Origin of the sequence: Mucilaginibacter gracilis (assembly GCF_003633615.1) — a bacterium.
Lineage (GTDB): Bacteria > Bacteroidota > Bacteroidia > Sphingobacteriales > Sphingobacteriaceae > Mucilaginibacter > Mucilaginibacter gracilis.
The window spans coordinates 1,326,442-1,384,112 of the sequence record NZ_RBKU01000001.1 but is presented as its reverse complement, the minus strand read 5'-3'; the positions used below and the strand labels follow the sequence as shown (position 1 = coordinate 1,384,112).

The 57,671-nt window shown below is 43.1% G+C and carries 43 protein-coding genes (2 of these 43 only partly in view); 18 read left to right on the top strand and 25 right to left on the bottom strand.

Features of this window, described 5'->3' with window-relative positions; genetic code table 11:
* The 4 genes from BDD43_RS05820 to istA all read right to left on the bottom strand — a co-directional run.
* Positions 1-219, bottom strand: partial view of a transposase gene (locus tag BDD43_RS05820; RefSeq protein WP_121195838.1) — the beginning only. It extends 1,254 nt beyond the left edge of the window; only the first 219 of its 1,473 coding nucleotides appear in the window; it begins with the start codon at positions 217-219; its stop codon lies beyond the left edge, outside the window.
* A gap of 87 nt (positions 220-306) precedes the next feature.
* On the bottom strand, positions 307-1,245 hold the full coding sequence (locus BDD43_RS05815) for a DUF7149 domain-containing protein (RefSeq protein ID WP_121196785.1): 939 nt from the start codon (positions 1,243-1,245) through the stop codon (positions 307-309).
* Between the two features lie 311 nt (positions 1,246-1,556).
* Positions 1,557-2,303 (bottom strand): IS21-like element helper ATPase IstB, encoded by a 747-nt coding sequence (gene istB / locus BDD43_RS05810; RefSeq protein WP_008507945.1) that lies wholly within the window; start codon positions 2,301-2,303, stop codon positions 1,557-1,559.
* Positions 2,304-2,323: 20 nt separating this feature from the next.
* Positions 2,324-3,856 (bottom strand): IS21 family transposase, encoded by a 1,533-nt coding sequence (istA, locus tag BDD43_RS05805; protein WP_233276878.1) that lies wholly within the window; start codon positions 3,854-3,856, stop codon positions 2,324-2,326.
* Between istA and BDD43_RS05800 the strand changes: the two genes are divergently transcribed.
* Positions 3,855-5,375, top strand: a complete 1,521-nt coding sequence (locus BDD43_RS05800; RefSeq protein ID WP_147425578.1) for a hypothetical protein — start codon at positions 3,855-3,857, stop codon at positions 5,373-5,375. The two genes, istA and BDD43_RS05800, sit on opposite strands and share 2 nt — an antisense overlap.
* Positions 5,376-5,395: 20 nt before the next feature.
* On the opposite strand, the gene BDD43_RS05795 is transcribed toward BDD43_RS05800, so the two are convergent.
* The 3 genes from BDD43_RS05795 to BDD43_RS30760 all read right to left on the bottom strand — a co-directional run bounded on the left by BDD43_RS05795 (position 5,396) and on the right by BDD43_RS30760 (position 7,656).
* The gene (locus BDD43_RS05795) at positions 5,396-5,818 is read right to left on the bottom strand and encodes a hypothetical protein (RefSeq protein WP_008507940.1); all 423 of its coding nucleotides are present in this window, start codon (positions 5,816-5,818) and stop codon (positions 5,396-5,398) included.
* 150 nt (positions 5,819-5,968) lie between these two features.
* A complete protein-coding gene (gene pckA, locus BDD43_RS05790) occupies positions 5,969-7,504 on the bottom strand; it encodes a phosphoenolpyruvate carboxykinase (ATP) (protein ID WP_008507938.1) in 1,536 nt (511 codons plus the stop codon).
* A 20-nt stretch (positions 7,505-7,524) separates the two neighbouring features.
* On the bottom strand, positions 7,525-7,656 hold the full coding sequence (locus BDD43_RS30760) for a hypothetical protein (RefSeq protein WP_008507937.1): 132 nt from the start codon (positions 7,654-7,656) through the stop codon (positions 7,525-7,527).
* 356 nt (positions 7,657-8,012) lie between these two features.
* On the opposite strand from BDD43_RS30760, the gene BDD43_RS05785 reads away from it, so the two are divergent.
* Positions 8,013-8,489 carry an Lrp/AsnC family transcriptional regulator gene (locus BDD43_RS05785; protein WP_008507936.1) on the top strand — a complete coding sequence of 159 codons (477 nt, stop codon included), beginning with the start codon at positions 8,013-8,015 and terminating at the stop codon, positions 8,487-8,489.
* A gap of 16 nt (positions 8,490-8,505) precedes the next feature.
* Here BDD43_RS05785 and BDD43_RS05780 read toward each other — a convergent pair whose 3' ends face one another.
* Complete coding sequence (locus BDD43_RS05780) at positions 8,506-9,678, bottom strand: GAF domain-containing protein (RefSeq protein WP_050982124.1); 1,173 nt, start codon at positions 9,676-9,678, stop codon at positions 8,506-8,508.
* A 505-nt stretch (positions 9,679-10,183) separates the two neighbouring features.
* Between BDD43_RS05780 and BDD43_RS05775 the strand changes: the two genes are divergently transcribed.
* The 5 genes from BDD43_RS05775 to BDD43_RS05755 are packed head-to-tail and all read left to right on the top strand — an operon-like array spanning position 10,184 to position 14,641.
* Positions 10,184-11,323 carry an ATP-binding protein gene (locus BDD43_RS05775; protein WP_008507934.1) on the top strand — a complete coding sequence of 380 codons (1,140 nt, stop codon included), beginning with the start codon at positions 10,184-10,186 and terminating at the stop codon, positions 11,321-11,323.
* A 37-nt stretch (positions 11,324-11,360) separates the two neighbouring features.
* Positions 11,361-12,023, top strand: coding sequence for a hypothetical protein (locus tag BDD43_RS05770; protein ID WP_008507932.1), 663 nt, complete (start codon positions 11,361-11,363; stop codon positions 12,021-12,023).
* 15 nt (positions 12,024-12,038) lie between these two features.
* Positions 12,039-13,493, top strand: a complete 1,455-nt coding sequence (locus BDD43_RS05765) for a type IV secretory system conjugative DNA transfer family protein (RefSeq protein WP_121196783.1) — start codon at positions 12,039-12,041, stop codon at positions 13,491-13,493.
* Positions 13,384-14,190 (top strand): TraM recognition domain-containing protein, encoded by an 807-nt coding sequence (locus BDD43_RS05760; protein WP_121196782.1) that lies wholly within the window; start codon positions 13,384-13,386, stop codon positions 14,188-14,190. The genes BDD43_RS05765 and BDD43_RS05760 overlap by 110 nt, the downstream gene beginning before the upstream one ends.
* A gap of 10 nt (positions 14,191-14,200) precedes the next feature.
* Positions 14,201-14,641: a hypothetical protein gene (locus BDD43_RS05755; RefSeq protein WP_121196781.1), complete on the top strand. Its 441-nt coding sequence runs from the start codon at positions 14,201-14,203 to the stop codon at positions 14,639-14,641.
* A gap of 489 nt (positions 14,642-15,130) precedes the next feature.
* Here BDD43_RS05755 and BDD43_RS05750 read toward each other — a convergent pair whose 3' ends face one another.
* Together BDD43_RS05750 and BDD43_RS05745 are read right to left on the bottom strand one after the other, a co-directional pair.
* Positions 15,131-15,871 (bottom strand): SDR family NAD(P)-dependent oxidoreductase, encoded by a 741-nt coding sequence (locus BDD43_RS05750; RefSeq protein ID WP_008507927.1) that lies wholly within the window; start codon positions 15,869-15,871, stop codon positions 15,131-15,133.
* Positions 15,872-15,898: 27 nt separating this feature from the next.
* A complete protein-coding gene (locus tag BDD43_RS05745) occupies positions 15,899-16,936 on the bottom strand; it encodes a LacI family DNA-binding transcriptional regulator (protein ID WP_008507925.1) in 1,038 nt (345 codons plus the stop codon).
* A gap of 443 nt (positions 16,937-17,379) precedes the next feature.
* Here BDD43_RS05745 and BDD43_RS05740 point away from each other — a divergent pair, with 443 nt between their 5' ends.
* From BDD43_RS05740 to BDD43_RS05725, 6 genes are read left to right on the top strand one after another with little or no spacing between them, the layout of a single operon-like run.
* Positions 17,380-18,876 (top strand): GH39 family glycosyl hydrolase, encoded by a 1,497-nt coding sequence (locus BDD43_RS05740; protein ID WP_121196780.1) that lies wholly within the window; start codon positions 17,380-17,382, stop codon positions 18,874-18,876.
* Between the two features lie 17 nt (positions 18,877-18,893).
* Positions 18,894-19,460 (top strand): mannonate dehydratase, encoded by a 567-nt coding sequence (uxuA, locus tag BDD43_RS30975; protein ID WP_316928936.1) that lies wholly within the window; start codon positions 18,894-18,896, stop codon positions 19,458-19,460.
* Positions 19,453-19,878 (top strand): mannonate dehydratase, encoded by a 426-nt coding sequence (locus BDD43_RS30970; RefSeq protein ID WP_316928935.1) that lies wholly within the window; start codon positions 19,453-19,455, stop codon positions 19,876-19,878. Before uxuA ends, BDD43_RS30970 begins: the two co-directional genes overlap by 8 nt.
* Complete coding sequence (locus BDD43_RS30965) at positions 19,878-20,087, top strand: mannonate dehydratase (RefSeq protein ID WP_316928934.1); 210 nt, start codon at positions 19,878-19,880, stop codon at positions 20,085-20,087. The genes BDD43_RS30970 and BDD43_RS30965 overlap by 1 nt, the downstream gene beginning before the upstream one ends.
* Before the next feature lie 26 nt (positions 20,088-20,113).
* Positions 20,114-21,199, top strand: a complete 1,086-nt coding sequence (locus tag BDD43_RS05730) for an endo-1,4-beta-xylanase (protein WP_008507923.1) — start codon at positions 20,114-20,116, stop codon at positions 21,197-21,199.
* Positions 21,200-21,213: 14 nt separating this feature from the next.
* Complete coding sequence (locus BDD43_RS05725) at positions 21,214-24,054, top strand: glycosyl hydrolase 115 family protein (RefSeq protein ID WP_008507922.1); 2,841 nt, start codon at positions 21,214-21,216, stop codon at positions 24,052-24,054.
* Between the two features lie 132 nt (positions 24,055-24,186).
* Here BDD43_RS05725 and BDD43_RS05720 read toward each other — a convergent pair whose 3' ends face one another.
* From BDD43_RS05720 to BDD43_RS05710, 3 genes are read right to left on the bottom strand one after another with little or no spacing between them, the layout of a single operon-like run.
* Positions 24,187-24,990 (bottom strand): polysaccharide deacetylase family protein, encoded by an 804-nt coding sequence (locus BDD43_RS05720; RefSeq protein ID WP_008507920.1) that lies wholly within the window; start codon positions 24,988-24,990, stop codon positions 24,187-24,189.
* A gap of 30 nt (positions 24,991-25,020) precedes the next feature.
* Positions 25,021-26,955: a sialate O-acetylesterase gene (locus BDD43_RS05715; RefSeq protein WP_008507918.1), complete on the bottom strand. Its 1,935-nt coding sequence runs from the start codon at positions 26,953-26,955 to the stop codon at positions 25,021-25,023.
* 20 nt (positions 26,956-26,975) lie between these two features.
* Positions 26,976-28,034, bottom strand: a complete 1,059-nt coding sequence (locus BDD43_RS05710; protein ID WP_121196779.1) for a glycoside hydrolase family 43 protein — start codon at positions 28,032-28,034, stop codon at positions 26,976-26,978.
* 718 nt (positions 28,035-28,752) lie between these two features.
* Between BDD43_RS05710 and BDD43_RS05705 the strand changes: the two genes are divergently transcribed.
* From BDD43_RS05705 to galB, 3 genes are all read left to right on the top strand, one after another.
* On the top strand, positions 28,753-31,887 hold the full coding sequence (locus BDD43_RS05705) for a SusC/RagA family TonB-linked outer membrane protein (RefSeq protein WP_121196778.1): 3,135 nt from the start codon (positions 28,753-28,755) through the stop codon (positions 31,885-31,887).
* An 11-nt stretch (positions 31,888-31,898) separates the two neighbouring features.
* On the top strand, positions 31,899-33,881 hold the full coding sequence (locus BDD43_RS05700; protein ID WP_008507914.1) for a RagB/SusD family nutrient uptake outer membrane protein: 1,983 nt from the start codon (positions 31,899-31,901) through the stop codon (positions 33,879-33,881).
* 87 nt (positions 33,882-33,968) lie between these two features.
* Entirely contained in the window at positions 33,969-36,812 is a 2,844-nt protein-coding gene (gene galB / locus BDD43_RS05695) for a beta-galactosidase GalB (RefSeq protein ID WP_008507913.1), read from the top strand.
* Positions 36,813-37,319: 507 nt separating this feature from the next.
* Here the strand turns inward: galB and BDD43_RS05690 are convergent.
* From BDD43_RS05690 to BDD43_RS05635, 12 genes are all read right to left on the bottom strand, one after another.
* Entirely contained in the window at positions 37,320-38,687 is a 1,368-nt protein-coding gene (locus BDD43_RS05690) for an MGH1-like glycoside hydrolase domain-containing protein (protein ID WP_008507912.1), read from the bottom strand.
* 22 nt (positions 38,688-38,709) lie between these two features.
* On the bottom strand, positions 38,710-40,059 hold the full coding sequence (locus BDD43_RS05685; protein ID WP_246001470.1) for a glycoside hydrolase family 140 protein: 1,350 nt from the start codon (positions 40,057-40,059) through the stop codon (positions 38,710-38,712).
* Between the two features lie 81 nt (positions 40,060-40,140).
* Entirely contained in the window at positions 40,141-42,309 is a 2,169-nt protein-coding gene (locus BDD43_RS05680; protein ID WP_121201891.1) for an alpha-L-rhamnosidase-related protein, read from the bottom strand.
* A 38-nt stretch (positions 42,310-42,347) separates the two neighbouring features.
* Positions 42,348-43,931 carry a DUF5060 domain-containing protein gene (locus BDD43_RS05675; protein ID WP_008507909.1) on the bottom strand — a complete coding sequence of 528 codons (1,584 nt, stop codon included), beginning with the start codon at positions 43,929-43,931 and terminating at the stop codon, positions 42,348-42,350.
* Positions 43,932-43,942: 11 nt separating this feature from the next.
* Positions 43,943-45,442, bottom strand: a complete 1,500-nt coding sequence (locus BDD43_RS05670; protein ID WP_008507907.1) for an FGGY family carbohydrate kinase — start codon at positions 45,440-45,442, stop codon at positions 43,943-43,945.
* A complete protein-coding gene (locus BDD43_RS05665; protein WP_008507906.1) occupies positions 45,442-46,410 on the bottom strand; it encodes an ABC transporter permease in 969 nt (322 codons plus the stop codon). Before BDD43_RS05665 ends, BDD43_RS05670 begins: the two co-directional genes overlap by 1 nt.
* 9 nt (positions 46,411-46,419) lie before the next feature.
* Positions 46,420-47,922, bottom strand: a complete 1,503-nt coding sequence (locus BDD43_RS05660) for a sugar ABC transporter ATP-binding protein (RefSeq protein WP_008507905.1) — start codon at positions 47,920-47,922, stop codon at positions 46,420-46,422.
* A gap of 4 nt (positions 47,923-47,926) precedes the next feature.
* Positions 47,927-48,544, bottom strand: a complete 618-nt coding sequence (locus BDD43_RS05655) for a DUF2291 domain-containing protein (RefSeq protein WP_008507904.1) — start codon at positions 48,542-48,544, stop codon at positions 47,927-47,929.
* Between the two features lie 3 nt (positions 48,545-48,547).
* Entirely contained in the window at positions 48,548-49,486 is a 939-nt protein-coding gene (locus BDD43_RS05650; RefSeq protein ID WP_008507903.1) for a D-ribose ABC transporter substrate-binding protein, read from the bottom strand.
* Between the two features lie 56 nt (positions 49,487-49,542).
* A complete protein-coding gene (locus tag BDD43_RS05645) occupies positions 49,543-50,505 on the bottom strand; it encodes a transketolase family protein (protein WP_008507902.1) in 963 nt (320 codons plus the stop codon).
* A gap of 10 nt (positions 50,506-50,515) precedes the next feature.
* The gene (locus BDD43_RS05640; protein ID WP_008507901.1) at positions 50,516-51,340 is read right to left on the bottom strand and encodes a transketolase; all 825 of its coding nucleotides are present in this window, start codon (positions 51,338-51,340) and stop codon (positions 50,516-50,518) included.
* Between the two features lies 1 nt (position 51,341).
* The gene (locus BDD43_RS05635) at positions 51,342-52,751 is read right to left on the bottom strand and encodes an L-fucose/L-arabinose isomerase family protein (RefSeq protein WP_008507900.1); all 1,410 of its coding nucleotides are present in this window, start codon (positions 52,749-52,751) and stop codon (positions 51,342-51,344) included.
* 401 nt (positions 52,752-53,152) lie between these two features.
* Between BDD43_RS05635 and BDD43_RS05630 the strand changes: the two genes are divergently transcribed.
* Together BDD43_RS05630 and BDD43_RS05625 are read left to right on the top strand one after the other, a co-directional pair.
* A complete protein-coding gene (locus BDD43_RS05630) occupies positions 53,153-56,152 on the top strand; it encodes a SusC/RagA family TonB-linked outer membrane protein (protein WP_008507899.1) in 3,000 nt (999 codons plus the stop codon).
* Between the two features lie 20 nt (positions 56,153-56,172).
* Positions 56,173-57,671: the 5' portion of a RagB/SusD family nutrient uptake outer membrane protein gene (locus tag BDD43_RS05625; protein WP_121196777.1), read on the top strand. 166 nt of this gene lie beyond the right edge of the window; only the first 1,499 of its 1,665 coding nucleotides appear in the window; it begins with the start codon at positions 56,173-56,175; its stop codon lies off the right edge, out of view.

Below are 57,671 nucleotides of genomic sequence, written 5' to 3'. Positions count from 1 at the left end.
CGGCAGGCTGTTGCCTTTATCTTTTATTAGTTTTTTATCCGACGGGACAAAGCCCTCCTTCTCGGTGATTTTACCAAGAAGTTCCAGGGTTATTTTATCCGTCCGCTTTTTTTCAGAATTATAACGATACTCAACAGCGTACTTGTAAAATGTACCCTTGATAAGCCTGATCTCTGTTTTTGGCTCTTTAAATTTTTGAATCCAGGAAGGTAACGACATAGACAACCTAATTAGGTAGCCCAAAATAAACAAAAAAAGGAACAATCAAGCGTTGTTCCACTATATTTTTCAAAATAGACGGGGTAATTATGCGGAGTTAGGGTTTAAAAACTTAGCCGGGACCTTTCGTAAAACTTCATCAACTTCCAGCATGTTGATGGTGTTTTCAATTAAGGAGGCTGGTTGTCTTTTAGTAACCGGTAACCGCTGTATTATTTTTCGGCTGCCATCTTTTACTTCTTCTAATCCAATAATATGCAATAGCTCTTTAAAAAAACCGGTATCTAATGAGTTGCTATCATTTATAAAAGGTAATTTCAATAAATTAACAGGGGAGAAAAACTTATATAAGGGTATAAGTTTGTTGTCGTCCTTTTCTTTATTCCCTTGCAAATATTTCAGGTACTCTCTGATATCAACGTGGGTAAATGTCATTTCTTCCTGCAAGTCATGGAGAAAAGGCCTGGCGATTTCATTGTAAAACAACTCTGTTTTTACACTAACCTTTTGTCCTGCTTCCCATTCTCTATAAGCTTTTTGTAGTTGTGTATTTTTGGCAAATACACGTTCAAACAATGAGGCGTCAAAAACAAACCACTCATAGATATTAGTTATTACTAAGTGGGTAAGGGAAATATTTTTATGGTTGACGCGCTCGCGAAGAAAATAGAGGATAAGCTCATGCATGGCTTTTGCATTGAGATTATCCTTAGTAACCATATCGTGTTTATTTGAAGGCTTTTTAACTTCAAGCAATACACCTACATGCGATTTGGCATCTTTTTCCAGATGGATAACCAAATCCGCACGCCCCTTGGTAGCAATTAAATGATTAGGATCGTAATAAGTTGATTTTAAGAAGTCTGCTAAATGCCCTTTAACATTTTCCTCGCTTTCTTTCTCATCAATGCGTTCAAGTAATTTGCTGAAGTTAACCTTGAAAAAATCTAAATCTTCACGACGTGGCTTTATTAGCCGATACGCTTTATTAATACTTTCAACAAGAGAGATAAAGGAAATGGTCATATTATACTATCGAGGATTAGTAAAGCATAAACTTAAGAAAATGGAAGGCAATGAAGATAAAAACATATTATTATTTGCAATTTCAAAAACAAAATCGTTGGTTTTATCACGATAAATTGTGACAAATGGTTAAAATATAGTCGTTTTTCTATCAAAAATGGCCGTAAAAATCTTTATTTTAGGTGTTGTATATTATGGAGATAGTGACCACCCTGTTTCGGGCCAAATTGACCCAGGGGTTAGCTGACTTTTGGGTTGCAGCAAATGCTATAAAAGCATGTACAAAAATAGTTATTTAAAAGGTAATTTCATTAATGGCTGTTTTCCGGTTCAACACTACGTTTTCTTCTCATAGATTCTCCCTTTAGCTCGATACGGTGTGCATCATGAACGATCCGGTCCAGGATAGCATCAGCAACCGTTTTTTCACCGATCACTTCAAACCATTTACTGACTGGTAGCTGCGAAGTAATGATCAGCGAGGTCTTACCATGCCTGTCCTCAATGATCTCCATTAGTGCCGCCCTGCTTTGTGCATCAAAAGGCTGGATACCAAAGTCGTCGAGTATGAGCAGTTGCTGGCGTTCGATCTTAGCCAGCTCTTTCATGTAGGAGCCATCCGCCTTGGCCATCTTGAGCTTGGCAAATAGTTTGGGCGTACTGGTGTACAATACCCTGTAGCCCAATACACAGGCCTGGTAGCCCACAGCAGAAGCAATATAGCTTTTACCGATACCGGTACTCCCGGTGATCAGCAGGTTCTCGAAGCGGTCAACAAACGTACAATCCGCCAGGCGCATGATCTGGTTGCGGTCAATACTTCGGTCGGCATGATAATGAACATCTTCAATTGAAGCTTTATAGCGGAACCGGGCATATAGGATTGTGCGTTCAATACGCCTGTTCTGCCGGTCGTCCCATTCTGCATCTACCAGGTGGGCCAGCAGTTCATCTGCCGTGTAATCGTTTGTTTTACCGGTTTCCATGCTGCTTTTAAAGGCATGAAACATGCCGAAGAACTTCATCTTCCGCAGTTTGTCTAAGGTGCTTGTGTTCATGTTATTGTTGTTTTAAATGGTTATTTGTAATAGTCTTTTCCCCGGATATTATCATGGTTAGGCATGGGTAGCTCATCGGCAAATATGCTTTCCTCATAGTTGTCCATCTTGTTTTCCAATATGGTTTGTATCGTTTTATAGCTATAAAGGCCATAACTGAGCCCTCGCTGACAGGCCATTATTAACCGGTCGTTCCCTGCCTTTTTTGCAAAGCCAAGTACCCCCAGGCAGGATTTGTAAGCCTGTTCGGGGTGTTGTTTACGCTCCAGTATTTGAAGGATATATAGCCTGACATCTTCATGGATGGAGGCCGCCCAATTGAGGAACATATCTGGCGTCCAGTCACTTTTGAAGCGGTGAGCGCTGGCCATATGTTCTTTGTCGGTAGTATACCCGTAGGGGTTCTTTTCGCGCGGGTGCAAAGCGATACGCTCATAATTGGAGTAGATCTCTACAATAGTGCGGGAGTATAATAGCTTAACCCGCTTGCCGATGAAGCGGTAAGGCACACTGTAATAGTGCTTATCAGGGCCGAGATTGACATGGCCATTCTTGATCACCCTGGCATAGAAGTGCTTTTTGAACTGGTAACGCAACACAGGCAGCGGTGCCAGTGTCCCACGCTCTATCTCTTCAAACTGTAGTATCCTGCTGTAATTGCGCCCCTTGAGCAACTGGCTGTTATGGACTTCCAGGGCTTGCCAGATCGCCGTATTGAGTTCTGTTAAAGAATGGTAGATATGCTTGTTTAAAGGGGCGTATACCTTGGTATAAATGATCTTAACGGCGCCTTCTACCAATGCTTTGTCACGCGGGCGGTACGCCCGCGCTGGTAATATGGTAGTGCCATAATGATCGGCGAAGTCTTCAAATGTTTCGTTAAGGGTTGGTTCATAGCGGCTGCTTTTGGTTACAGCCGCCTTCAGGTTATCCGGCACAATGGCGGCAGGAACGCCCCCGATGAAGTGCAGGGTATTCTCGCAGGCTGCAATAAAGTCTTCCTTTTGCTGGCTCATAACAGCCTCTACATAGGTGAGCTGGCTGGCCCCAAGGATTGCTACAAAGACTTCTACTTCAATAACTTCACCGGTTTCCTTGTCCGTATAGCTCATCTTTTCACCCGCAAAATCAACGTATAGCTTGTCTCCGGCCTTGTGATCCATGTGCATGGTCGGGTTGACCCTGGTCTTCCATTGGTTGTAATACGTGCAAAACTGGGTGTACTTATAGCCGTCGGGAAACTCTTTGATATAGGCTTCCCACAGGAGCTGCCGGTTCATACCGGTCTTTTTGAGCTCTTTATCGACATGTGGGAAGCAGCGCAGCATGGATTGCATACGGCTGCTTGGCTGGTTGTTTTCCCTGGTCTTACCGAAAAGATCTTCCAGCTCCTTATCATTCAGGCTATTAACTTCTTCAAAGGTAAAGCCGCTTTTCTTAAGGGCGGCCAGGTACTTTCTTACGGTATTCCGGGATGAATCAATCTGGGCAGCTATAAATCGCGTGCTGCGACCCTGACTGTTCATCCTTAAAATCTTTCTAATCTTACTCATGCTGATTGTCAAATTGGCCATCTTAGACAGGTCTTTTGCCCTCAAAAGATGGTTACTTCTACAGCATTTGCTACGCGTTTTGGTGGGTCAGTTTGCCCCGAAATACCATGGTCAGTTTGCCCCGAAACAGTGGGTCAGCTTGCGCCGAAATGGTGTGGTCTCATTCATCATAATCTCCACCGGACATACCATTTATACGTTTGACTGGATGTACGAGATAGAAGATCGTGTGGCACCAGATATGTGGGAACTTTGGGCTGTTCTTATGCCCGTGTTTTTCAAGCATTTGCCAACATTGGTTAGAATAAACACGAACCGGTTTATAATGACTTTTCAAGAATCGCAAGTAGAGAACAATACGCTAATTCGCATCCTTCATGCGTTTATTGATTGGGTGGTAGCCCATATATCCGATAAGGGATATCACACGTCCCTTGCCGAAATTCCAGTGTGGTTTTTTTCCTACAAAATCGATGCAATTACGAGTACAGACCGAATAGCTCTTATTCACAAGTTTCTATCCGTTGAGAACAAAGTTTTTCAGGCAACTTTTTGGCGCTATGTTATTTCAAACTGGAAAAAGCTCGAAACTTCAGAACATAATGTCCTAATCCATGAGTTGTCAAATGTTTCTAGTTTGATCAAAAGCGTTGTACTTACAACCAAAGATATTCCTGAAGAACTTGAACAGCACATTTTGGGTTTCTCACTAAGTAACAGATCAGCAACTCAAATTTTGATTGAAGTTCCTGAAGAAATATTTATCGCTTCTTTAGCCACATTGTATTTATTGCCGCCCTTTGATGATTTGCCGGCTAAAAACACTTCTTTATGGGATGGGGTTTTAGGCGAACTTTTAAAAAGGCCTGATCATAGTGGCTTCTCTATTGCACTAACTGTTTTTTTTGATGATGTATTACTCCTGCGTAGTACTCGGGATGGGATGTGGAACAAGCCCGAACAGTTGTTTAAAAATATTTTAAAAATTGGGACTTCACAAACCCGAGCCAATATATTTTCGAAATTGCTTCTCGACTTCATGGGGACCAGTAGTTCGCGGGCGAAAGTGTATTTAGAGTTGCTTATTTCTAAATCCACGCAAAAAGAAATTGAAGGATATGGTGAGGAATTTGCATTGAATATAGAAGCTATTGCAAACGTCCGAAACGTCTTCCTAATACCTCATTCAATATCTGCTAAAGTCGAAAGGAAACTAACGTTTGACACGATGCTTTTGAAAATGCTTGGAAAGCGTTGGATAGATGAATGGGATTCAGATACGCAGTTAAATTTTGCAAAACTGTCAGTTTATACCTTGCGGGAACGAGAAGTCAAAACGATACAGGGAATTGATCTTTTAAGAAATTGGGCGAGATCAAATCCTGGCTTTTTCACTGAAGCCGAATTGAAGATAGTAGAGGGCTATATGGCCATCCTTCAAGATATTTCGGGTGAACAAAATCGCGCTAAGGAGATTGCTTACAATCAAAAAATTAGAAGTATGGTCGAAGAATATTAAGTGCTGAATTCCACAAGATACTAATTTATGTCCGGTATCTTCTCAAATTGCAATTTCGCCCTTTTGTAAACTGATTTGGAATAGATATAGGGATGGCGCTTTACATCGGAAATGATTTCAGGTATACTTAAAGCTTGGTATCGTTCATCAGTTAAAGCGGTTCTATCTGTGGCTGAGAGGCGGCAGAATGCGATAAGGGATTTCAGTTCATCTGTTGTAAAAGACATAGTATTTCCACCAGTAGGTAAATACATATTAACGTAATCGAAATGCAGTTTTTCCCTCGTGCCCTTGAAAACAAAGTGGCGTTTCATATGCGATGGGTCATATGGGTCAGCTTTTAACCTCGCGGCGTGCTCAGGGTAATTGATGTGGGTATCTTCGACAAATCCATAAGTTAATAAAATGTCGATCAATTCCTGGGATGCTTTAAAGGTTTTCATGATGGGATTGGTTTAAGGTAAATATACAGAAAAATACTATCGAATATACTTTTCACACTTAAGAAAATTTAGCTTTTACATTGCACTTTATTGATGCCTTAACTTCTTCAGAGGTATAATAACAGCCGTTTGTTGAAAGCAGGAAATCCGCTACGACATGGCGACCTGCTTGTATTGCTGATAATTATCCTGGAATTTTTGGGCTAGTTTTTTTGCGGTTTCGTCGTAGGCGATCGGATCGGTCCAGGTATTTCGTGGATTAAGTAATTCGGCGGGTACGCCCTCACATTGTTGGGGAACGCTTAAGCCGAAAACCGGGTCTTTGTTATAATCTACGCGGTCAAGCTCATTGTTTAGAGCGGCATTGATCATAGCCCTGGTGTATTTGATCGCGATGCGGCAACCGGTGCCGTAACTCCCTCCCGTCCATCCGGTATTAACCAGCCAGACCTTTACCAGGTAAAGGTCCAGGTATTCACCAAGCAACGCTGCGTAGTGACTTGGATGCAATGGTAAAAAAGGTGCACCAAAACAGGTGCTGAAGGTTACTTGCGGTTCGGTTACTCCTTCTTCGGTCCCGGCGATCTTTGCGGTGTAGCCACTTAAGAAATGGAACATGGCCTGCTCTTTGGTCAGTTTGCTGATAGGCGGAATCACGCCGTAAGCATCGCAGGTTAAAAAGAATATATTTTGTGGTACTCCGGTCACCGACTGGGACTTCGCATTTCGAATATGGCTGATCGGGTAACTGACCCTGGTATTTTCTGTTAAGGAGCGATCGGCAAAATCTATTTTATTGGAATCTTTAACGAAAGAGGCGTTTTCTACCAATGCACCGGGCCGGATAGCCTGGAAGATCTCGGGTTCAAACTCAGCTGACAGGTCTATGATCTTAGCGTAACAGCCACCCTCAAAATTAAATACGCCCTGTTCGTTCCAGCCATGCTCGTCATCGCCGATTAGTTTACGGCCGGCGTCAGAACTCAAGGTGGTTTTGCCTGTACCGCTCAAACCAAAAAATATCGCTGTGTCGCCTTTGGGGCCCTCATTGGCGCTGCAATGCATGGATAGTACTCTTTTTTGAAAGGGCAGGATAAAATTCAGGACCGTGAAGATCCCTTTTTTGATCTCTCCGGTGTACCCGGTGCCTCCGATCAATATGGTTTTGTAAGCGAACGAAATCACTGTAAAATTTGCCTGGCGTGTGCCATCTTTTTCAGGATCGGCTTTAAAACCCGGGGCCTGGATCACGAGCCATTCAGGTTCAAAACCTTCGAGCTCTCTTGCGGTCGGCTCTAAGAACATATTGGCCACAAAATGATTGCACCATGGATGCTCATTGATCACCCGTATGTTTAAGCGGTGGGCAGGATCGGCGCAGGCATAGGCGTCCCTCAACCAAAGTTCGGGTAGCTTATTAAGGTATGCCAACATTTGCTCTTTCAGTCCGAAGAAATATTTTTCATCAATGGGCGTGTTGAACTTATTCCAGTTGACAGCCGTTTCGGCTAAGCTATCGCGCACGATAAATTTATCTTGGGGGCTGCGCCCGGTAAAGGCACCGGTTTTCACCAGCAGCGCACCGGTGTCGTTCAAAACACCTTCACCTCGCATCAGTGTCTGCTTAACCAATTCCTGAACAGGTAATTGCGTGTGCACTTTAGTACTAAAGATTAATTGCTCCATACTTTTTATAATGAGATCATTTATATCCAACCCTGAAAATCATCGTCATACTCTTTTTCAGCCTTATGGTAGCGTTTTACCACCAGGACCAATAAAAAGGCGATCACCACACCGAGTGGTATTAAGGTTTCAGGACTATTAAAGGGTTTCATAAGTCTGTATTTATGTTATTGGTTGTTGAGGGCATTGGCATTGCTGATCCGCGAAGTAAAGGTTGGGTGTTTTGGTCTTTGTTACTATACATGCTATTGATTTTAGAAAACATGACCATGAGCCATACCTTAAATAGTTGTTAAAACTAATTGAAGGTTAAAAACGACCCTTTCTTGGTAAAATAGCACTCTGCAATGAACAAAAATCGGGTTACAATACACTAAGCAACCCGTCAGGAAATAGAATTTAGCTTGTCATTTATCTCTAATATCAATACTTTAGCACTACCAATTATTCGTCCTTATATTGTATTTTATACACTAAGGCCCGTCATTATATTAAATTATTGAACGATATGAGTCACCAGTTTGACCAAACCGATATGGGTATCTTACAGCTGCTGCAGGAAGATGCGCGGCTTACACACAAGGAGCTGGCACATCGCCTGCACAAATCTGTTACCCCTATTCATATCCGTGTTCGCCGCTTGCAGGAAGAGGGTTACATTAAACGCTATGCTGCCATACTCAACCAGGATAAAATAGGCAAGAGCCTGACAGCTTTCACACAGGTACAGGTCAAAGAACACTCACAAGAGGGCTTGCTTGCGTTTAAAGAAGAGATCATTAAAATAACCGAGGTCATGGAATGTTACCATATGACGGGTTCCTTCGATTTTTTGCTCCGCATCGTGATCCGGGATATGAAAGAATACAATGATGTTCTGATCGACAAGCTGGCCAAGGTAAAAGATATCGGGCACGTAGAAAGCTTTTTTGTCATATCAGAGATCAAGCACGAGACTGCGTTCAGTTTGCATACAAAAACATAGCTGCGTAGCCGCGAGATCAGGCCGAAACTTTTGAGGTGTGTGGCCCAGCGACATCAACCACTTGCTTGATCACCAGGTCCAGCTCATTGACGGCTTTTTCCATTAATATTAAACATTCACGGTCGGGCTGATAATTATCGGCCCTGATCAATTCGAACAGGCCAAGGATCGAGGCGACGGGTCTTCGGTATTGGTGTGACTGAATATAGGCGATGTTCGATAGCGCTTTGTTCTGAGCTGAGATCTCAGGCAACTGCATCTTTCGATCATTAATATTGGTGGCATTGTAAGCGATGCTGGTAACTTGACCAGCCTCATTTGTTACCGGGTCCAGGGAAACTTCCCACCACTTGGAAACACCTGCATCATTTTTGATCAATACTTCCTGCTTGATGTGCTCCCCGCCAACAGCCTTTTTAAAATATAAACTAAACAGAACCCTGAATGTCTTGCTCAGGTAATTCCTGATATTTTTGCCGACCTGCAAGCGCAGATCGTGTGTATCTTTGATAAAGGTTGCTGCTGCGATATTAAAATCGAGTATCCTGAAGTTAGGGCTGATCAGCGTATGGCAGAGCGGTGAGCGTTCAAAAAAAGCTCTGAGTTTCCGTTCTAACGAAGCTTTCTTTGTTCCCCAGTTGGCCAAATGATTGATGCGTTTGTCCGCCAGGATAACTGCAAGCTCCAGTTCCATGATATGCATGACCTGGGTCGCAAGGATACCTAATATCTGTTGCCGGCTTTTGGTAAATATGTGAGGGATCTGGTCGTACACACAAAGAGAGCCTATATGGTAACCGGCATTGCTGATCAAGGGGGCGCCCGCATAAAATCGAATATCCGGATAACTTACCACGGCAGGGTTGTTCATAAAGCGATCATCAACTAATGTATCTGGAACGACGAGTACCTCTTTACTGTCCAGTAGATATTTGCAGAAGGACGTTTCGCGGCTACCTTCGTCAACATCCAGGCCGATGTTTGATTTAATGAACTGGGTGTCCTTACCCATAAGGGAGATCGTTACCATCGGTACGTTTGCTGTTTCTGCAGCCAGTTTTAAAACATCATTGATCTTTTGACTTTGACTAAAATTGAGTGCGCTAAAGAGTTTGACTATTTTAGCCTTTTGGATTCTGATAAATTCATGATACGGATCGGGAAATATGTGTAAATAAGGCAATTGCACTATAAGTCATACAACAATAGAGCCGCGATCGCAAAATCGGCATTCCTGCCTTTAAAGCGGGTTTAGACTATCTTGAAGCGGGATAAACGCCTTCTATTCAGGTCGTATTGTTTTAATTCATTGACATATTAGCTTAATAGCATACACGGGGCTTTTTATTGGACGGAGAAGCGGGGCGCCTTCAATCGTAAAAGTCCTCATTATTGAAACGGAAGCAGACGTTCATCTCATGCTAACGAGAAAGATAGCTGGGAAACTGATCCTGTTGGCGGCGTATATTTATTTGCTGCTAACGGAATAAAAAAATAGAAACGCCCTCCTGTCCCAAAACACAGGAGAGCGTTATAAAGGCCTCTGGCCTTTGCTGGTGCTAATTTAAAGACTCCTATCGGGATTCGGGTCATTTCATCAAAATATCTTCGTGGTACTTGTTAATCCGAAACCAATATGTTAATTTTGGATTGAAATCCAAATTCACTATGTAATTTAAGGATTGAAATCCAAAATGATTATACGCAGTTTACAAAGTACGATAGAAGAAAGGCTTTTTAAGGGGAAGGCCATTTTGTTATTCGGACCTCGGCAATCGGGTAAGTCAACTTTGGTTGAGGAGATCCTAAGAGACAAGGATCATTTATATTTAAATGGCGATGATGCCGATGTCAGGGATATTTTGACGAATACCACAGCGACAAAACTCAGGGCCGTGGTTGGTCAGAAAAAAATAGTATTCATCGATGAGGCGCAGCGTATCCCTAACATTGGGCTTACCCTGAAATTATTTACCGATCAGATCAAAGATGTTCAGGTCATTGCTACGGGTTCATCCGCGTTTGAGTTGTCAAGCCAGGTCAATGAGCCTTTAACGGGGAGGAAGTATGAATATATGCTTTACCCATTGAGTTTTGAAGAACTGGTCGGGGCGAACGGGCTTGTCCAGGAGAAACGCATGATCGAGCAGCGCATGATCTTCGGGTATTATCCGGAGATCGTGACCAAGGTCGGGGAAGAGAAAGAGCTGTTGAAGTTATTGGCAGGGAGTTATTTGTATAAGGACTTATTGATGCTGGAGCAGGTTAAAAAACCCTTGTTGCTGGAGAAACTTTTGAAGGCGCTCGCCTTGCAGGTAGGAAGTGAGGTGAGTTTTCATGAATTGGGCCAGACGATCGGGAGCGATAGTAAAACCATCGATAAATACATCGACCTGTTGGAAAAGACCTTTGTGGTTTTCAGGTTACCTGCATTCAGCCGCAATGTCAGGAACGAGATCAAAAAGGGAAAGAAGATCTATTTCTATGATTGCGGGATCCGGAACGCCATTATCAATAATTTTAAACCATTAGGTTCAAGGACGGATACGGGTGCGTTATGGGAGAACTATGTGATCTCGGAACGAATGAAATACCTGAAATACCACGATATCGATGTCGTTTCTTTTTTCTGGAGAACCAACCAGCAGCAGGAGATCGATCTGATCGAGGAAGATGGGGAACAGTTGGCCGCTTATGAATTTAAATGGTCGTCTAAAGGAACCGTTCGCTTTCCGCAAACATTTACAGATAATTATCCGGGGTCTAAGACTTTGGTCATATCACCCGATAATATCGAAGACTTCTTATTAAAGCACAGATGTTTTTACGTTTAAATTTAACGACCAGCATGCTGAAAGCGGGTTTCGGGAAGTGACCGGCAGGGCGAGTTTATATCGCAAAGAAGATAACCTGCATGTCAAGATCACGGAAAAAAGGGAGGAGCTTTTTGTCGCACCGGCCATACTGGATCAGCTGACCGATAAGGAAAAGGACCGCTTGCTCAATGACAAGATCTCCAGCGAATACCGCTGGGTCTATAAAGACAAGCTGGAGACCGAAGGTGGTAAGTCGATTGACAAGGTTTACATCTTCCCGGATAACCAGACCAATACCCTGGTGTTCGTGGATGCGAACAAGATCAAGCTGGGGAAGATCCGTGGTAATGAGCTTTCTGAAAAACAGCAAACCGCGCTGATGAACGGCGCCACTCTTGATCTGATCCTGACAGCGACCAACAGCGACAAAAAGTATAAAGGCGAGGTCAGGCTCGATCCTTCTGCGATGGTCAAAGACATGGATAGCAGTTTCGTACAGATCAAAGTGGCTGAACGGAAACAAAAGGAGGAGGTGACCCAGGAACCGGCGGAGCAAAAGGAAAATGTAGTATCTGCTACAACAAAAAAATCCGACGGCGAAAGCTTTACCGAGATCTCTACGGATAGTCATTCCGAAAAAACAGAAAAGGCCAAAAAAGAAACGAAAAATGATGCGGTTACGGAAGAGGATGCTCCACGTACACGCAGGGGCAGGTAGGAGATAGGCTATCGTATGAACGATAATAAGAAACCTGATTTTCTGATCCTGATGGTACTTGCTATTTCACTGGTTTTGATCGCCGGGGAAGCCATATTGTTTAATTACCATCTTCTTAACCATTACAGCCCGGGGGATGGAACCATCTCCCGGATGCTGATTTTTATCTTTTCCAAACCAAAGTTCTGGATGAAAGGGGGCCTTTATTTCAGGGGCCTTTTTTTAGCGGTATGTGGTGCGATGGCCTACGTGGTTACCGTTACCGGTATCCCCGATAAAAAAAGCTATGCACCGTATATCATGGCCTGCATTTCCATGGCTTATATCTTACTGGTCAGAAATGTTTACGAAATAGCCTCCCGTCCTTTGCACCTGATCCTGATCGATGTAGCTTACCTGGCTGCTGTTTTTATATTCCCGTTCGCCTTACTTGATATCAAACGGCAGCTTGGAGAGATCGAAGGATACGAGTTCAACCAAAATAAAAAGCTGGTAGAAACCGCCACGTCGGTCAACTGGAAGACCGTTCATGGTTATGTCAACGTTTTGAACCCCTTCAGGGGGATCAGTATTGTGGGAGGTCCGGGCGCCGGGAAAAGCTATACCCTGATCGAGCCCATCATCGAGCAGCTTTTGCTCAAAAATTTTACAGCTTTCGTTTATGATTTCAAATTTTCTACCCTGGGGGACTTCACCTACAATGTGTTATTACGCAAAGCCAGGGAACAGGGGATCAAAACCGTGCCCAAAATGTTTTATATCAATTTCCTTGACGTCCGCTACTCACACCGGTGTAACCCGATTCGTGCCCAAAATCTGAACAATAAAGCTTTGAGCGATGAAGTATCTACGACCGTACTATTCAACCTTAACCGCAGCTGGATACAGAAAAGAGGTTTTTTTGAAGACAGCGCCATTATCACCTTCGCCGCGATGATCTGGTGGCTGAAAAAGTACCAGGACCTTACCGGTAAAAATGTATGCAGCCTGCCTCATGCGGTGGTTTTCGCGACCCAGTTAACGGAACGGATCGTACCCATCCTCATGGACGACTATGAAGTTAAAGCCGCCGCCGCCCCTATCAATGAAGCTTTGCAAAAGGGGGCAATGGAGCAGTTAGCAGGGGTGATGGCCACACTGCAAAATTCAGTCGGTAAATTGAATATCAAAGAGATGTTCTGGGTCATGACGGAAAGCGACTTTGATCTGGATATCAACAACCCGGCGGATCCGAAGGTGGTGGTCGTGGGGAATGATGATCAGTACAAACAGGTTTTCGCACCGGCGCTTTCCTTATATGCCTCTATGATTTCCGGTAAGATCAATCAGAAGGGTAAATTGCCCTGCCTCTTCTGCGTAGATGAGGTGCCGACGATCTTTATTCCCAAACTGGATAACCTGCCGAATACGGGCAGAAGCAATAAGATCGCCACGGTGCTGGCCATGCAGGATTATGGCCAAGTTAGATAGGGATTATGGCAAAGATGAAGCACGCGTCTTAAAAGCGGGCTTAGGGACAGTCTTTGTAGGGGAGGTTGCAGATGAAAACACAGCCAAGTACGCTTCTGCCATTTTTGGTAGACGGCACATGAAAAAAGTTTCATCGACCTATAGCCGTAATGATACCTCGCAATCCATATCTGCGCAAATGGAAGACTTGATGCCGACCAATAGGATAATGAACCTGAACCAGGGCGAATTTGTCGGGAAGGTTACCGAAACCGGGAATAAAAGCGCAACACTCGCTACCAAAGATGAAAAGCCCGATGAAAAGATCTTCGCGACCAAATTCATAGTTGATAAAGATCCGGGATACTGCCACAAGTTACCGAAGGTTACGGTATTTGATGATTCAAGTGAAGAGAATGACCTGCTGGCGATGAAAGAGAAATTGAACAGCCATATGCTGAAAGTAACCCGTGAAATGGAGGAGATCGTTGAAACAGAATACTGGCTGGCCATGCTCAAAAAGGAGATCAAGACCAGGCAGCCTGCTCTTTTCATCCGGATGGAAATGCTCCGGAATTTCAGGGCTAAATTGCTTCCCCAGGTTGAGGTCATCCAACAGGCTTTTCAGCTTAAGCTGGTTGAGCTGAATAATGAAAAAAAGGCAAAGGAAGAGGCCCTAGCAGCATTCCAGATCGACCCTGAATCCCTAACGTCTTGAAAGCTCAACTATGGATAACGAATTATTACAGCGGCTTCAAAGTCACCTCCTGGAATATTTTCCTCATTTGACCCGCGTCTGGGAAAGAGACAGCTGGGACGATTTTATAACTACCAACTCAGCAGTGTTATCTGAAATTGTCGATTTGATGAATGACAGCGGTTCTTGTTACCTTGGAAATGAAGAGCGGATCAACGCTATTCTGTTTGATCGCAAAGCTTTTTCTCCCTTTATACAGGTTAAGTCAGTTATTGAGCATCAATTTCCGCGTTTCCACCAAAAGTTAACCGAGCAGGACCCCGTAGTGCGGCTAAATATTTTAATCGATCTGACAATATTCTGTAGTCAATCCCGTTTTACTATTGAGAATTTAAGCGAGGGTACGGACCTTGAGAATTTTAGAACCGACTTAGCTCTAACCATTGCCAGTTACTTGCACCAATTCCTTTGAAACCTAATGTGATAATTTAGGCGGTGCTTTAATCCGTAAGGTAAAGCAACCATCATCTCTTCTAAAAAGCACCACCATTAAGCTTCAGCTTCAAATTTTTTAGGGTGAGCAGGAAAATTTGTCATTTGTTAAATAGCAGGTAAACTTATCAAGCTTAGTTTTTGTTTAAATTCGTTGCGGTTCTAAATTGAAAAATTTAAATAGGCGAGTTGTCTGACTTTGTAAATTCAAAAGGTGCGATTTAAGATCACGACATGGATTTCGTTCTTTCCATTTTCCAAATAAGTCAAGTAAATAAAGGACAAATGATCTTGAAAAGCAGGCGAATCTACCATCAATATTTTTGTATAAACTCCGTACAATTTGTTTTTTTGACGAGTTTAATAAGAAAATAAGGCATATATAGCTTCTTAGCATGAAATTTTTACCTCGATTTTCAGTCTCAACTCACAGACCGATCCGGTTTAACCGGAGCTATTAATTCAGATTTTAAAACCCTATTGAATTACCGCCGTCAACGGGCAGTATTACGCCGGTAATGTACTTGGCTCCATCAGATGATAGAAAGTATACCGCTTCGGCAATATCGAAAGGTTCACCTAATTTACCCATCGGCGTGCGCGACATCACTTTTTGTTTGCGCTCGGGATCGCTATCCAATGCTTTAGACGACATATTGGTTTTGATAAAGCCAGGAGCCACGCAGTTTACCCGGATACCTTTTGGAGATAATTCAACAGCCATGGCTTTCGTCATGCCTTCAATTCCGGTCTTGGCGGCAGTATAGGCAATCACATACGGGATGCCATAATGTGCAGCCATTGAACTTATATTGATAATACAGCCCCCGCCTTTAGCCAGCATGCATTTGGTAACTTCACGGCTAATGGTAAAAACCGAGTTCAGATTAGTTTGAACAACGCGTTGAAACTCGTCGTCTGAAACCTCTGTGAAATCCTTTTTAAGGTTAATGCCGGCATTATTGACCAGGATATCAATCTGCGAATACTCGTTTTCAATTTCGGCGATCAACGCGGGAATGCCTGCCTGATTATCCATATTCATAACCTTATAGGTACATAGCGAACCTAATTCAGCGGCCATGATTTTTAGATTTTCTTCGGTTCTGCCTATCATAATAGTTTTTATACCGCTCGCGATAAACCTTTTTGTAATGGCCAAGCCCAAGCCAGATGCACCGCCCGTTACTATTGCAATTTTAGATGTCATGGTTCAATATTGTTATTATAATCGTTATTAAAACCTGCCTGTTTTAAGGGAAGATTCCCTGATGATCAGTTCGTGCCTTAGTACCAGGCTATGCGTCAATTGTATATCGTAATTGTTAGTTAAATGGTTGATGAGCAAATTAGCCGCAACTTCGCCCATTTCGTAACCCCGGTAATCAATCGTAGTTAAATTAGGGTCAATAATACGACAGGATGGATCGTTATTAAAACCTGCAACGGCAATGTCCTGCGGTACTTTAAGCCCTGCATTTTTGAGGGCCATAATGCAGTTGATGGCGCATACATCATTCGCCGAAAAAATGCCATCGGGCAATATTGGTAATTGCAATATTTGTTTAGCCGCTTCGGTACCAGAGTCCGCGCTCAGATTGTTGATGATGAGCATATCATCGGAAAAGCCAATTCCGTAATTGCTCAAGGCAGACTTGTAACCTCTAAAGCGTTCTTGGTAGACATTTTGGACCCCTGTTGCAGTAATATGTATTATTTTTTTACAGCCCTGTTTTATTAAGTGTTCGGTTATATCGTAACCGGCTTGAAAATTGTTGATATGGATGTTGGGACAGCTTTTATGTTCGTAAATGCGATCAAAAAATATAACAGGAATATCGCGTTTGATGAAATTTTCGAAATGATCGATATTGGTGGTGTCGTAAGCCAGTGAAACCAGTAAGCCATCAACTCTATTGTTAAACATGGTTTGGATGTTGTTGTTTTCCTTTTTCATAGTTTCAAGAGATTGGCTGATGATGAGATTGAAGTTGCTATTATTAGCCACCTTCTCGATACCGGCAATCACATCCGACATGAAGCTACTGTTCAGCCTAGGCACAATAACTCCGATTGTGTTGCTGCGCTTAGTGCGCAGATTGGCAGCAAAAGCATTAGAGCTGTAACCCATTTCGCGCGCAGTATCTACAATTTTCTTTTTTGTGCTTTTATTAACACCTGGAAAATCATTAAGGCTCCTGCTTACAGTAGCTGCCGAAACATTTAACTTTTTGGCTATGTCATAAATAGTAACTACACTTTTGCTATTTTTCACCTGCTAATTTCTGTACTTAATCGATTTCAAATATCAGGTAAAATTTCTGAATTGTGATTGACTGATTTAATAATTATAGAAATGATCGATTTGACAATTGCCATTAATTGATTATTTGGAGCCATTTCTGTTTGGTGCGAGGTTTTGCTTGCCTTGATGAATAATCTTTAAATTTATTGTAATCGATTGCAATTACCAATTATTGTTTTTAATTTCACACCCGTGAACGGATGACGATTTTTAGCATAATTTCCTTGTATATTATCTAAATTAGGTTAACAGCTTAAAATTATGAATAAAATTTAATTTATTATTCGTGATACTATCCTGCGAAAAAACAATTTGTATTCCTATAACAGCGAAAGATTAGATTACAGATGCGATATATATTAAGTGTGGTGTTGTTTACAATTCTTATAACGGTCAAGGCCTAGCCCCGGTTAATATATGTAGACATCGCGAAAACTAAAGGTGTGTTAAATCACAGCTATCGCCAATGTGTTGGAGCCGGACGGGCTACTGAAGGCTTGCGTGCTGATTGGCAAAGGCAGTTAAAGTATATTAAAGAAGAATGTGGTTTTGAATACATCCGTTTTCATGGTTTATTAGGCGATGATATGGGCGTTTATACCGAAGATAAACAGGGCAGTGCTATATACAATTGGCAGTATATCGATGAGCTATTTGATTATTTATTGAGTATCAGGATGAAGCCATTTGTTGAACTAGGCTTTATGCCAGCCGGTTTAGCAAGTGGCAAACAGACCGTTTTTTGGTGGAAGGGGAATATAACTCCACCTAAAGATTACTATAAATGGGATGGACTGATAAAAAAATTGATTGAACATTGGACAGAGCGGTACGGACATACCGAAGTAGCAAGCTGGTATTTTGAGGTGTGGAATGAGCCTAACTTAAAAAATTTATTCTTTAGTGGCGATCAGCCGGATTATTTCAAGCTTTATCAGCGAACAGCAACAGCTATAAAAGCTATATCAAATGATTACCGTGTTGGCGGCCCCGCTACCGCAGGTAATGCCTGGATAATAGAGATGATTAATTTTTGCGCGGATAGCAAAACTCCAATAGATTTTATAAGTACACATGATTATGGTGTTAAGCAAGGCTTTTTAGATCAAAGCGGAGATATTGGTGTAATCGTGAGCCAAAACAAAGCGGCTGTTTATGGAAGCATGATCAATACTAAGAAACTAATCCAGGCTTCGGTCATGCCAAATCTGGAGCTGCATTATACGGAGTGGAGTTCGTCGTACACTCCAACCGACCCAATACATGATACTTATTACCAGGCCGCTTATATTCTGGACAAAATTAAGCACGCTTCGAAGTATGTTAATTCCATGTCTTACTGGACGTTCACGGATATTTTTGAAGAGCTTGGCCCGCGAAGTACACCTTTTCACGGCGGTTTCGGTTTACTCAATTATCAGAATATTAAGAAACCGGCATTTTATGCCTATCAGTTTTTAAACAAGCTAGGCAACATTGAATTAAAAAGCAAAGATACAAGCGCTATTGCCTGTAAAAGTGCGAACGGTGATGTGCAGATTTTAATGTGGGATTTTACCATCACCCATCCGGGTGATTCAGTTAACGACCAAATTTACTATAAGCGAGATAACCCATCAAAAGGTATTGAACCGGTTAAAATAAATGTTTCGCACCTTGCCCGCGGTCAATATCAGTTAGATGTATATAAGGTGGGTTATCGCATTAACGATGCTTATAGTACCTATTTTGATATGCAGTTGCCAAGCCAGTTAAGCAAAGGGCAGGTGGCGGCTATTAATCAAAAAAATAGTGGTGCGCCAATTATCACCTCGAAAATTAATGTAGCAATAACCGGTTCATTTAAGGCGGAGTTGCCTATGCGGGAAAATGATGTTTATCTTGTTACCTTACAGCGATTAAAAAATTAAGATCTAAATAACTAACTATGTTCAGCAATTTAGAACAAACCTTTCGCTGGTTCGGTCCTAACGATCCAGTCTTATCGGCGGACATCCGGCAAACGGGCGCGACGGGTATTGTAACGGCTCTGCATCATATACCTGCAGGTGAGGTGTGGGGCATAGAAGAGATCGATCTGCGCAAGCGAACTATCGCCAAAGCGGGCTTAAGCTGGTCGGTAGTGGAGAGCTTAAATATCCACGAAAGCAAAAAAACTGCGAGTATTGAACGCGATGAATATCTGGCAAAATACATTAACAGCTTAAAAAATTTGGGTAAAGCCGGTTTGAAAACCGTTTGCTATAATTTTATGCCCGTGCTGGATTGGTCACGCACCAACCTTGATTACAGGTTGACAAATAATGCTTCGGCGCTGCGTTATCATGCCCCGGCGGTTGCCGCTTTTGATCTTTATATTTTAAAGCGTGAAGGTGCCGAAAACGATTTTACAACACAGCAAAAGCATGAGGCCAGGGCTTTTTTGGAAAGCATTACTGCTGACGAAAAAACTATCTCACCAATACTATTATGGCCGGTTACCATGTATGGATGAAGTATTTACTATCGCCGAATTTAAGGAACATTTGGCGCGTTACGCCGAAACCAATGCCGCTAAGCTGAAACAGAACTTGGCTGATTTTTTACAGGCTATTGTACCTGAAGCAGAGAAGGCAGGTATTAAAATGTGTATTCATCCTGATGATCCGCCTTTCCCTATTTTGGGTTTGCCCCGTGTAGTATCGACTGAGCAGGACCTTAGCGATCTGCTTAATTATTGCCCTTCACCATCAAACGGGATAACATTATGCACCGGATCGTTAGGTGCCCGTGCGGATAATGATTTGCCTGGTATTGTGAGCCGGCTAGGGGAGAACATCCACTTTATTCACCTGCGCAATGTACAGCGTGAGCCCGATGGCGGTTTTTACGAAGCTGACCATTTAGGTGAAGCACAGATATATATAACGTAATGAAGAACATTGTTGTAGAACAAAAGAAACGGTTTGATGTCGCCAGGGATGATGTAGCGATACCGATGCGCCCGGACCATGGCCACAAAATATTGGATGATTTTAATTACGATACTTATCCCGGGTATTCGGCCATTGGCCGTTTGAAAGGCCTTGCCGAAATGCGAGGTTTAGAAATGGGTATTAAGTACACGCTTTATCAAGAATAAACTGTCTGATTTAAAAATCTTCTTATATGTATAACAAAAACCTGAAGCTGTTTTTAATTGCAGCACTTATTGTGACATCTGCGAAAGCGCAAAAAAACACCCCCACTGTAAAGGGGTTAAAAGATTATTATAAAAACTATTTCCCTATCGGGGGAGCGGTAGCAGTAAATACGCTAAATGGCGCTAATGTCAACCTTGTCATCTCACAATTTAACAGCCTTACGCCTGAGAACGCCATGAAAATGGGGCCGATCCATCCTCAGGAGAACAGGTATAACTGGCGCGATGCAGATTCGATCGTCAACTTTGCACAGGCGCATAGCCTGCGGGTTCGCGGCCATAATTTATGCTGGCACGAGCAAACACCTTACTGGTTGTTTAAAGATTCGGTAGGTGGCCGGGTTACTAAGGCTGTTTTATTAAAGCGCTTACACGATCATATCAATACCGTTGTGAACCGCTACAAAGGAAAGATCTATGCCTGGGACGTAGTGAACGAAGCCATTGACGACGACAGCACCAAATTTTTGCGTAACTCGTTATGGTACCAGATATGCGGCGACGATTTTATTATCAAAGCTTTTGAATATGCCCACGAAGCCGACCCCAAAGCGCAGTTGTTTTATAATGATTATAATACCGAGCGCCCGCAAAAGCGCGACCGGGTTTATAAATTGCTCAAAATGCTTGTTGACAGGGGAGTGCCCGTTAATGGCGTAGGCATACAGGCTCATTGGTCGGTTTACGAACCATCGGCTCAGGATCTGCGTGCCACTATCGAAAAATTTTCGTCCTTAGGATTAAAGGTTCAGGTTACCGAACTGGATGTGTCGATATACCCCTGGGAGAAAAATCCGCGGCAGCTAAAGCCAGGCGAATCGGATAAGCTTACGCCGGAGCTAGAGCAAAAGCAACTGGAAAAATATACCGAGGTGTTTAAAATATTCCGCGAGTACAAAAAGGTGATCACCGGCGTTACTTTTTGGAACGTATGCGATCAGTATACCTGGCTTGACGAATATCCTGTAAAAGGCAGAAAGAATTATCCACTATTATTCGATCAAAACCAGCAACCTAAAAAAGCTTACTGGAGCGTTGTAGATTTTAAATAGAATAAAGCTAACCTATGAAGACATATATCGTTCGTGTTTTATTGATAGTGGTGGTATCAACCATCAGCCGGTTTACAGCCAATGCTGGCGACGAACCCAAATACGTATCTGCACAAAGTACGCCAGGTAGTTTTGCCCTATCCGTTGCGGGTAAACCTGCAGCCATCTATGGCGGCAACGACGATTATCCGGGAGTGATAAGAGCGATGAAAGACCTGCAAACAGATATTACTTCAGTTACAGGGAATAGACCTCAACTGTTTACCAATAACGAAATGCCCGAAAAACAAGTTGTGTTGATAGGCACTATTGGTAAAAGCACATTGATCGACGGATTGATTAAATCGCATAAGCTGGATGTTTCCGGAATCGCAGGTAAATGGGAAAACTTTATCCTGCAAACCGTAAAAAAACCTATGCCCGGTGTGAGCACTGCGCTGGTAATTGCCGGGAGCGATAAACGCGGAACGATATATGGCATTTACGATCTTTCGGCACAAATCGGCGTATCGCCCTGGTACTGGTGGGCCGATGTGCCGGTTAAAAAACAGGCTAACCTATATGTGCTGCCCGGCAGGCATACACAAGGCACCCCGGCTGTAAAATACCGCGGTATATTTATTAACGATGAGGCGCCTGCCTTTTCGGGATGGACGAAAGAGAAATTTGGCGGGGTTAACCATTTGGCTTACGAAAAAGTATTTGAGCTGATCCTTCGCCTGAAAGGCAACTACCTGTGGCCGGCAATGTGGAACAATGCTTTTAACGATGATGATAAATCGAACCCGGTTTTGGCCGATGAATATGGTATTGTGATGGGCACATCGCACCATGAGCCTATGGACAGGGCACAGCAGGAATGGAAACGTTATGGCAACGGGATATGGGATTATGAAAAAAATGCCGATGTACTGAAAGCCTTCTGGAAAAAAGGCATCGAAAACATGGGCAGCAAAGAAACCCTGGTTACCGTAGGCATGCGCGGCGATGGCGATATGGCCATGACCGAAGGCAGCAACGTGGCTTTGCTGGAGAAAATAGTAAAAGATCAACGCCAAATTATAGCCGACGTTACGGGCAAGGACGCATCAAAAACGCCGCAAATGTGGGCGCTATATAAAGAAGTGCAGGATTATTACGATAAAGGCTTGCGCGTACCTGATGATGTTACTTTGTTATTGTGCGATGATAATTGGGGTAATAACCGCAAACTGCCTAAACTGGGAGAACCTAAACGGGCAGGCGGTTACGGTATTTATTATCACTTTGATTACGTGGGCGATCCGCGAAATTACAAGTGGTTAAACACCAATCCAATATCAAAAACATGGGAGCAAATGCACCTGGCTTATGAGTATGGTGCCAACCAGGTTTGGATAGTGAACGTGGGTGACATCAAACCAATGGAATTCCCGATATCGTTCTTTTTGGATTATGCCTGGAACCCGAGTAAGATCCCCGCAAACGGTTTACAAAAATATACCGAAGAATGGGCAGCGCAACAATTTGCTAAAACGCATGCAGTACAAATTGCCAATATCCTATCAAAATATACCAAATACAACGGTAGGCGCAAACCCGAGCTGCTGAATGAGAATACCTATAGCATAACAAATTACCGGGAGTTTGAAACCGTAGCAGCCGACTATAATAACCTGGCAACCGAAGCTGAGCAGCTTTGGAAAAAACTACCGTCGGAATATAAAGACGCTTACTTTGAATTGGTATTACATCCAGTAAAGGCATGCGCCAACTTAAATCAGCTGTATTTTACGGTTGCCAAAAACAAGCTATATGCTCAACAGGGCAGGGCAGCGACCAACGAAACGGCTAACGAAGTAAAAGCTTTGTACGCCAAAGATGCCGAGATATCCGATTACTATAATCATACTCTGGCTAATGGTAAATGGGATCATATGATGGATCAAACACATATTGGTTATACTTACTGGCAGCAGCCGCTGGTTAACAAAATGCCCGAGGTTAAACAAATCGATCTGCCCGAAGCTGCTGATATGGGCGTAGCGGTTGAAGGATCGGATGAGGCTGGTAGTAATACTTTGCCTGCATTTAATTCGATAGATAAAGGCAACCGTTACATCGAGATATTTAACAAAGGCAAAGCCGCATTTACGTACACTATTCAAGCCGAACCGTTTATCAATATCACCAATGTGGCCGATAAAGTCGGCCAGCAAAAACGCCTAATGGTGAGCGTCGATTGGCAGAAAGCGCCAAAGGGTAATCACGAATATCCCATCGCCATTAAAGGACCAAGCGGCAAAGAGGTTGCGGTTAAGGTTTGGATAAATAACCAGCCTGCAAACATTAAAGGTTTTGCGGAGACCAACGGATATGTTTCAATAGAGGCTGTGCATTATACCAAAGCGGTAAATGCCGAGGGTATCAAATGGGGTATTTTGCCCGATCACGGCCGTACTTTATCGGCTGTAACAACATTCCCGGTTGTTATAGCTGTACAAACATTAAGTGGCGCGACGCCCCATCTGGAATATCAGGTTAACCTGAGCAAGAGCGGTGAATTTAAACTGATGACCTATGTATCACCCTCGCTCGATTTTAATAACCTGGGCGGCTTAAAGTTTGCCGTTTCGATTGACGGTGAAGAGCCACAGGTGATGAACCTGCAAGGCGATAATTCACAAAAGGCCTGGGGTAAACACGTAAGCGATAACGTTAACATTTTAACGTCGACACATACCGTTGCAAAACCTGGCGTACATACCATTAAATATTGGATGATCAGTCTTGGCGTGGTATTGCAGAAATTGGTGCTTGATTGCGGCGGATTAAAACCAAGCTATTTAGGCCCGCCGGAAAGCGCGAGGTTGTAGAAGGCTGACGGATGAGAAATAAAGCGTTAGCGATTGCAGCGGATACCGTCCCGTGACTAAGGCCTGTAGGCGTATGAGCGGAAAGCGCGGCCCGCAGGGAAACGCCCAAGCTATTGACAAATAATTAAAGAGTTACTTTCCCTGCTCTGCGTTGATGTCCTTAGCCACATCAATCATGGGCGCTACCCAGATGTCGCTTTCGTGAGCTTTAAGGTAACGTAGTAGTTTAGTGTGTTCGCTACGATCTTCGTTAATACTATGGCCACCGCCAATGCCATGAAAAAGAAATACCAGTAGCGTATGTGTTTCCTGCGCTTTTTTGACCAGGTTGATCATATAATCTGCCGGCTGGTTTTGGATCATGTACGAATCAATATTATCCAGGTCTACCTGTGCCGCGGTTTGTAAGCCGCCGGTTACACCGCGCGCTCCAGCAAAATCTTTTCGCAGGGCAGTATAGAAATCTACACCGCCAATTTTTAAATCCCCGCAAGGGTAGGCAAACGTGCGATCGGTCTTTCCATCAATAGCTTTTAATAAAATGTTGTTGGCTCGTATCTCGTCAACCGCGCGGCCAATGGTATACTTACTCAGATCGTGATCGGGCGATACCCAGCTGCGGCCCGGCTGGCTACCATCGCAGGGATGAAACAAGGCATGATTACCTAACTCATGACCATTTTTAGCTGCTGCCCGCCACTGATCAAGCCGGTTGTTCACTGTAGGCGATGAACCGATGATATAAAAAGTACCCTTCAGCTTTACCGAATCGAGCGCAGGGATAACATTGTCCAGATCGATATCCACGGCATCATCGTAAGTTAACACCACCGCGCATTGCTTGTTGTTCCAAACCTTAATGCCTTGTTGTGGTATTGCCGATATATTGGTGAGCATCAAAGCTGAAGCCAACAGGCCAATGGATATCTTTTTCATAAACGGGTAATTTAGGTTTTGCTAAGATATTTATTTACCGTCGGTTCTGAACGGCGACGCCGGTAAATCTTCCTTGTTGTATAAATTGGCACCATCCGGGTTATCGGCCCAGGCGTAGCGCACGTACATTGGATTTGTTACATCCGGGTTGGATACGATGACCTTGTCGCCATCAATAACCGCTTTTGCCCAAACAAACTTTTTATCCGCACCGGCAATAGCAAACTGATTGAGTTCGCCACCGCCTTTGGCTATTAAACCGCCGCCGATGTTGCTAAAAGTGATGGTGATCTTACCGCCTTCTACTTTTGCCGATTGATAAATTGGCCCGGATGCTACGATGTTATTGTCGCCATAGGCCAGCTTCTCTGCTGCAAGCGCCAGGCGTTCGCCTATTGGTTTTTTACTTAGGGGGTGTATATCGTTCCATTCGCCGGCGTCGATGGCAACAGCCATGCCCGTATTGGGCACCGATAGCGAATTTAATTCTGCTTCGCGTAACTCGGCCCACTGGCTTTCGGATGGTAAGTATTGTACTTCCATAAAGTTGGGTAACTGCGCATATAAAAAAGGTAATGTACCCTCGTTCCATTTGGCGCGCCAGTCGGCAATTAACGCCGGCAGTAATTGATTGTATTCAGCAGCCCTGCCGGTATTCGCCTCGCCCTGGTACCAAACAAAACCTTTTATGGTATAATTAATGGCCGGTGCCACCATGGTATTGTATAAACCTGTCGGTTCGTTTTGTGCCGAAAATCCGCCACCAAAAGGGATATCACCCGGCGCATAGGCTTGACCAACTTTATATTGACAATCGCCCCGGAGGTCAATTTTTTGATCGTCTACTATAAGGTTATACGGCTTATCAGGCACAAAGCCACCTTTCCCGATGGTATTGGTTATGCGTACCACAATAATATTTTTACCGGCTTTTAAAAGGTTTGCCGGGATCGTATAACGACGAGGGGGGTACTGGTAAGTGGTATTGCCAACCAATACGCCATTCACATAAACCTGATCGGCATCAACAATACGGCCCATCAACAATTTAGCCGGTTGGCCCGTCATACCTGCTGGTACCTCTATTTCTTTACGGAACCACACCACGCCATTTAAACCTTTAATGCCCTGGTCTGCCCAGTAGCCCGGCAACCAGAAGTGGTGCCAGTCTTTCGGTACATAATTAACGTCGAACCATTTTATATCGCCGTTAAGGCCTTTATCTAATTGTTTAAATGGTTTTGGTGTAGGACGCATCGGTTTCATTATCTTGTTAAGATAAGCTGTATCCTGAAACTGCTCCAACCGCTTTGCATATTGTGGGATTTGTTTAATACCTTCGGCGCTTATCCATGCCTGTATAGGTGTGCCGCCTACACTCGAGTTGATAATACCAATCGGCACATGATATTTGAGGTATAGGTGTTTAGCAAAAAACCAGCTTACTGCACCAAAATCGCCCACGTTTTTGGGACTAGCTTCCATCCATTTGCCGGGAGGGAGATCGTTGTGGATCTTGGAAACATCAGACGCTGTCGGGATGAGAAAATTACGGATCTGCGGGTAATTTGCCGAGGCAATCTCGTCAGGATATTTTTCTTTAACACGCTCCACCTTGACCACCATGTTCGATTGACCTGAGCAAAACCAGACATCGCCAACTAAAATATTATGGAGAGTAACGCGGTTGCTTCCGCTGATATCCATAGTATACGGGCCTCCGGTTTTCATCGCCGGTAAGGCATAGATCCATTTACCGTCGACCCCTGTAGTGGTTTTGTAGGTTTTGCCATTAAAGGCGATGCTTACCTTTTCGGCAGGCGCTGCCCAGCCCCAAATGTTTACTTTGCTATCGCGTTGCAGCACCATACCATCGCTAACCAGGTAAGGCAGGCGTATTTGCGCGTTTATAGTGGTAAATAAAAGCAGTAAAATGCCTGTCAGCAGCGTGGTTAGTGATCTCATACTAAAGCTATTTATCTTATTTACTTTTTAAACGGGTCAATCATAGCGATACTGCCATCGGCATTGTGATGCAGCTCGGTTACTTTAATATTACGCAGGTGAGTTTTGCCAGATAGTTCGGTATCATGATAGAAAATATACCACTTACCTTTAAACTCAACAATAGAGTGGTGGGTTGTCCAGCCTTGTACGGGTTTCATAAATATGCCCTGGTATACAAACGGGCCAAATGGCTTGTCGCCAATGGCATATTCCAAATAATGAGTATCACCTGTTGAGTACGAAAAGTAGTACTTGCCGTGATATTTATGCATCCACGAGCCTTCAAAAAAGCGATGGTCGTGATCCTTAGTCAGTAATTGCTTGCCTTGTTTATCCAATATGATGACATCTTTAACCTTACCGTCAAAATGCAGCATATCCTTACTCATTTTTACCACTTTACAGCTTAGGGCAGGTTCATTGTCTTTACCTAAGTCGGTTTTTGAACCATTGGCATCGTACTTGCCGGTTGCCCAGCGTTGCAGTTGTCCGCCCCATATGCCACCAAAGTACATGTACGACGAACCATTCGTATCGGTAAACACAGCAGGATCGATACTGAAGCTGCCCGGTATAGGTCGTGGTTGTGCCTTAAATGGCCCTGCCGGATTTTTTGAAGTAGCCACACCGATATGGAACACGTCACTTTTATCTTTTACGGGGAAGTATAAAAAGTAAGTGCCGTTTTTATACGCGGCATCGGGAGCCCATAGCTGGCGACCTGCCCACGGTATATCTTCAATATCAATTGCTACACCATGGTCGGTAACTTTGCCGCCAATTTTATCCATCGATAGAATATGATAATCGCGCATGGCAAAATGATCGCCGTTATCGTTTTCGGGGATGCCCGCGTCAATATCATGCGATGGGTAAATGTATATCTTGCCGTTAAAAACGTGGGCCGATGGATCGGCGGTATAGATTGATCTGATAAGCGGTTCAGCTAGATAAGTCTGTTTTTTTTGTTGTGCAAAAGTTTGACTGATCGATAGGCAGCCTGTAATGGCTAGGGCAAGAGGTTTAAATATTTTCATTTCGATTCAAAATAATTTATGAGTAATTTATTGATTTACAGGCTTTTAATTTAATAAATCAGAAGGTTTTACCACAAATTACCGATGCCGGATTGGCTTATTACAATCTACCGAAGAAGTCCTTACTGGTTTATTAAATAAATATACGTAATAATTTACTTTTTACAATCGATTGTAATTATTGGTTTATAATGATTGTAATTACGACGACCACGAATCAGAAAAAACAATAATGTTGTACTTTGATGAACTTTTTCTGAAATAACATGTCCAGTCGTAAAGGAATTTGAAAATTCAATGCCTGGCGACCATTTATAATTTGGGCTCGATTGCAAAAGATTGAGGCAAAGCGGTAGAAAAAGTCCACGCCGTCATAGTAATTGGCCTTATGCTCACTTTAAATTAATGAAACCGATTGTATTGCACATCTCAGTTTTAATTTTTTAATGTTTTAGCAATTGCGGGATCGAATTTATTAGCTGGTTTGAATAATTTGCATCATTCAAATCGGCTAATAATTGTTTAAACAGGCATTATTTCAATTTCATGATGGCCAGATATTCGCAGAAAATAAATTTAATTAAATATTAGCAATCGATTGCATTTATTAATAATTAAATTTATTTTAGTCCCCGATTATAAGCCTCCGACTAATTTCGGAATAGACCAACCATTTTATTAACCTTTTATTAATTCACTTAAACGTATTCTTATGCGAATGACAGTTTACTCACAAAAAAAGGTAATTAGGTATAGTGAATCTAGCTTTAAAAGCATCTTTATTTTAGCTTTTATTGTATTACTATCTCTTTCTTCCTTATCGCTTTATGCGCAAAACATCAAAATTCAAGGACGGGTTCTGGATCCTGCCGGTCAATCGGTACCCGGAGCCTCCATTCGGGTGAAAGGGACTCAAAACGGCGTGACAACGGATGCCAACGGTAATTTCCAGCTCTCTGCACCCGGTAATTCAACGCTTGAAGTATCTTTTATTGGTTATGCCACACAGGAGAAAGCGGTCAATAACCAAACAAAAATCACGATTACCTTGGTTTCTGACACCAAAACCTTACAGGACGTGGTGGTGATCGGCTATGGCAGTCAGCGCAGGGAATCTGTCACCGGTTCAGTGGCTTCCATTAGCGGAGCTAATTTGAATGCCGTTCCTTCCGCTAACATCGCCCAGGCTTTGCAGGGCCGTTTAGCTGGCGTAGATGTTCAGCAAAGCTCCACCAAGCCTGGTGCTACCGCGCAGATCCGTATCCGCGGCACCCGCTCTATTAATGCATCAAATGATCCGCTGATCGTATTGGACGGTATCCCTTTCGCAGGAACAATTGCTGATATCAGTCCGGACGATATTAAAAGCGTTGATATTCTTAAAGATGCTTCTGCCACTGCGATCTATGGGTCCCGGGGTTCAAACGGAGTTGTCCTGATTACGACCCGTAAAGGTAGCACAGGGCAGGCGCCCCAAATTTCTTACAACGGTTATGGTATGGTAAAAGACGTAATGAAGTATCAGATGATGCAGTCTGAGCAATACCTTGCCCTTAGGAAAAGAGCCGGTTTATACACCGCTCCAGGTACGGATGAGGACGCCACGGGAAATACGAATACCGATTGGCAGGACCTGTTTTACAGAAAGCCGGCAACTACGCAAAACCATGATATCAATGTAACTGGTGCCACTTCCAGCAAAGGAACTTACAAATTTGGTGTTGGTTATTACAGGGACGAAGCCCCTATACCTTTATCTCAGTATAACCGTATTTCGTTGCGCGGATCTGTTGATCAGGAAATCGGCAAATATTTTCGTATCGGATTTACGACAAATGATAACTACAGCATTACGGATGGTGCCAACCTGGGCATGTACGGTGTTTTGAACATGTCGCCGCTGGCTAACCCTTTCAATTCCGACGGGTCCACGAAGAGACTCGTTGTTTTGCCGGCAGACCAGCCTTGGGTATATACCAGAGAAACGCTGGCTGCTTTGGGCGATAAATACGTCAATACAACTAAAGACCTGGCTTCTTATAACTCTGCTTACGTTGATATGAAGATCCCGGGAGTAGAGGGCTTGAGGTATCATCTTAATCTGGGAGGGAACATCCGTACGAGTAATTCAGGCAGCTATACAGGCGTGGGCGTATTTAACACTGATCCCAACAATCCTAATACTGCCTCGATAGGTAATTCGCGGACAACGCAATGGACGGTTGAGAATTTGCTTTTTTATGACAAGACTTTTGCTCAAAAACACAACCTGAACGTAACGGCGTTATACTCATCAGAGCAGACAACCTATAATGCGTCAAATATCAGCAGAAAGAATATCGCAGGCGATAGCTTTCAATTCTACAATTTAGGACAAACTTCAAGCGGCAGCAACGATGATATTACGATCGATCCTAATAATCAAGCGTACAACCAAAGCGGATTAATGTCTTTGATGGGCCGTATCATCTATACTTATGACGATAGATATTTACTTACCGCAACTTACCGCCGTGATGCTTCCTCCAGACTAGCTACAGGACATAAGTGGCATGACTATCCGGCTGTTTCCATTGGTTGGAATATCAATAAAGAGTCATTTATGCAAAATCTCAGTTGGGTAAATAGTTTGAAGCTTAGGGTCGGTTATGGGGAAACATCCAATCAATCAGTAGCACCTTATGCGACACTAGGTCAGTTAAGTGTACGACCTTACAACTTTGGTGCAACCAACGCCAACGGTTACTACGTTACCCAGCTACCTAATCCTGATCTTGGCTGGGAATATTCTAAGACCAAGAACCTGGGCCTGGATTTCTCTTTATTCAATAATCGACTCACCGGTACCGCTGAAGCCTATATCACCGAAACGGATAACCTTTTACTAAGTGTCGGCTTGCCTGCAACATCAGGAGTAAGCAGTTATACAGGTAACGTAGGTTCGACATCGAACAAAGGTTTTGAGATCACTTTGAATGGCGTGATCATCAACAACAAGAATGGATGGACCTGGGAAGCAGGTGTTAACTTTTACCGTAATGTTAACCGTATAACTGCACTGGCATCCGGACAGCAACAAGATGTAAACAATTGGTTGTTTGTTGGACATCCGCTTAACGTGATATATGACTACAAGAAAATTGGCATATGGCAAGCAAGCGAAGCTGCTACCGTAAAGCAGTATGAAGGACCTGCGGGCGTTCCCGGAATGGTTAAAGTGCTCTATACCGGAACATATAATCCTGATGGCTCTCCTACCCGAAACATCAGTGCTGCTGATCAACAGGTGCTGGATGCTGATCCCGACTTTCAGGGAGGTTTTAATACCCGGGTTGCCTACAAAGCGTTCGACTTTTCGATAGTCGGCGCCTTTGTACATGGAGGTATTTTAAACAGCACCTTATACGGCGCAAACGGTTACCTGAACTTGGAGTCTGGTAGGGCCGGTCAGATCAATATCGACTATTGGACACCAGATAACCCGAACGCCCAGTTCCCTGATCCTGCCAGTCCGAAAAGCAGTAACAATCCTAAATATGGGTCTACTTCAGGTTATTTCGACGCCTCTTACATGAAGATACGTGCCATAACCTTAGGCTATAATGTTGCTGGCAAATGGTTGAAGTCAGCCGGAATCAAAAAGCTGCATGTTTATACTACCGCTCAGAATCCGTTTATCTTCTTCTCGCCCTATTACAAACTTTCTAAACAGGACCCCGAGCCTAACAGCTACGCTAACGATAGCTCAAATATGGCAGTTGCTTACGGTAGCGGACAAAGTCGGTTGCTGACCGTAGGTTATAATACGCCGAGTACACGTAACTATTTATTAGGATTAAACGTAACATTTTAAAATACACGAATATGAAACGAGTATATAGAAAGTTCTTTCAAGTATCAGTGTTAACTGCATTCGCCCTAACCGGGTGCAAGAAGATCCTGGACGAAACGCCGCGCGCTACTTTTACGCCGGATTTCTTTAAAACACAAGCAGGAGTCCAGGGAGGTATCACCTCTCTTTATGGTCACCTGCGTTATATGTACGGCAACGGCTATTTTATTAATTCGAATGAAGCCGGTACAGACGAGGAAACTTGGGCTCAACTTGCCGACCTGAACACCAAGAACATCGATTTTTCGGGTGTAGGAACGGTAAATCCTCAAACCGACAATTCGGGCATTGTATGGAACAATAACTTTCCTGATATCAATACGGCCAGTGGCGTAATTGAAAACGGTGCAGCGGTCGGTATTTCGGATGCACTGATCGCAGAAGCCAGATTTTTTAGATCTTTCGATTATTTCCTCTTGGTGCAAACATTTGGCGGTGTGCCACTTGACCTGGGTGCGGGAGAATTAAAATTCAATACTTCTACAGCAAGGACGTCTAAACGAAATACCGTACCCGAAGTGTATACTAAGGCCATTTTTCCAGATCTCCTGATAGCGATCGACAAACTGCCCACTGCGCCACGCGTTGTCGGTGGTGTAACTAAGAACGTTGCTCGTCTCTATCTTGCCAAAGCTTATTTGACTTATGGCTGGTGGCTGCAAAATCCCAATAATATCCCAACTTATCCGGATGTAGCTAGGACCGACCCTGCCGGGCACGATGCTGCATATTACTTCAACCAAGCCTATACGGTTGCCGCAGCGGGTATAGAATCGCCAACTCCTTATAGTTTGCAAGCCAGTTTTTATGATGTAAACGTCGCCACAAACGACCGGAACAATGAAGTGATGTTGTTCGCGGATCACACACAATCCAGCGCGCAATATAATGGAGGCGACTTGAGCTACAGTTCAGGAGGATTTAGTACTGACAATTTTGCTTCATGGTTTCAGCAATGGAACTATACTACGATTACAAGCAGTAAAACAAATAGCAGCTGGAGCGGTTATAGTTCAGTGCAGCGTGCGGCAACACAACCTTTAGGTCGCCCATGGACCCTTTTGGCACCTCCTCAAGGTGTATTTAAAGTGACCTTTGCGGACAAGCTTAATGATTCGCGATATGATGGAACCTTTGTTACCCGGTATCGCTGTAATTTAAAAGAGGCTGGTTACACGGGTACTACGCTCTACAATGCTAATTACCTGCCAATAGGCGAAGGTGATGCTGTTCTCAGCTTTTTGAATGATGATGTGGGTGGTGTAGATTACACCAATTCCGTGTATAAAAGTTCTGTAGGTGCAGGTGTTTTACCTGGCAGGGCAGATTTTGTCATTGAGCCAAGTAATATTAGTCGGATATGTTACCCTGGCAACTTTAAACTGGGACCTTACCGTACCGACAATAACGGTGGTTTAGGTTCGCCAAACGGTAGCAGTACACGTCCGTTCCCGGTGGCTAAGTTCTCGGAGTTGTTTTTTATTGCCGCAGAAGCCGCTGTGAAGGGTGCCGCTACCAGGGCAATCAGTGGATCATATGCTAACGATGGAACCGCAAGAGGGCTAATTAATGTTATCCGCGCCCGTGCAGGCCGATGGCGCTTTGACAATGGGAACCAGGTAGCTAAAGTCCAGGACAACAGTGCGGCAATTATAGCAGCCACACCTGCTTCAATTGATATCAACTATATTCTTGCCGAAAGGAGCCGTGAATACTTCGGTGAAGGTTACCGCTGGTTCGATTTAGTCCGCACACAAAAATGGACAGAGTTAAGCAGCTCTTTCGTAATCGCAGGTAAAACCAACCCTAACGATTGGAACGATCACACCGTTGGAACATTTACACGTACAATCCTACCAATGAATTACCTCAAACCAATTCCTCAATCACAGTTAGACGGATTGGATATGAGTCCTGTAGATAAAAAGGCCTATCAAAATCCGGGTTACAATTAACGTTTTTAAAAAGTTCATTATTGTTTTTAAAAGGAGAGATAAGCATATCTCTCCTTTTTTTACTATAAATCTATAATACTTTTCTTAATGAAATCTTCGACCTTAAAACCATTGATTCTAAATACTTTTCTTATCCAACTTATTTCTACGAGAAATAGGATTGGGGCAAGGGTCTTGCTATTGGTTATGATATTGCTCCGTTTTCCATGTGATGCACAAAAAAAAGCGATCATAACAAACGAGGGCAGAGAAAGGATCAGTTTAAATCATGGCTGGAGATTCATGCGTTATCAAGACAAAGGTGATGAACTGATCTATGATGAACGCCCTGTTGTTTTTGATCGCAAAGATGACGTTGTGGCCGATAGTAAACCATCACAAAAACCTCTCCTTGCGGGTACTTCCGAAAAAGTATTAAAGAAGTGGATACTCCCCACCGCAAACGATTTTATTAAAGACGAGTCAAAGCATTACGTAAGGCCGGCGGGTGATCCAGGGAGCAATTTCCCCTTTGTACAGCTGGGATTTAATGACAAAAGCTGGGAGAAAGTAGATCTTCCTCATGACTGGGCTGTTAAAGGACCATTCTACAAAGAAGCCAATGCGATAGTGGGCGGAGGAATGGGAAGATTACCAATCCAAGGTATTGCCTGGTATAGGAGGAAGATCGGCATACCAATAGCTGATCGTGGAAAAAATATTTATCTGGAAATAGAAGGAGCAATGTCTTATGCTATGGTTTGGTTAAACGGACACCTGGTCGGCGGGTGGCCTTACGGTTACAATTCTTTCAGACTCGACTTAACTCCTTACATCAAATTTGGATTAGACAACCAAATCGCAATAAGACTGGATAATCCGCCCAACTCATCAAGATGGTATCCCGGCAGCGGATTGTATAGAAATGTTTGGCTTACTAAAACTAATGCTGTTCAGATAGCTCAGTGGGGCACTTGTATCACTACATCGGATATTTCTAAATCTTCGGCCGTTGTCAATCTGGATGTGAACATTGAAAATAAGGCTGATTATGATGAACAAGTAAAAGTATTAACTGATATTTATAGTTTGGATAATCAGTATCAAAAGGTGAAAAAGATAAGCAGTTTCCCTTTGTCGATTGTTAATGTGAACCATCATAATAAGTATTTGGTTAAAAGCGAATTGTTGCTGAACAACCCCGCTTTATGGCAGCCTTTACCCACACAAAAACCCAACTTATATGCGGCTGTTACCCGTTTATACACAAATAATAGGTTGGTTGATACCTACGAAACGCGGTTCGGAATCAGAGACATCAGGTTTGATCCTGTTAAAGGTGTAATTGTAAATGGAAAAGCTGTAAAAATACAGGGAGTTAATCAGCATCACGATCTTGGAGCTCTTGGAGCAGCATTTAATTACAGGGCGGCTGAAAGGCAACTGGAATTACTACGTGAAATGGGATGTAACGCGATCAGGTTATCTCATAATCCTCCGGCCCCCGAGCTATTGGACATCACTGACAAAATGGGCTTTTTAGTCATAAATGAAATTTTTGACTGTTGGGAACAAGGCAAAACGCCATTAGATTTTCACCTGATCTTCCCGGATTGGTCTGAGGCGGATACAAGGTCGTTTATCAGAAGAGATAAAAATCACCCTTCAATTATTGCCTGGAGCTTTGGTAATGAGGTTGGCGAGCAGTACACGGCAACAGAAGGTGCAACAATAGCCCGGAGATTGAGTGCTATAGTTAAAGACGAGGACCCGACCAGGCCAGCTACCGCTTCGATGAATTATGCCAAACCGGATATGCCATTCCCCGCCGTTATGGATATTCTTTCACTAAATTACCAGGGCGAAGGGATCAGGGATGCACCGGCCTATGCCAAGCTAAAGGGAATTAGAACAGCCCCCTTATATCCAGCATTTCATGATAAATTCCCGGGAAAACTAATCATCAGTAGTGAAACGGCATCCACGCTAAGTACACGCGGAACATATATATTTCCAGTAACTAGTGATTTTAGCGCACCTGTAAGTGATACTACCGGAGGTGATGCTCAAAACCAATATGTAAGTGCCTATGAATTGTATACAGCTCAATTTGGGGCTTCGCCCGATAAAGTATTTGCGTCACAGGATAAGCACCCTTTTGTATGTGGAGAGTTTGTTTGGTCCGGCTGGGATTATTTAGGTGAGCCGACCCCGTATTACGGGGCCAGAAGTTCTTATTCCGGTATCATAGATCTTGCCGGTTTTAAAAAAGACAGATTTTACCTCTATCAGGCGCGCTGGCGGCCCGATCTTCGTTTCGCTCATATTTTACCTCATTGGAATTGGCTAGGAAGGGAAGGTAAAATCACTCCCGTGCATATTTTTTCTTCGGCCGATGAAGCCGAATTGTTTCTTAACGGTAGATCATTGGGGCGTAAAAAAAGAGTGGAATATCAATACCGGTTCAGATGGGATGACGTTAAATATGAACCTGGTGAACTCAAAGTGTTAACTTATAAGCATAGGTTGCTTTGGGCAACCGAAACCCTAAAAACCGCAGGGCAGCCGGTTCGTTTAGGACTAAGGGCTGACCGAAGGAAAATAAAGGATGATGGCGCTGACCTTGCTTTTATCACTGTAAAAGTTTTGGATAAGGATGGGAACATCGTACCTATAGCCAATAATAAAATTGTTTTCTCTATATCCGGACCAGCAGAAATCGTTGCAACAGATAACGGTGATCCAGCTGACCTCGTCGCCTTCCCGTCAAAGGAACGAAAAGCATTAAGCGGCATGGCGTTGGTTATAGTAAGATCATTAAAAAAAGCGGCAGGCAAGTTTGAATTGAAGGCGGAAGCTGAAAATCTGGGTTCAGCTAAGATCGTCTTATCAACAAGCGCTAATTTACTAGATGTAAGACATCAAAAAATAACTAAGGGAATTAAGAGGTAATAAAACCGTATTCTTGCACTAAAAAGAAAAGCCCCTGTCTATGTTTTTAACCTTAATTCGCAAGTAAAACCAACCGAAACGTGCAATAAATATGTAAAACAATCAAATTAATTCTTTAACATACACTGTGCTTTTAACTTTTATTGTCCTTAACACGCTCGGAATCAGACATGAGTTTGATGATTAGATAAGTCAATGCAGTGCGGGTGAAACGCTATCTGTTATGGAGAACGACAGCCTCACCTAACCTGTGATAACCCTTACATGAATCATATCTGGGACTTTATCTTACGTGTTAATAACCTGGTTTACGTAAGGTAAGAATGCTTACCGCGCACTGATATATGCAACTCATTTGATAAGGATGATGCGCTTTTTAAACGTTGCTGCTTCATTTAGGGGATTGGTAATAGCAACTCCACTACAAGCGTGCCCATTTATTATAAAAACATTATCACAATTTATCAGCGCCGATTACTGTCTTATCCCGATACTAAATCGATGGCGCTAAAATTCCTCTATTACGGGCTCTCCGTTTATGTAATCAATCATATTGATAACTAGGTAGTTCCAGTTTTGGAAACCTTTGTTTAATATCGGTTCGCCTGTGTCTGGTTCGTAATACTCATGAAGGGCTGCGTTCTTTTTATAATCCTTTCCAAAAAGCATAATTGTTTTGAATGCCAGCTGTTTTGCCTGATCTTTAAATCCGTATTTGACCAGTCCCCGGAAGGTCATATAATTGGAAATACCCCAAATCGGTCCCAACCAGTTAGATGGGTTGTTACTGGCCCGAACACTGTACATTTTTTCCAGCTTAGATAGCGTACGTATACCGTACTGCGCGTTAAAAGTTCGCTTGTCTTCCAAGTTTTCTACAACCATACGTTTAGCCTGCTCTGGAGTGGCAATTCCGGCCCACATCGCCATAAAGCCTGACCATGTGCCTATTCTTTGTATCAGGCAATCATAATTACGCGGAAATCCGCTGTGTAAAATCATCTCTTGTCCAAAAATTGTTGTAGGTTGTTCTGTCACGGGTTTCAAATTCAAGTCAACAGAATAAAAATAACCGTCCTTTTCATCCCAGCAGTTTTTTTGGACGGCTAGTTTAAGGTTTTCTGCATCTTTACTATATTCTGCTGCGATATCGGTCAGTTTCAAGCAACCGGCCAAGTAGACCATCGCATTCAACTCCTTATACATCAGGCAATTCAAGAAGATTGAACCCGAGCTTCCGTTAGGCCTGAAAAATGTTGAAGGGTCATTGTCTGTTCCGATAGCAAGGTCGTCCTGCCAGTAATATAAGCCGGTTGCGCGATTACGGTGATGGGATTCATAATTATTAATAAAGGCTTGCATCAGACTAAACTTTTCACGGAGCCACTCCGCGTCGCCATGGTTAATTTTGGTCAGAAATGCCGCGTGCTGTGCGATCACAGGTTTATGCATATTAGTCCTGTAAATATTTGCCGGCTTCATTTTAGCGGGATCGGAATTTTTGGCGATCAGGATCGGCATGTAACCGTCAAACCCGGTGTTATCAAGATAATTAAGGATACAACCCCGTTCGTACATAACAGCCTCGCTTTTATCACCTGCAGAACCGTGATCCTCTAAAATTTGTCGTAACGCAATATTACTTAGCCAGGAGTCCCAATCCCAGAGATCGTTAGCATAGGCATTACTCCCCGGAGTAATAAACGGTTGATGCAGTATGCCAACCGGTTTTCTAAACATCCCCTTATAATCACTAAAGACTTGCTGCCGAATGATCGAGATATTAGTTTTGATACTGTCAGGGATCTGAGCGAAAGTAACTCCTGTATATAAGAGCAGACAGAAAGAGCTTAAAAAATTTCTGATAGATTTCATGATCGTTATTTAATTAAAATATTTAAATGGAATCGAGAACAAGCACCCAGTCGTTGCCATTTCTTTTTTCACCGGGAGGCTTAAAATGCATTGAAGTTTGTTTACTGAAGACACCAATGTTTATCGTTTCACCTGTTCTGGGGTTAAACCACGCAGCACGTAACTTTTGTCCCAGAAGTTTATCTCCATTGATGAGCATCTCCCTGCCATTATAAGTGTAGATGAAAGCAAATTTTTTACCACGTGTAGCCAAAAGATGATCATATTGCAGTCCTTGCTGTCCCGCAATCATAGACTGATCAGGTACGCGTTCTTCGTATGGCCTGGATAGGATCAGTTTCTTTAAGAAGATCATTTGCTGGGCTCCGGGGCTATTGATGGAGGTGTACCAATATTCTTTTGAACCATAGGCCGGTTTTTTATCTCCGGGAAGATGCATTTGCATCACGTCGTTGTTTCCGTACGTATACCCACAGGCACCCGCAAAAACCGACCAATATCCGTACCTCCGGACGTCCGCGTCTGTCCATTTGGGTAGTTTCGTATCATGTAAACCATACGGGATATTTTCATAAGACGGCTCTGCATCAAGCGTCGGCTTAACAGGTGTTTTTTCGTAATCTGCTTTTACATACCGCCAGTTGTCTTCACCATATTTTAGATCTTCTTTGGATACATCCTGCGAATAAGTTCGGTGTCCAGACTGGAAACAGTTAAAACTCAACCAGTCTGCATCCTGAAACCAGGTTGAGGATTGCGTCCGTCCTCTGGGATGAAATGTAATCAAATGATTGGGATCGGCTTCGTGCAGTGCTGATCCAATTGCTCTCCAGGTATTTTCATAAATATTTCCTGCAATATCCCCTCCGTTCATCCAAATGATATTTGGCCTGCTTCCAAACCTTTTAGCCAGGAAGTCAGCGTAATTACGTCCTTGCTCGGGCGTAATGCGTTTACCCTTTACCACACCTCCCCATATCGGTACTAAAGCAACATACAAACCTTTTTCTTGTGCTTTACTGATGATCCAGTCTATGTGATCCCAATAATCATATTCTTTGTTTTTATTAAAATCGTTACCCGGAGTAATCTTGGGATGCGCAATTTTTTGATCAATTAAGGCAGAGTCGCCATAGCAATTTACTTCGGCGATATCATGTATTACCATTGCCTGAATAACATTAAACCCCTGTTTGCTCCTTGTTTCCAAATATTGCTCCGCACTTGCACGATCCAGTTTTGAAAATAATAACCAACCGGTATCCCCAAGCCAGAAAAAAGGCTTTCCGTCTGTACGAAAGTATCTGTGGTTAGGTGAAATGGTGAGTGGGCTAACCGCGAATTGCGCACGGGCGGTCAGCGTAGTCAGCATAATAAAGGTCAACCAACCTGTCAACGCTCTTTTCTTCATGTTTTTTGCGAGTTTAATTTGTTAAAGTCCGTAACATTATTTTTATAGTTCGGTATAGGTAATATTATAGGCTTTATCCTTAGTGATTATTAGTTCATATATATGATTACCTTTTGATATAACAGAAGCGTCTTTACAGCTTGGTTTCGATTTGCTTTTTATACGTAAAGTTCCTGTGCCATTTTCTCCTTTAATTTTAATATGCGTGTTACTGCAATACATTTTGATGTTTCCTTCTGGTGTCGGCACAGTGCCTTCCATCCATTTCAAACCACCTAAATTAGGTTCGGCTACCCATGTGGAGTATCCTGCCGTTAAAGGCTTTACACCCAGATAATATTTACCTAACAGGTATATTGGGCTTGCACCCCATGCATGACAAAGGCTTTTACCGAACGGACGACCATACATAGCGTAAACCTCAGCGCCCTTTTTATCCGGATTATACTCTTCCCAAAAAGACGTAGCACCAAGCTTTAACATACCGCCCCAGTAATCTTTCATTTGCTTTAATACATAACCCTGCTCGCCCATTGCGCAAAGCGCCTCAAGCTCGTAAAAGCGCATGTACGGTGTTGTTATCTTCTGGATATTATTGTTCAGCAACACGTTTTTCTTTACATCCTGCTTTTGCTGCTCGTTAAAGTAGTTAAAAAAAATGGCAAACATGTTAGTATAACGGGTAACGTTATCGCTTTGCTTATCATCAATTAAGCTATGCACCAACGCATGTTTTTGCTCGTTCCAGTACAGTTTAAATATCTTAGCTTTCAACTCATCAGCTAAGGCCTGGTATTTAGCGGCTCCTTCGTTATCGTTGTTGAGCTTGGCGCAGATAGCCATAGTTTCTAAACTACGGCAGAATAACAACTGCTCAAAACTCAACTCCCCTTGTTTGCTTAAACCATCTGCCCAGTCAATAAACAGCCAATCACCTGGTAAGCCGGCCATCATGCCATTTTTATCCCGCCGCGATAAGCAATAATCCATTAGCGTTTGCATACGCGGGTAAAACTGCTTAATAAAGGTTTTATCGCCTGTATACTGGTAATAATCGTTAATGCTCAAAAACCAATAAAAAGTATAATCCATTATGGTATTGATATGGCTCGTTACAGGATCTTTTCCGCGCAAAGCCAAAATAGTACGGGTTACTGTTGGCGAATCAAAAAATGAATAGTAATTCATCGCATAACTCTGGTAAGCATCGCCCGACCATATCCACCGATCCCTTTTTATCCCATCGATAAAAAACTCGCGTGTGGCTAACTGAAGGGTGTACTTAGAAATATCATAGATCTTATTGATTTCCTCATCAGAGCATCTGAAAGCCCCGCGTTGGGTTAACGGCGCATACTCATAAAGCATTGATACAGAATCAACAGAAACACCTGAATCAAACTGAACATTTACATATCGTAATGCTTTTGACAACTCCATTACAGAATCCTTTTTGGCAGATTCGTTAATCATCAATTCATCCAAAGTTTCGCAATGATCCACCGACTGTGCTTCTTCCTTCGACTCACCGTAATAAATATGCAGCTTACCTTTCCCTTTTAAACCATGTAATTTAACAAAGCCAAAAGTTTCTTTACCAAAATCTAAAAAGAACGAGTTGGCTTTTTTATCGCTACTCATGGCATGTTGCGGTACAGTTGGCAAACTGAATTTAGACGGGGGTGATAAAGGATCGTTAAAATTCCATGCACCAGCGTTCAGGTAAGTTGTTCCCGATTTATCAGATACCTTGCCCGTGGCATCAATCCACTCTTTATCTTCAAAAGTAACCAGCCAACTATCGTCGGATACTATAGTTTTCCCTTGAACAAATATTGCTGGTACCCTATCCTGACAATAAACTTTTAAACTCACCTTGTGATGACCTGAAGGAACAGTGATACTCTTAGGATAGCCCACAAAGGCCTGTCCATCAACCTTTACATTATACATTCCTTCAACATAAAGTTTAACCTCTTCTGTTGCTGGTACGTCAAAATCTTTATGGAACTCTACCAAAACATAATGGCTATCCATTTTCCAAAGCACTGGTAAAAACGCACCACGATCTGTACGTCGGTTCTGCATCTTGTTGCCCAGCCAAATATCAAAATCGCCGGGGTAGTATATCCATGTGGCTTTTTGAGCAAGAGCGCTATCAGTAATTAAAAGGATAATGAAGAATACGATCAAGGTAAATGTCCTTTTCATGTTCTTATAGTAATATATGCCATTCATATTAATTAGTTTTATTTTATTAAATGTATTCGAAATGCCAGATAAGAATCATCAGGTAAGCTTACCAAGCTATGGTTTTTATCATAAATTCGATAACCATCGGCTTTACTGGTCTCGAAAACCTGATTAATGGGCGTTACGGACATTTTCCATGTGTCAATCAGGTCAACCTTGTATTTTGTGCCTACGGGTGGCCCACCTTTTTTAGGCAAGCTGAACATCCATTCCTTTTGCTTTGGTTTGCCAAGATAGATGAGGTAATACGTGCTATCTGTTTGCGCGGTTTGATTATCCTTCCAGTTATCAGCGAGATGTAAAGGACCGGGGCCGTTTTCTAATAAGGTCCTGAGAAAAGCGATTCGGGCTGGGCTTTCGCCCTTTAATATGCCGCCCTTGGCCCAAAATATTGTATCTCCATTGCCTTTGATACTTTCACCATGTGTGACATATGTTCCGGCTATTATGCCCTGCCAGACCGCAGCTGTCATTTCCTGACCTGTAAGACGCCCCCATCTTTGAGGAAGATTTCCTTCATAACAAACCTCATCATAAATCACGGGTTTGAAATACACATCGCGTAATAAACCAGCACGGCCGAAATCTTCGACAGGTGCGCCGTTTTGTATGCTAACATGGGTAAAATACGGCTTCCAGTTATCGTAATACACACTGCCATTATGGATCGAGCACAGATGGCGGTAGGGGTCATGCCCCACTACAGCCGCTGCATAATCATCCCATACCGCACGGGGCTTACTTTTGATGTAATCAAATTCGTTGGCCATCGACCACCAGACGTTCCTGAAAGCCGAAAGGCGTGCCGCAAGATATTTAATATACAATAGATCATTTTCCTTACCCATACTGTCAAACCCCCAATGCCCTTTATCATAAGGGTGGAAAATGATCAGATCAGCCTCTATTCCAAGCGCGTTTAAATCATCGATCCGTTTTTCCAGATGCCTGAAAAAGGCAGGGTTAAACCGCTTAAAGTTCCACCTGTTTTTTCCATCTCCTTTTTCGTAAGGATAGAAAAGGGGTTCATTAGTTACATAAGTATAATATTTAGGGAGAATGCACATCCTGATTTTGTTAAAAGCGGAGCTTTTAAGTGTGGTCAATGTCGCTTCCTCAAGTTCTGGCCCCTGATGGATCCAAGCGTAAGCGGTGGTACCAAAAGGATAATATGGCTTACCGTCTTCGTATCTGAAATGATACGTGTCCGCAACGCGTATCATGCCATGATTTGCGTTGTTTGGAGCTACGCAGGTAAATAATCCAGACCGATGGTTTAATGCAGCAATATTACTTACTGTGATGTAATTCCACTTACCAAGTTCCATTGGCATAAATCTTATTAGATAGTTACCTTCGCCGTCATAAAAACCATCAACACTGACACGTTTGGAGTTATTCGAAAATATAGCGGAAAAATGATTTTCTGTAAAAGGATTACCTGTTACAGGGCCTTTCAAACTTATCTCGAACCGGTTCCAGCGTTCTACTTTCACTTGCGCATGTGCGCCAAATAAAAAAAGGAACACCAATAAAACTACAAAGACAAAAAATAAGAAAAATGTTTTGTTTGTCTGCATAAGAGATTGTATCATTTATCTGTATAGGTTCTGTTTACGTGAGCTAACCATGTATGGTAGTTTACCTGAACCGAGGTTGGGTTTATTGTTGGCATCACGGTAGATTTAGGCTTAGCCAATGCCTTGATCTCTTCAAGGCTTTCAAAAAGTCCGGCCTGCAAACCCGCTAGCATAGCAGCACCCAAGCCAGACGCATCCGATATTCCGTAATACAAGGGTTTGTTTAAAAGATCGGTAAGAAAACCTAAAACAAAGTTGTTAGAGATTATACCGCCATTGACAATCAACATGCGTAGGTCCAGTTGCGCGGCATTTTCCATTGCGTCGATCACAGACCGGATCTGGTAAGCGATTGACTCCAAACCAGCCCTGACGATGTGGTTTTTGGAGGTGTTAAAAGTTAAGCCAAGAAGCTCCCCTTTTCTGTCCATCTGCCAATACGGTGCACCCATGCCGCTGAATGCCGGGATAATATAAACACCGTTATTATCAAGCACGCTATTGGCCATATCCTGCGTTTGCTTGATATCACTAAAAAGAGTGAGCTCCCTGCGCAGCCACTCCATCGTCGAACCACAGGAAACGATCACACCCTCAAGCCCATAATCCACTCTCGTTGATGTACTCCAACATATTGTCGTAACAACCCCCTCGCTACCGGAAGGCAAATCCGTACCGGCATTCATCATAATGGAACAGCCTGTTCCCAATGTTGCTTTCGCCTGGCCTTGCTCAAAACAACCTTCGCCAAATGCCGCGGCATGGGAATCGCCGATCATCGCCCCGATCGGTATCTCCCGGTCAAATGACCCACCAAAGTCGCTTGCGCCAAAATCAGACGAAGAGGCAATTACTTCCGGTAGATTTATCTTATCTAAACCGAAAGTTGCCAAAAGATAGGTGTCCCAGTTTAATGTTGATAAGTTAAAAAGCATTGTCCGTGAAGCATTTGTGTGATCAGTGAGATAGCGCTTGCCCCCTGTCAGTTTAAATAAAAGCCAGGTGTCAATCGTGCCAAAATAAGCATTGCCAGTGTCTATGGCCGCCCTGACTTTATCTTTATTTTGATATAACCATATCAATTTTGATGCAGAGAAGTAGGGGTCGATGATCAGCCCTGTACGTTCTTTTACCGTTTTTTTAAACCCGCCATTAATCAATTGGTTGCAGATATCGATCGAACGTTTGCATTGCCACACAACAGCATTGTGCAAGGGATCTCCGTTAGCGTCCCATACGACAAAGGTTTCCCGCTGATTGGATATCCCAATGCTTAAGATGGATCCTGTATCTTTACCTGTTCGGCGAAAAGCCTCAAGGCAAAGGGAAACAGATGCCAACACATTTTCAAATATCCCTAAAGGATCTTGTTCTACCATTCCTCCATCTAAAAACTGCGTAGCCAAGTCCACCTGGCCCCGTGCGATGGCATTACCCTTTTCATCAAAAATAGTCGACTTGGTGCTGCTGGTGCCCTGGTCTATCGCCAGTATATATTTTTGATCCATCATCACTCGGATTTAGAATTAGCCTTGTCAATAATCACGGCGAGTAAAATTACGCCGCCTTTAACCACCTGCTGCCAAAAAGGCGATACGTTAAGCAATACCAGTCCATTGTTAAGCACACCAATGATAACTGCGCCAAGCACGGTTCCCCAAATGGTGCCTTTGCCTCCCGATAAGGAAGTGCCGCCAATCACCACAGCTGCGATAGCGTCCAGTTCGTAACTAATACCGGCATTTGGCTGAGCAGAATCCAATCTTGAAGTGACGATCAAACCACCCACGGCGGCCAGTGCTCCGGCCATGCTGTAAACGATGATCTTGACTTTGCTGATGTTGATGCCTGATAATTTAGCCGCATTTTCGTTACCGCCAATGGCATAAATATATCGGCCCAACGGAGTTTTCATCGTGATAACAACCGCTGTTAAAACAACAATAGCCGAGATCCAAACCGGAACCGGTATACCTAAAAACCAGCCGGTACCGATGTAACCGAATTTTTCGCCGAATACAGAGATCGGAAAGCCCTGTGTCCATAACAAGGTTAAGCCCCTTGCAATAGTGAGCATGGCCAGTGTAGCCACAAATGGTGGCACTTTGAAACGTGTGATGGCAAAGCCGTTAAATGCGCCCACACCTGCGCCGGTAAATAATCCCGCAAGGATAGCGCCCAACAATGTGAAACCGATGTAGAGGTTACTCGAATGCACTTCAATACCATTTTTCATCAGTCCTGCCGTAATAGCGCCGCAAAGGGCCAATACCGATCCTACGGATAAGTCGATTCCCGAGGTTAATACAACCAGTGTCATCCCTACGGCTATACAAATGTTAACAGATATTTGGCGCATTACGTTCCAGCCGTTATCTACGGTTAGGAACTTATCCGACAGGCAACTCAATACGATGCACAAAACCACAAGCGCTATAAGCGATTGGAATTTGGCGAAATGTTGGCGATTCAAGGTCATTTAAGTTTGTTATAGGTTTTTAGGAATGGCTGCTTTCAGGATGTTATCTTCGGATGCATCGGCGGCTTTAAATTCGGCAGTAATGCTGCCTTCGGCCATTACCAGGATGCGATCGGATATGGCGAGTATCTCCGGCAATTCGGATGATACCATAATGATGCCCATACCCGCTGCAGCCAGTTCTAATATCAGTTTGTAAATCTCGTTTTTGGCGTTGATATCAATACCACGCGTTGGCTCGTCCAGCATCAGCACAATAGGCTGGGTAGCCAGGCATTTAGCCAGTACTATTTTTTGCTGGTTACCACCACTCAGGTTTTTGGTGATCTGATTAGCCGACGGTGTTTTGATCTTGAGCGAATCGATATATCTTTTCGCCAGTTCCTGTTCTTTACCATCGCTCAGCAAACCCATGCTTTGCAGATTATCCAATGTGGTAATGCTAATATTGGTTTTTACATCCAACCCCAATACCAGGCCGTCTTTCTTGCGGTCTTCGGGTACCAAAGCTATTCCGGCTTTCATAGCCTCGCCCGGCGATCTAAATTTTGTTGCCTGCTGTTGGATACTGATAGTACCGGTATGAGCCTTATGCAAACCGAAAATGGTTTCCAATAATTCGGTACGCCCGGCGCCCATTAAACCGAAAATGCCCAAAACCTCACCGGGGCAAAGTTGCAGTGATACGTTCTTTAACAGATCACGTTTTTGGTTTTCAGGATGTTTTAGGTTAATATTTTGTACAGTAAGTACAGGCCCGGCGGTGGCTTTGTAGCCTTTGTTGCGAATGACGTTGATCTCGCGGCCAACCATTTTATGGATCAGCGTATCGTGGTTAATATCTTTCATCTCGCCCGATTCGATGGTTTTGCCATCGCGAAGCACAATGTAACGGTCGGCTATTTTAAAAAGCTCATCCAGCTTATGCGATATGTATACGATCACCTTATTCTCATCGCGAAGTTCTTTGATGATATCGAACAATACCTCAACCTCGCTCTCGGTAATGGCCGAAGTTGGTTCATCCATAATCAGAACCTGGCAATCGGTTAGCAGGGCCTTGGCAATTTCAACCACCTGCTGCTGACCAACCTTTAAATCAAAGATCAACGTATCCGGACTAACCTTCAGCTTCAGTTTATCTAAAAGGTATTGGGTGCGGTTTTTCATGGCCTTGCCATCCAGCATGCCCCAGTTATTGGTTAACTCGCGTCCTAAGAATATATTCTCGGTGATATTGAGGTGGGGCACTAAATTTAGCTCCTGGTGAATAATGCCGATGCCCGCGCCCTGTGCTTCGCGCGGATTAGCAAAGTTTACCTCGGTATCCTGTAATAAAATGCGGCCTTCGTATTCAGAATAAACGCCTGATAGGATTTTCATCAGCGTAGATTTACCCGCGCCGTTCTCGCCCAGTATCGCATTTACCTTGCCGGGATGCAGCTCCATGTAAACATCCTGCAAAGCAATAACGCCGGGGAATTTTTTGGTGATATGATCTGCTATCAACATAACCTTAAGGAATTATTTTTAGAGATACAGGGAGCATCTCAATATCGTTTAGGTTTAGATGTGCCTGATTAAGTTCTACGGCGCCTGTAAACTCAATCTTATCGCCTTTTTTAGCTGCCGATTTAAATGGTGGGATCACCTTAGCGCGGATGATCTTATTGATTTCCGAAGAAATATTGCTCAGATCTACTGTATTGGTAAAATCGTTCAGATCAACCAAACCCGAGGCATCACGAATGGCATTGCCAAATACAAACTCGGTAGCTATTTGGAAATCGTTATGTGCTATGGTTGAAAGCTTCACATCGCTATCGTCCATATCAGTAATGGTGCCCGTGCCTTTCACCATGAAAAATTTGGTGCTGCCTATAGAGAGGACATGACCGTTTTCGGCAAAAGTGTTAGCCGGTGATACTTTAAGTTGCGTAATTAATTCATCAAGCGTAATAGCCTTTTCTGTAACGGCGGGTAGTTTATTAGTCAGCAGGTCTTGCGCGTAAGCAACAGCGTTAAATGTTTTTCCGGTGGCTTTTAACTCGCTCAACTTACGGAAATAAACCGAGTTATAACCTATAAAAATAATGATCACGAACCAGATGGCATATTTGATTTCCTTTCTCATGGCTTAATTCTTTTTACCGTAGGCTATGTAATCAGATACGTTTTTACCGGTTACCATCTCTACTCCAACCTGAATCTTTTTCGGGAAGTCTCGCTTACCCTTAAAATATTCATCGGCGTAATTGGCAGCAGTTTGCGCCATCACCTTAGGGAACTGCATCGCGGTAGCCAATATCTTTCCATCCTTAATGCCTTGTATAGCATCTTCAGCGCCATCAAAACCCATTACTTTTACTTTGTTAGCTTTGCCTGCTGCAGCTAAAGCCTGGTAGGCACCCATGGCCATGGCATCGTTCCCGCAGAACACACCATCGATATCAGGGTGTGCCTGTAAGATGGATTCCATTACTTCCAGACCTTTATTGCGGTCAAAATCGGCACTTTGCTGGGCTACCATTTGTAAGCCGGGGTAATAATCAACCACGCTGTGGAATCCTTTAGAGCGATTCCAGGTGTTGTTATCGGCAACAATGCCTAGTATCTCAACATATTTGCCTTTTTTGCGCATTTGCTTCACAAAGTATTTACCAAGGTTCACACAGCCTGAATAACTATCAGATAAGATCTGCGATGTTGGTCCGGTGGCAGAGTTCACCTCCCTGTCCATGCAAAAAACTGCTACACCGGCTGCTTTGGCTTTATTTACATTGACTACAGAGCCATTGGCATCTGTAGGATTGAACAGGATAGCGCCATAGCCAGCGGCGATGGCATTTTCAAAGTTATCGGTTTCGGTAGCGGTGTTGTTTTGCGAATCAAAGATCTTGGTTTCGTAACCCAAACTTTTAGCTTGCGCCGAAGCTGTTTGCGCTAAAAACACAAACCAGGGATTATTGAGTGTAGATACAATAACCGCTACCTTTTTGGCTTTGGCCGATTTTGAATTATCCTTACAGCCGGCAAAAGCCAGCATAAATAACAATAACAGTGTTAATCTTCTCATTCAAATGATATAATCTAAGTTTCATTATTGGTATTCTTCTTTGTTTATCAGTTTCCTTATGATAGTAGTTTAATGGCTTGATCGGCAATCCCATCTGCCGAAATTCCGTAGTGGTTCAATATCTCAACCTGAGAGCCCGTAACGGTGTACTCGTCAGGGATGCCCATGATTTTAAAAGGCTTTTTGTGTCCACTTTGTAATAAGTAGGATGCGCAGGCCTCACCTAAACCGCCATTGATCATGTGCTCCTCCACCGTTATAATGGCTTTTGTTTCAGAAGCTAACTGTGCAATCAATGTTACGTCTAAAGGTTTAATGGTATGCATGCTCACTACCGTTGCCAATATGCCCGATTCTTCCAGCTTTTGCGCGGCTAACAGGGCTGGGTAAACGGTTTCGCCGTTGGCGATGATTGTTATATCGCCGCCATTTTTCACCACCCTGCCTTTGCCAAACTCAAAACCAATATTCTCATCTTCGGTTAAAAGAGGCATTGGTTTTTTACCGAAGCGCAGGTAAACTGGCTTGGTGCTTTGTGCAGCCAATTTTACAGCTTGCTCGGTTTCAAAATTATCGGCAGGTACTACAATGGTAATATTATTGATGGCGCGCAGTACGGCAAAATCGTGCAGACTGTGGTGCGTTGTTCCCAATGCTCCGTAACTTACACCGGCGCTAATGCCAATTAACCTTACAGGATTATCTGAGTAACAAACATCGTTTTTGATCTGCTCCAAAGCTCTAGCGGTTAAAAAACAAGCTGGTGATACCGCGAATGCTTTTTTACCTGCCGAAGCCAATCCGGCGGCAACGCCTACCAGGTTTTGCTCGGCAATGCCTATCTCTACAATCTGCTCGGGCAATTGCTGCCCGAATGCAACCAGCTTGCCCGAACCGCGCGAATCGCTGGTAACGGCAATAATATCTTTATCAGTTTCGGCAAGCTTTAATAAGGTAGCCGCAAAAACATCCTGGTTTGGTTTGGCGTTAGCCGAAGTATTTTTTATAACTGTTCCCAAGTTCGTGGTATTAAATGTTGGTGAGTGCCACATCCAGTTCGGTCATGGCGCTTTGATATTGTTCGTGGTTAGGTACACCGTGGTGCCACTTTACCGAGTTTTCCATAAAGCTGATGCCTTTACCTTTAATGGTATGGGCTATAATCAGGTTAGGTTTTCCCGGCTCAAAAGGCATACTGGCAAATGCCTCGCGCAACGCATGAATATCGTGTCCGTCAACCTGTTTTACGGCCCATCCAAAGCTTTCAAACTTGGCGTCAAGCGGGTCAGTATTACATACCTCGGCATTAGTACCTGTAATTTGCAGTTTATTGTTATCGATGATGGCGCAAAGGTTATCCAACTTGTAATGCGAAGCTGTTAAAGCCGCCTCCCAGTTTGAACCTTCGGGCAGTTCACCGTCCCCCAAAAGGGTAAAAACACGATAGTCTTTTTTATCCAGTTTCGCGGCAAGCGCAACACCGGCAGCAATTGGTAACCCGTGCCCCAAAGCGCCTGTATTTTGCTCAACGCCATGTACCTTTTTAGTAGGATGGCCTATGTAATGGGATTTATATTTGCATAATGTTTCAAGATCCGTTTCCGGGAAGAAGCCTTTGTCGGCCAGTACCACAAAAAGCGCTTCAACACAATGGCCCTTGCTCTGGATGTAACGGTCGCGATCCGGCGAAGTAAAATTATCCGGACTCACATTCAGCACATCGTTATACAAAACGTTCAACACATCAATGCACGATAGGCTGCCACCCGTGTGCCCGGCATTGGCGCCTACAATATATTTGAGGATCTTTTTACGATACCCAACTGATTTTTCTTTTAACTCTTTGTCTGTCATTTTACTTGTGTTCGTAAATTTCCCAGCCCATGTAATTGCCTAATGCCTCTTTTAATATGCCGGCTGTTTTTGAAGCGTTCATTACCACGTGGTGCTCAAAACCGTTGCGGCAAACGTATTGCATCAAACTTTGCAGATCAGGTATCTCCGCTACAGCGCGGTTACCAAAGGTGTTTAACGCGTCGTCGGTCAGTTCGCCTTCGCCAAGGTAAACTTTGATGATGCCTTTAGGATCATCGGTACTGATTCGGCCGTAGGTTAACGGCGATGCCGGGGTGCGGCCATCCAGAGCGCCGTAAGTATTTTCTACACCAACGGTAGTACCCAAAATAGGGGCGGTGCTGATCTGAATATCCGGCAGAAAAGATTTTGCCCAGTTACCGCAATGAAACAGCACACATTTATTAGGGTCATCAGCATAGTTGTTATTCCAATCTACCAGCGCACTTGGCGAACCCGATGCCAGTTGCATGGCATACATGGTTAATGTTCCGGTAACATCAACCTCGCAGGCACTTGGCAGCATATTCTCGCTCATAATGCTCATGCTGGTACAAACGTTGCAGCCGTAATTTTGCTGTAGCGATGTCCAGCATTGTATGGCTGTTGCATCCAATGCATGCTCGTCCATAAACTGGTTAAGCACTACGTCCAGTTTGGCTATTTGTATCATCGCATCGTCGGGCGTGAGGCCTTTAGGCGCATAAGCATTTATCTTATTTAAGTGCGCCTGTACTTCGGGGTGTTCTGCCGTTAACTTGTCGGCTTTGCCTAAAATCTCACTCAGGTCGGCAGTGGTTACGGTAATGCCGTTACGCTGTAATATCTTCTCGCTGTAGCGAACGGTATTAAAAGCTCCCGGCCTGGCACCAATAGCGCCAATGCGAACACTGCGTAAACCTTTAACTACGCGGCAAATGGCCACAAAATCTTTTAGGTTGGCGATAAATTGGGGGTCGCTCGGATGAGTGACGTGATCATCGGTTAGGGTGTATTTGATGCCGTACTGGTAAAGGTTGTTGCAAACCGAAATTTTACCGCACCATGAATCGCGGCGGCGTGCTACATCCAGTTTATTCAGATCATCGGGGTAGGCCTGAATCAGCACCGGAACGTTTAATCCTGACAATTTAATGGTATCTGCAACACCTTTTTCATCGCCAAAATTTGGCAGGAATACCATGATACCTGTAATCTCTTCACGATGTTTTTTGAATAAATCGGCACATTTCTGGGCATCTTTAAAGGTTTCAACACCGCCAAGTTTTGATTCGGTATCGCCCAGCATAATGGCATTAATGTTCAGTTGGGTAAAAAGGGCAATAATATCGGCACGGGCTTCAGAAACCAACCTGTCCGGAAAAAAATCACGATTACCTATAATTACCCCTAATGTTGCTTTATTACTCATATTTTTAATATTTCTGATCGTTTTGTAAAAATCTGAACAACGCGGTTCAGTATAGTTCGGGTTGAATAGTTTTTTTGATGTTTATGCAACTTGTAAATACCATTATAATCATTTACAGGGCTAAAATAGAAAATAAAAGAAGAAATAGATAAATACTGACAAATTTAAATGGGACTAAGAGTTTCATATTTTGGAAGTTTTTAGCTATTTAAGTCTGCTTTTGTCTTTATTTTTTTCTTTTCTGATAAATTATCCACTCATTATTTATCATTTAAGCAGACAATTTCTTGATTTTTTTTATAATTCTAAAAAATACAATCGGTTGCATTTGTTGGGTTTACGATTACTTATGTTTGTAACAATAAAACTAAAGTTATTTCAAGTGAACCAAAATTAAACTTATGAGATCAATCAAAAACTTACTAACATGCATTTTACTTTCGCAAATGCTGCTGTTTGTTCTTCCCAAACAATCAGTGGCGCAAACATCCGCAAATGCTAAACAGTTGATTAGAATAGCCGGAATTGTGTTGGATGAAAAAGGGGCCCCCCTTCCCGGTGTATCTGTCAAGCTAAAGGGTACAAGCAATGGAGTTGCAACTGATGTAGGCGGAAACTTCTCCATCAACGTACCTGGAATGGGAGCTATATTAGTATACAGTTTTATTGGATATGAACCACTTGAACAAAGTATTGGTGGTAAAACAACACTCAAAATCACATTGACACCCTCTGTGAAATCTTTAGAACAAGTAATTATCGTTGGATATGGAACAGTTCGTAAAAGAGACCTTACCGGATCTGTCGTTTCCGTTAAAGGTGACGAAATTACAAAAGTTGCAGCATCCAACCCTATGGAGGCCTTACAGGGGAAGGTTGCTGGCGTGGATATTACCCGGACTAGCGGCGCAGCCGGAGCCGGAGTCGGTGTAACGGTTAGAGGAAACCGCTCATTAAATGCCAGTAACAGCCCTTTATACATCGTCGATGGAATCATTTATTCTAACTATGAAGATATAAACCAAAACGACATCGCATCCATGGAATTTTTGAAGGATGCATCTTCTACAGCGATTTACGGTTCACGTGGTGCAAACGGAGTTATTATTATCACCACTAAAAGAGGGGGTGAAGGTAAGCCGAAGGTAAGTGCAGGAAGCTATTACGGCGTCAGCGAGATTACCGGTTATCCTGTGCCGATGACAGGTCCTCAATACGCCAATTTGAAACGGGAGGGCTATCGCACTATAGGTACCTGGAATTCGACAGCCGACGACCCGAAAGTTTTTACAAGTTCCGGGGATCTTGCAGCAGTTCAAAACGGCGATTCTTATTATTGGCCGGGATATTTTTTGCATAAAGGCTCGCAACAGGACTATAATGCCAGTGTTTCAGGCGGCAATGATAAAACAAAAGCTTACTTTTCTTTTGACTATTTCAAAGAAAAAGGTTTGTATACCAATGATTATTCGAGCCGTTACAGCCTGCGTTTAAATGTTGATCATGAACTTTTTAAGGATTTTAAAGTTGGCTTACAAAGTCAGCTTGCTTATTACGATCAAAATTTAAGAAGTGATAACGTATTGTCTGTCGCTAACAAGATCATTCCATATTTTAATCCCTACAGTGCGGACGGCAGTCTGGCTAAGTTTCCGGGTAACGGAAATCAGGTTAACCCGCTTTATGATGAGGAGGCAGGGCAATATGTTAATAAAAATAATATAACACATTTGCTTTCCACTGCCTACGCGGAATGGAAACCGGCAGACGGCCTTACCATACGGTCGAATTTAGGTGTGACTTTGTCCAGTTCAAGAAATGGGCATTTCGAAGGTACCAATACATTAAACCGGGCGCTTTCATCGGGTTCTCTTTCTTCTGAAACCAATTCAACCGATAATAATTTAATATGGGAGAATATTATTACCTACCAGAGAAAAATAAACCATCATAACTTTACGTTAACGGGTGTAACCAGTTACCAATCAAGCGTTTCAGATCAGGCATCGGCGTCAGGTACGGGACAATTGTTATCAGACCAATCTTTCTATGCCTTACAAAACAATCCTGCCAATCTCAAGATATCAAGTAATTATGTTGGGCAAAATCTTGAATCGGGGGCATTGCGCTTAAATTATTCTTTCAAAGAAAGATATTTGTTGACCCTGACAGGGCGAGCTGATGGTTCATCGGTTTTAGCCAAAGGAAATAAATGGGCATTCTTTCCTTCTGCAGCAGCTGCCTGGAGAATTATTGACGAACCATTTATGAAAAGCCAAAGCGTAGTATCCGAGTTAAAGGCACGTTTAAGTTATGGCGTAGCTGGTAATGCAGCTGTTAAACCCTATCAAACCCAAAGTGGTCTGATCTTAGTGCCCTATTCTTATAATGATATCACCGCACTGGCCTATGAACTGGACCCCAACATCGGAAATCAAAAATTAAAGTGGGAGTTGACGGGAACATTAAATGCGGGGATAGATTTTGGTGTATTCCGGGATAGAATTTCTGGAAGTATCGATTATTATGACTCTCAAACCCGGGACTTGTTATTGAGTCAGAAGCTTCCGTCTTCGACAGGAGCCCTTACAACATTGGCTAATGTGGGCAGGAGCCGGAATACAGGTATTGAGCTTACCGTACGAACCAATAATATCAAAACAAATAAATTCTCCTGGTCGTCAAATATTACCTATACTCGTAATAAAGAACGTATTACCTATTTGCCTAACGGCGTAAACGACTTAGGCAATAACTGGTTTATAGGCTATCCTGTGGTTTCCTATTTCGATTACCAAAAGCTAGGCATCTGGCAGACATCGGAAGCTGCTCAGGCTGCCGTTTACGGCTATAAGCCCGGCGATATCAAAGTCGCCGATATTGACGGTAGCGGGACAATCACTGCCGCCGGAGACCGGGTTGTGCTCGGTTCAGCTGTCCCAAAATATAGTTTTGGATTCAGCAATGATTTTAAATACAAGAGCTTTGATTTGAACGTATTAGTTTATGGAAGAATTGGTCAGATGTTCGTTTCACAATACGCATTAAAATATGAACCGAATGCAATAGAAAACGGCGCTAATGTTGATTATTGGACTCCTGAAAATCCAACAAATGACTATCCTAGGCCGAATGCGAATATCTCTAAATCAGCTACTCCATTTGCTTCTACTCTAGGTTACAAAGATGGATCATTCGTGAAAATAAGAAGTGCAAGCCTGGGTTATAATTTCTCACCGGGGATAACCAAAGCCCTTCATGTTTCTAATTTAAGGTTATATATAAGCGCTAAAAATTTTCTAACCTTTTCTAAAATTAAAGACTACGATCCTGAAGGCGGTGGATCTTTCGACAGGCCGTTAACTAAATTATTTTTGGCAGGTCTTAATGTTTCATTATAAAAATTATTAATCAGAGCATCATGAAAAAAATTATTTATAGCGGGATTTTAATCCTTTTGGCTGGCATATTGATGTTTAGCTCATGCACAAAGAAACTTGACGAATATAATCCAAGTGGTTTTACGGCTTCTACATTTTATACCAAGGCAGTAGGCTTTGAAACATTGGTTAATGCAGCGTATACTTTTTCCAGGTTTTGGTATGGTAAGGAAGAAGGCTATCTTGCAGCAGAAATGGGAACAGATATCTGGACAAGTGGAGCAGGGGACCCATATCCTATGTTCACGCAATATTACAATTTACAAGGGACAGCTGACCCGCTGCCATTATTGTGGAACAATCTTTATGCAGGGGTAAATTTGTGTAATACCGGCATTGCCGGTATCGGTAACGTCACGGATTATACTGCAGCTCAAAAAACGACCAGGGAAGCAGAATTACGATTCCTAAGGGCATTTTATTATTGGCATATCGTAGAAACGTGGGGAGGTGTAAACTTTACGACCACACCTACCGACGGAGCAGTTACAACGGCTAACAGAACACCTGTTGAAACATTTTATACGCAGATATTTACTGACCTAAAATTTGCTGTGGCAAATTTACCTGTAAGTACGACAGATTACGGCCGTGCGACGATTCCGGTTGCCAAAGCGTTCTTAGCCCGCATGTACTTAACAAGAGGTATGAATGCTGAAGCTTTCGCCTTGGCGGATGATGTCATAAAAAACTACGGTTATGCGCTGCAACCCCGGTTTGTTGACCTATGGAACATGGGCAATCTCAAAAACAAAGAAGTCATATGGGCAATTGACTACTCTACCAATTTGGCTAATAACGATTTAAGTTCATCAACCTATCCCTATGGTCATTATCGCGGATCCAATAACGGGCACATGATGTATCTAATGGTTTACGATCAGGTCAACTCTGCTTTGCTTGCCCGCGATATTCCAAACGGCCGTCCCTTTAATCGATATATGCCGACACTGGCTTATCTGAATTTGTTCGATCAAGCGAACGATTCCCGTTACAGTGGTTCGTTCCAGAACGTATGGTATGCTAACAAAGCAGGAAACTATAACGGTAACGCTATTAAAGTTGGAGATACTATTTGTTATACTCCAAATGCTACTATTCCCTTAGCATCGCAAAGCAAAAAATATATCACTTATGATCTTCCAAAAGTTTACGATATGGCCACAAGCATACCGATTCAACGTAAGTTTGTCATTTCTTTATCAAAGTTCAAAGATTCAACGCGCGCTAGCGTTGCTGAAGCTCAAAGTGCAAGAGATGTCTTTGTAATAAGACTAGCAGAAATGTACCTTGTTGCAGCCGAAGCGAAGTTTAATCTTGGAGATCCGGGCACTGCTGCTACTTATATTAACGTAATCAGAACCCGTGCTGCTAAGCCCGGAAAAGTAGCACAAATGCAGATCACACCAGCTCAAGTTTCGATTGATTTCATTTTGGATGAAAGAGCTAGAGAGTTGGGCGGAGAACAGTTAAGATGGTT

Excerpts from the sequence above, each read along its gene's own strand:
- BDD43_RS05815 (WP_121196785.1), bottom strand. The coding sequence starts at position 1,245 with ATGACCATTTCCTTTATCTCTCTTGTTGAAAGTATTAATAAAGCGTAT.
- istB (WP_008507945.1), bottom strand. The coding sequence starts at position 2,303 with ATGAACACAAGCACCTTAGACAAACTGCGGAAGATGAAGTTCTTCGGC.
- BDD43_RS05800 (WP_147425578.1), top strand. The coding sequence starts at position 3,855 with ATGCTGATTGTCAAATTGGCCATCTTAGACAGGTCTTTTGCCCTCAAA.
- istA (WP_233276878.1), bottom strand. The coding sequence starts at position 3,856 with ATGAGTAAGATTAGAAAGATTTTAAGGATGAACAGTCAGGGTCGCAGC.
- BDD43_RS05795 (WP_008507940.1), bottom strand. The coding sequence starts at position 5,818 with ATGAAAACCTTTAAAGCATCCCAGGAATTGATCGACATTTTATTAACT.
- pckA (WP_008507938.1), bottom strand. The coding sequence starts at position 7,504 with ATGGAGCAATTAATCTTTAGTACTAAAGTGCACACGCAATTACCTGTT.
- BDD43_RS30760 (WP_008507937.1), bottom strand. The coding sequence starts at position 7,656 with ATGAAACCCTTTAATAGTCCTGAAACCTTAATACCACTCGGTGTGGTG.
- BDD43_RS05785 (WP_008507936.1), top strand. The coding sequence starts at position 8,013 with ATGAGTCACCAGTTTGACCAAACCGATATGGGTATCTTACAGCTGCTG.
- BDD43_RS05775 (WP_008507934.1), top strand. The coding sequence starts at position 10,184 with ATGATTATACGCAGTTTACAAAGTACGATAGAAGAAAGGCTTTTTAAG.
- BDD43_RS05765 (WP_121196783.1), top strand. The coding sequence starts at position 12,039 with ATGAACGATAATAAGAAACCTGATTTTCTGATCCTGATGGTACTTGCT.
- BDD43_RS05760 (WP_121196782.1), top strand. The coding sequence starts at position 13,384 with ATGAGGTGCCGACGATCTTTATTCCCAAACTGGATAACCTGCCGAATA.
- BDD43_RS05755 (WP_121196781.1), top strand. The coding sequence starts at position 14,201 with ATGGATAACGAATTATTACAGCGGCTTCAAAGTCACCTCCTGGAATAT.
- BDD43_RS05750 (WP_008507927.1), bottom strand. The coding sequence starts at position 15,871 with ATGACATCTAAAATTGCAATAGTAACGGGCGGTGCATCTGGCTTGGGC.
- uxuA (WP_316928936.1), top strand. The coding sequence starts at position 18,894 with ATGTTCAGCAATTTAGAACAAACCTTTCGCTGGTTCGGTCCTAACGAT.
- BDD43_RS30970 (WP_316928935.1), top strand. The coding sequence starts at position 19,453 with ATGGATGAAGTATTTACTATCGCCGAATTTAAGGAACATTTGGCGCGT.
- BDD43_RS30965 (WP_316928934.1), top strand. The coding sequence starts at position 19,878 with ATGAAGAACATTGTTGTAGAACAAAAGAAACGGTTTGATGTCGCCAGG.
- BDD43_RS05730 (WP_008507923.1), top strand. The coding sequence starts at position 20,114 with ATGTATAACAAAAACCTGAAGCTGTTTTTAATTGCAGCACTTATTGTG.
- BDD43_RS05725 (WP_008507922.1), top strand. The coding sequence starts at position 21,214 with ATGAAGACATATATCGTTCGTGTTTTATTGATAGTGGTGGTATCAACC.
- BDD43_RS05720 (WP_008507920.1), bottom strand. The coding sequence starts at position 24,990 with ATGAAAAAGATATCCATTGGCCTGTTGGCTTCAGCTTTGATGCTCACC.
- BDD43_RS05715 (WP_008507918.1), bottom strand. The coding sequence starts at position 26,955 with ATGAGATCACTAACCACGCTGCTGACAGGCATTTTACTGCTTTTATTT.
- BDD43_RS05710 (WP_121196779.1), bottom strand. The coding sequence starts at position 28,034 with ATGAAAATATTTAAACCTCTTGCCCTAGCCATTACAGGCTGCCTATCG.
- BDD43_RS05705 (WP_121196778.1), top strand. The coding sequence starts at position 28,753 with ATGACAGTTTACTCACAAAAAAAGGTAATTAGGTATAGTGAATCTAGC.
- BDD43_RS05700 (WP_008507914.1), top strand. The coding sequence starts at position 31,899 with ATGAAACGAGTATATAGAAAGTTCTTTCAAGTATCAGTGTTAACTGCA.
- galB (WP_008507913.1), top strand. The coding sequence starts at position 33,969 with ATGAAATCTTCGACCTTAAAACCATTGATTCTAAATACTTTTCTTATC.
- BDD43_RS05690 (WP_008507912.1), bottom strand. The coding sequence starts at position 38,687 with ATGAAATCTATCAGAAATTTTTTAAGCTCTTTCTGTCTGCTCTTATAT.
- BDD43_RS05685 (WP_246001470.1), bottom strand. The coding sequence starts at position 40,059 with ATGCTGACTACGCTGACCGCCCGTGCGCAATTCGCGGTTAGCCCACTC.
- BDD43_RS05680 (WP_121201891.1), bottom strand. The coding sequence starts at position 42,309 with ATGAAAAGGACATTTACCTTGATCGTATTCTTCATTATCCTTTTAATT.
- BDD43_RS05675 (WP_008507909.1), bottom strand. The coding sequence starts at position 43,931 with ATGCAGACAAACAAAACATTTTTCTTATTTTTTGTCTTTGTAGTTTTA.
- BDD43_RS05670 (WP_008507907.1), bottom strand. The coding sequence starts at position 45,442 with ATGATGGATCAAAAATATATACTGGCGATAGACCAGGGCACCAGCAGC.
- BDD43_RS05665 (WP_008507906.1), bottom strand. The coding sequence starts at position 46,410 with ATGACCTTGAATCGCCAACATTTCGCCAAATTCCAATCGCTTATAGCG.
- BDD43_RS05660 (WP_008507905.1), bottom strand. The coding sequence starts at position 47,922 with ATGTTGATAGCAGATCATATCACCAAAAAATTCCCCGGCGTTATTGCT.
- BDD43_RS05655 (WP_008507904.1), bottom strand. The coding sequence starts at position 48,544 with ATGAGAAAGGAAATCAAATATGCCATCTGGTTCGTGATCATTATTTTT.
- BDD43_RS05650 (WP_008507903.1), bottom strand. The coding sequence starts at position 49,486 with ATGAGAAGATTAACACTGTTATTGTTATTTATGCTGGCTTTTGCCGGC.
- BDD43_RS05640 (WP_008507901.1), bottom strand. The coding sequence starts at position 51,340 with ATGACAGACAAAGAGTTAAAAGAAAAATCAGTTGGGTATCGTAAAAAG.
- BDD43_RS05635 (WP_008507900.1), bottom strand. The coding sequence starts at position 52,751 with ATGAGTAATAAAGCAACATTAGGGGTAATTATAGGTAATCGTGATTTT.
- BDD43_RS05630 (WP_008507899.1), top strand. The coding sequence starts at position 53,153 with ATGAGATCAATCAAAAACTTACTAACATGCATTTTACTTTCGCAAATG.